Genomic DNA, 56,938 nt, shown 5'->3' with positions numbered 1-56,938 from the left:
GCCATCTCCACCGCTCCCGCTCCGATCACCATCGCCAACGACCCGCTGGCCGCCGCTCGCTCGCTCGACCTGGCCTGAACCACGCCTGGTCCCGCCCGTCCTGTGGGCGGGACCGGGAGCGGGGGCGGCCGGTGCGCGCCGCAGCGGGTGCGGGAGACTTGTTGCGCCCCGCAACCGTCCTCTCTCCAGGAGTGAGTCACGCCGATGTCGGTGCTCGCCAGATTCAGCCTCGCCAATCGAGGGCTGATCGCCCTCATCGCGGTGGTGACCACGGCGTTCGGAGCGTTCGCCGTGCCGTCGCTGAAGCAGCAACTCCTGCCGTCGCTGGAGTTCCCGGCCGCGTTCATCGTGGCGGCGTACCCGGGCGCCGGCCCGGAGGTCGTCGAGTCGCAGGTCACCGAGCCGATCGAGAACAGCCTCCAGGGCATCCCCGGCCTGGACAGGGTCACCTCGACCTCGCGCGAGGGCTCGACGACCATCCAGGTGCAGTACGAGTTCGGCACCGACCTGGACGACGTGGTCAACAAGATGGAGACCGCGCTCAACCGGATCGACACGCAGCTGCCGGAGGGGGTCGACCCGCAGGTCATCGCCGGCAGCACGGACGACCTGCCCGCCGTGGTGCTCGCCGCGTCCGGCGGCGCCGACCAGCGCGCCCTCGCGGAGAAGCTGCGTGGTGCGGTCGTGCCGGAGCTGGAGGCGATCGAGGGGGTCCGGTCGGTCGACGTGACCGGTGCCCGGGACGACGTCGTGGTGGTCACCCCGAATCCGGCGAAGCTGGCCGCGACGAAGCTCCAGCCGGCCGCGATCGGCGCCGCGCTGAAGACCAACGGCGTGACGGTGCCGGCCGGCGCGGTGGCCGACGGCACCCGGGCGCTGCCGGTGCAGGTGGGGACCCCGCTCGCCACGCTGGACGACCTGCGCGGCATCGTCGTCGCGCCGGCGGCGGGGAAGGCCGCCCCGGTCCGCCTCGGCGACGTGGCCACCGTCGAACAGCAGGCCGCCCCGGCCACCGCGCTCACCCGGACCAACGGCAGGGACAGCCTCGGCATCGCCGTCACCGCGGCCCCCGACGGCAACGCGGTGGAGATCTCCCACGAGATCCGGGACCGGCTGGCCGAGCTGCGGGAGGCCTCCGGCGCCGAGCTGACCGTGGTCTTCGACCAGGCGCCGTTCGTCGAGAAGTCGATCGAGAGCCTGACCACCGAGGGCCTGCTGGGCCTGGTCATGGCCGTCATCGTCATCCTGGTCTTCCTGCTGTCGATCCGCTCCACCGTGGTCACCGCGGTCTCCATCCCGCTCTCGGTGATGGTCGCCCTGATTGCGCTCTGGGTCGGCGACTACTCGCTGAACCTGCTCACCCTCGGCGCGCTCACCATCGCGGTCGGCCGGGTGGTCGACGACTCGATCGTCGTGCTGGAGAACATCAAGCGACACCTGGAGTACGGCGAGCCGAAGCGCGAGGCGATCCTCGCCGCCGTCCGCGAGGTGGCCGGCGCGGTGACCGCGTCCACCCTCACCACGGTGGCCGTCTTCGCGCCGATCGCGCTGGTGGGCGGCTTCGTCGGGCAGCTGTTCGCGCCGTTCGCGATCACGGTCACCGTGGCCCTGCTCGCCTCGCTGCTGGTCTCGCTGACCGTCATCCCGGTGCTCGCGTACTGGTTCCTCAAGCCCTCCGGCGGCACCGTGGACGACGCCGCGGTGCGCCGGGCGGCGGAGGAGAAGGAGCTGCGCAGCCCGTTGCAGCGGGCGTACCTGCCGGTGATCGGGTTTGCCACCCGCAAGCGGGCCACCCGCTGGATCACCCTGGGGCTCGGCGTGCTCGTGCTGTTCGGCACGTTCGGCCTGTCCCGTCAGCTGGAGACCAACTTCATCGACGACTCCGGCCAGGACACGCTGAGCATGACGCAGGAGCTGCCGGCGGGCACCGGGCTGGCCGGCACCGACGCGGCGGCGCGCCAGATCGAGGCGGTGTTGGAGCGGACCGACGGCATCGAGACGTACCAGGTGACGGCGGGCGGTGGCGACAACCCGTTCGCGGGCGGCGGCAACAACGTCGCCACCTGGTCGCTGGCCCTCGGTGGCGAGACCGACGCCAAGGAGATGCGGGAGGTCCTGCGCCGGGAGATCGACGCGCTCGGCGCGGCCGTCGGCGAGGTCAGCTTCGGGGCCGGGCAGGGCGGGGCCGCCGCCAACCAGTTGGAGGTGGTCGTCCAGGCCACCGACCCGGAGGCGCTGAACCGGGCAGCGGAGGAGGTCCGGGCGGCGATGGCCGGGGTGGCGGGCGTGGCGGACGTCTCCACCAGCCTCGCCACCCGGGTGCCGCGCGTCGACGTCACCGTCGACCGGGTCGCCGCCGGCCGGGCCGGGCTCACCGAGGCCGCCGTCGGCCAGCTGGTGGCGCAGGCGTTCCGGGGCGCGCCGCTGGGCCAGGTGACCCTGGACGGCGGGCAGCGGGACGTGGTGCTGCGGTTCGCGGGCAAGGTGCCGGTCTCCGTCGAGGAGCTGCGCGCGCTGCCGGTGGGGCCGGTGAAGCTGGACGACATCGCCGACGTCACCGTGGCCGAGGGGCCGCAGCAGGTGACCCGGATCGAGGGTGAGCGCAGCGTCTCGGTGACCGGTACGGCCACCGGCTCCAACCTCGGCGCCACCACCCAGGAGCTGCAGAAGAAGCTGGATGCCATCGACGTTCCGGGGGCGACCTTCGCCATCGGCGGCGTCAGCGCCGACCAGGAGGAGGCGTTTGCCGACCTGGGTCTGGCCGTGCTCGCGGCCATCGCGATCGTCTTCCTGATCATGGTGGCGACGTTCCGCAGCCTGACCCAGGCGCTGATCCTGCTGATCTCCATCCCGTTCGCGGCGACCGGCGCGATCGGCCTGCTGCTGGCCACCGGCACCCCACTGGGCGTGCCGGCGCTGATCGGCGTGCTCATGCTGGTCGGCATCGTGGTGACCAACGCGATCGTGCTGCTCGACCTGATCAACCAGTACCGGGCGCAGGGCATGGGGGTCCGGGAGGCGGTGGTCGAGGGCGGCCGGCGCCGGCTGCGGCCGATCCTGATGACCGCGGTCGCCACCATCTTCGCGCTGCTGCCGATGGCGTTCGGCCTCACCGGGGAGGGCGGCTTCATCTCCAAGCCGCTGGCGATCGTGGTGATCGGTGGTCTGCTCAGCTCGACGCTGCTCACCCTGATCCTGGTGCCGACGCTCTACACGATGGTGGAGCACACCAAGGAGAGCATCCGCTCCTGGCGGGCGCGCCGGTCCGGCGGCGCGACTCCGGCGGCCCCCGCCGCCCCCGCCGCCGGCGTCCGGGACGCCGGGACGGAGCGGGCCGGCGAGCCGGTTTCGGTGCCCGCGGCGCCGTCGGCCGGCGCGGAGGGGGCCGCCCGGCCGGCGCCGTCGGCTGCGCTGGTGGACGGCACGGACCAGTTCGAGGTGCTGCGGCTGCCGAAGAGCCGCAGGTCGCCGCTGCCACCGGCCGAGTAGCGCCCGTACCTCCGTGGACGCCCCCGGCCGGTTCCGCCCGCCGGGGGCGTCCGCGTTCGGTCAGGTACCCGCCGGACGCCGTGGCGCGCCGGCCGCTGCCCGGTAGGGTCCGGACGTGCCGTCCACCTTCTCGGTCCTCGCCCGCAACCGGAACTTCCGCAACCTCGTTCTGGCCGAGCTGGTGGTCTTCGGCGCCGACTGGTTCGTCATGGTGCCGCTGCTGGTGCTCCTGCCGGACCTGACCGGCAGCGGCGTGTGGGGGGCCCTGGTGCTCGCCGTGGACACCGGCATCGTGGCGCTGCTGCTGCCCTACACGGGCACGGTCGCCGACCGGTTCGACCGGCGCAAGATCATGATCGCGGCCAACGTCGCGGCCCTGTTCGGCGTGCTCCTGCTGCTCGGGGTGCGCAGCGCCGGCACGGCCTGGCTGGCGATGGTCGGGATCGGCGTGGTGGCGGTGGCCAAGGCGTTCTACTCCCCGGCGGCGCAGGCCGCCCTGCCCAACGTCCTCGACCCCGACGAGCTGGCCGCGGGCAACGCCGTCGCCGGGTCGGCCTGGGGCACGATGACCATCGTCGGCGCCTCGCTCGGTGGCGTGCTCAGCGCCGCCGTCGGCCCGTACGCCTGCTTCTGGGTGGGGGTGGTCGGCCTGGCGGCCGCGGCGGGCCTGGCCACGCTGATCCGCCGGCCGTTGCAGGCCCCGCGCGACGCCGGGCGACCGGCGCAGCAGACCTGGGCGGCGATCCGCGAGGCGCTGGGCTACATCGGGCACCGGCCGAGGGTGCTGGGGCTGGTCACCGTGAAGAGCGCGGTCGGCCTGGGCAACGGCGTGCTGACGGTCTTCCCACTGCTCGCCGCGGTGTACGGCGTGGGGCCGGTCGGCACCGGGCTGCTCTTCGCGGTCCGCGGGGCGGGTGCGCTGGTCGGGCCGATCCTGATGCGTCGGGTGCTGAACAACCGGGCCTGGCTGCTGTCCGGGCTGGCGCTGTCCATGTCCCTCTACGGCCTGGCCTACCTCGGCATCTCGGTCGTCGACTGGTTCCCGCTGGTGCTGGCCCTGGTCTTCGTCGCCCACTTCGCCGGTGGCAGCAACTGGGTGATGTCGAACTTCGCCCTCCAGGGCGAGGTGCCCGACCGGTTGCGGGGCCGGGTCTTCGCCACCGACATGATGCTGGCGACCCTGGCCATCTCGGTCAGTCAGCTCGTGGTGGCGGCCGTGGTGGACACGGTGGACGAACGGGTGGTGCTGGCCGGGTGCGGCCTGGTCACGCTGGTCTACGCGGTCGGCTGGCGGATCGCCACCCGCCGGCTCTCCCTCACCGACCCCGTCGCGGAGCCGGACCCGACCCCGGCCCGCTGACCCGCCCGCCGGTCAGCGCTGTCCCGCTCCGCCCGTGGGCGCGTCCGGCCGGGTCAGGCCGTCCCACTGTGTCGGCGCGTGACCGGGCGCCGCCGTGGGCCACCCCGGCGCGGGCTGCCCGGCTACGGTCGGCGCGGGCCCGGGGGTCGGCGCCGGCCCGGCGGGCGGCCAGCCGCCCGAGGGGGCAGCCGCCGGGCCGGTCGCCCGCCGCCCGGCGAGCACCGCCGCGATCACCAGGCCCAGCCCGAGGGGGTACGCCACGGCCATCACCACGCTGTACGCCGTGTTCACCAACTGGAACTCGCGCCACCCGAAGTCCTCGCCGTCGGAATACCCGATCCACCCGAAGTCCTCGCCGTCGGAAGATCCGAAGGTGCCGTCGATCAGGCGGGGAGCAAGCAGGACCCAGGCGAGGGTGAGCGCCGAGCTGACGAGCAGCACGCCGAGGCCGAACAGGGCCAGCAGCCGGGGCAGTCGGGGCAGCCGACGCCCCGCCGTCACGGTCAGCACGAGGCCGACCAGCAACACCAGCACCGTGGGCGCCTGCGTGGCCAGCGTCGTCGCCAGGTGTCCGAGCACTCTGCCTCCCGTCGTCGTCGGTCGGGTCAGGCTAGCGGAACGGCGCCGGGCCGGATCACCCGCGCGGTGCCGGCGGCGGCCCCGTCCCACCGGGCGGGCGGACGGCCGCGACGTCGCTGCGGAGCCCTAGCATGAGCCAGTGCCGACGACATTCGCCTCCGGTCCGGTCCGGGTCCGGGTTCCCGCCACCAGCGCCAACCTGGGGCCGGGCTTCGACGCCCTGGGGCTCGCCCTGGCCCTCTACGACGACGTGGCCGCCGAGGTCACGGCGGGGGGCGTCACGGTGGCCGTGACGGGGCAGGGCGCCGGGGAGCTGCCGACCGACGACCGGCACCTCGTGGTGCGTGCCATGCGGGCGACCTTCGAGGCGCTGGGCGGCCAGCCGGCGGGCCTGGCGGTGGAGTGCGTCAACCGCATCCCGCAGGCCCGGGGGCTGGGCTCGTCGTCGGCCGCGATCGTCGCCGGCGTGCTGCTCGCCCGGGCGTTGGTCACCGACGGGGAGACCCGGCTGGACGACGCCGCCGCGCTGCGGCTCGCCGCCGGGATCGAGGGCCATCCGGACAATGTGGCGCCCTGCCTGCTCGGCGGCTTCACGCTGGCCTGGACGGAGCCGTCCGGGGCCCGGGCGGTGTCGCTGCCGGTCGCCGCCGGCGTACGGCCGACGGTCTTCGTGCCTCAGGAGCGCGGCCTGACGGCGGCGGCGCGGGCCGCCCTGCCGGCCGCCGTGCCGCACGGGGACGCGGCGCTGAACGCCGGACGCGCCGCGCTGCTGGTGCACGCGATGACCGCCGAGCCGGCGCTGCTGCTGCCGGCCACCGTCGACCGGCTGCACCAGGACTACCGCGCGGAGGGGATGCCGGGCAGCGCCGCCCTGGTCAGGGCGTTGCGTGAGGCCGGTGTGGCCGCTGTGATCAGTGGGGCCGGGCCGACCGTCCTGGCCCTGGACGGGTTGCCGGAAGGCTATGATCCGGGAACAGACTGGCAGGTCTGGCGGTTGGACCCGGACGGGCACGGAGCACGGGTTGCCCGGGGTAGACTCGGACACGCGGAGCGGGACCCTGTTGCCGCAGGTCGGAAGAGTTGATTACGCTCTAGACTTAGCACAGCCGCGAAGCATGCGATCTTCCTGCGGGTCGGCGCACCCCCGAAGCTTTCGGCGGTCAGCCCGTCACCCCTGCTTAGGCCCACGCCGCACCGCAGTCTTCACAGGTCGCCGCAGACGGCGAGACCTGCTCACCGACGTTGGTGAGTCGGGAAACCGACCGGCTGCTGTGTCACAGACTCCCGCGACGCGTCCATGCGAGGCGGGTGCACCGAGGCCGCCCGGCCACCTTGTTTCGACCCCGGGCAGTCCCGGCCTATCGAGGGAAGGAATCCATTGAGCGACACCACCGACGTGACGTCGGATGTTTCCAACGTCGCTGGCGATGCCACCACCGCCGCCGCCCCCGCCCGTCGTCGGCGCAGCGGCACCGGCCTGTCGGCGATGCTGCTGCCGGAGCTGCAGAGCCTGGCTGCGTCGCTCGGCATCTCGGGCACGGCTCGGATGCGCAAGGGCGAGCTGATCAGCGCGATCTCCGAGCGGCAGGGCGGTGCCACCGCCGGGACCCCTCGACCGCGGGCCGAGGTCGCGGCCGCCGCCGCTCCCGCCCGTGAAGAGGTCCACGCCGAGGTCCGCGAGACCACCGAGCGGCCCAAGGCCGAGCGGCGGGCCGCGGAGCAGGCCCCGGCGGAGCCGGCGCCCGTCGAGACCGAGGCTCGTCCCCGGACCCGGCGCAGCCGGGCCGCCGCCGCCGAGGCGCGGGCCGCCGAGGCCCGTCCCGCGGAGACCCGCACGGAGGAGGCCGAGGCCGGCGAGCGTGCCGACCGGGCCGAGGGCCGTGGCCGCGAGCGTGCGGAGCGCGTTGAGCGTGGCGAGCGGGCCGAGCGTGCGGAGCGTGGCGCGGAGCGCGTTGAGCGTGCCGAGCGCGGCGACCGTGCCGAGCGGGCCGACCGCGCGGAGCGCGGCGAACGGGCCGAGCGTGGCGAGCGGGCCGAGCGGGGCGAGCGGGCCGAGCGGGGCGACCGTAACGAGCGGGCCGAGCGTGGCGAGCGGGGCGACCGCAACGAGCGGGCCGAGCGGGCCGAGCGGGGCGACCGCAACGAGCGGGGCGACCGGGTCCAGCGCGCCGAGCGCGACGCCGACGGTGACGACGACGGCGAGGGCGGCGGCCGGCGCGGCCGGCGCAGCCGGTTCCGGGACCGTCGCCGCGGCCGTGGCGAGCGGGCCGAGGGCGGCGGCGACGGCGGGCGCGAGCCGCAGGTCGGCGAGGACGACGTGCTCGTCCCGGTGGCCGGCATCATCGACGTGCTCGACAACTACGCCTTCGTGCGGACCACCGGCTACCTGGCCGGCCCGAACGACGTCTACGTCTCGATGTCCCAGATCAAGAAGTACGGTCTGCGGCGCGGTGACGCCATCACCGGTGCGGTGCGCGCCTCGCGCGACGGCGAGCAGCGGCGGGACAAGTACAACCCGCTGGTGCGGCTGGACACCATCAACGGGATGGAGCCGGACGAGGCGAAGCGTCGGCCGGAGTTCTACAAGCTCACCCCGCTCTACCCGCAGGAGCGGCTGCGGCTGGAGACCGAGCCGCACATCCTCACCACCCGGGTGATCGACCTGGTCATGCCGCTCGGCAAGGGCCAGCGCGCGCTGATCGTGTCGCCGCCGAAGGCGGGCAAGACGATGGTGCTGCAGGCCATCGCGAACGCGATCACGCACAACAACCCGGAGTGCCACCTGATGGTGGTGCTGGTGGACGAGCGCCCCGAAGAGGTCACCGACATGCAGCGGTCGGTGAAGGGTGAGGTCATCGCGGCGACGTTCGACCGTCCGCCGCAGGACCACACCACGGTGGCGGAGCTGGCGATCGAGCGGGCGAAGCGCCTGGTCGAGCTGGGCCACGACGTGGTCGTGCTGCTCGACTCGGTGACCCGGCTCGGTCGGTCGTACAACCTGGCGGCGCCGGCCAGCGGCCGGATCATGTCGGGTGGTATCGACTCCACCGCGCTCTACCCGCCGAAGCGCTTCCTGGGTGCGGCCCGCAACATCGAGAACGGCGGCTCGCTGACCATCCTCGCCACCGCGCTGGTGGAGACCGGGTCCATGGCGGACACGGTCATCTTCGAGGAGTTCAAGGGCACCGGCAACGCGGAGCTGAAGCTGGACCGGAAGATCGCCGACAAGCGCACCTTCCCGGCCATCGACATCCACCCGTCCGGCACGCGCAAGGAGGAGATCCTGCTCGCGCCGGAGGAGCTGGCCATCATCCACAAGCTCCGCAAGGTGCTGCACTCGCTGGACTCGCAGGCGGCGCTGGACCTGCTGCTCGACAAGCTCAAGCAGACCCGCACCAACATCGAGTTCCTGATGCAGATCGCCAAGTCGACGCCGGGGGAGTGACCCTCCCCGGGTGAGACCGACGAGAAGGGCACGGCCACGCGGCCGTGCCCTTCTCGCGTTCCCGGGCACCCCTTGTCGTTCGCCCGCCCGCCGTCCGTCTGCCCACGACAGTCGCATTCGGTCACCACGCCCGTCGCGCGCGTCATCTGGCGGTGTCGAGCCTGGGCCTGGCGGCAGTGCGCGCGGTCGAGCCGCCCTCGCGGACGGGGCGGGGAACGGCTCCGGCTGGTCGCATGGACGGGGCAGCTCGACAGCGCGTTCCACCACCCCACCGACGCCGGCGGCGCGGTTGCTGCGGACCGGGCAGCGAAGGGTGGAGTTTTCCTTCGGTTTGGTTGACAGGTATTGAAACTTCTATTCACAGTCCGGTTGACTGTGGCCCATGCGTACCCGCAGACGATCTGCCCGTCTTGCCGGCGTCCTGCTGTTGACGCCGCTGCTCACCATGGCCGGCACCGTGCCGGCGACCGCCGGTGCGCCGGATCCGGCCACCGACCCCTCTGCCACCGCGGCCGAGGACGCCCCCCGCGCCTCCTCGTACCCCGCCGACTCCGTCACGCTCTCCGGCGGCATCGAGCCGGCCGGCGGCCTGGAGACCGCCAAGACCACCCGCCCGGTCGCCCCGGGCCTCCAACTCACCTCCTTCGACCGGTACGACGCCGACGGCTGGCTGCGCGCCGACGCGCTCACGGCCGACCTCACCGGCGGCGTCACCGTCGACTACGTGAACTCCGGCGCGGTCAGCCGGGCCGAGCCGCTGCGCCGCGCGGTGGACGCCTCCCGCGCGGTCGCCGCGGTCAACGGCGACTTCTTCGACATCAACAACTCGGGCGCCGCCCAGGGCGTCGGCATCCGCGACGGCGAGCTGGTCCAGTCCGCGGTCGGCGGGCACCGCAACGCCGTCGCGATCACCACCGAGGGGCTCGGCCGGGTGATCGAGGTGAACTTCGACGGCACCGCGACGCTGCCCACCGGCCCGGTGCCGCTGACCCAGTTCAACAACATGATCCAGGCGAACGGGATCGGCGTGTTCACCGCGCTCTGGGGGTCGTACACCCGGGAACGCGCGGTCGCCGGCGCCGCCCGCGTCACGGAGGTCACGGTGGTCGACGGCCGCGTCGCCACCGTCGGCACGACGGCCGGCAGCGGGCCGATCCCGGCCGGCACCACCGTGCTGCTCGGCCGCGACGCCGGCGCGGACGCCCTCGCCGGGCTGCGCCCCGGCGACCCGGTGACGGTCGCCTGGCAGCCCAAGCCCGCCGACGGCAGCACCCTGCACGCGGCGGTCGGCGGCGGCAACGTGCTGGTCCGGGACGGCGTGGTGCAGAACATCGCCGACGCGACGCTGGCCCCGCGCACGTCGGTCGGCTTCTCCGCCGACGGCCGGCGCATGATCATGCTCACCGTGGACGGCCGGCAGGTCGACAGCCGCGGCGTCACCCAGACCGAGATGGGCCGGATGATGGCCGAACTCGGCGCCCACCACGCGCTCAACCTCGACGGCGGCGGCTCGTCCACGCTGCTCGCCCGGGAGCCGGGCGCGGCGGCCGTGCAGGTGGAGAACAGCCCCTCCGACGGCACGGAGCGCGCGGTGCCCAACGGCCTGGCCCTCTACGCACCCCAGGGCAGCGGCCGGCTCACCGGGTACTGGCTGGAGACCGCCAGCGACCCGACCAGCGCACCCGGCGTCGCGCCGGTGCGCGGCGGTCGCCCCGACCGGGTCTTCCCCGGCCTCACCCGCCGGCTCACCGCCGCCGGCCACGACGAGACGTACGGCCCGGCGGCCGGCGCGCCGGAGTGGCGGGCCAACCCGGCGGTGCACGGCAAGGTCGACGAGTCCGGTGTCTTCCGGGCCGCGACGCCGGGCCAAACCACCATCACCGCCTGGCGGGGCGAGGCCAGCGGCACCCTCGACCTCACCGTCCTCGGCCCGCTGGCCCGGATCGACTCCACCGTGGACCGGATCGGCCTGGACGGCACCGACGGCAGCGCGCTGTTCGGCGTGGTCGGCTACGACGCGGAGGGCAACACCGCCCCGATCGAGCCCGCCGACCTGAAGCTCGACTACGACCGGGACCTTCTCAAGATCACCCCGACCGCCGACGGCAACCTCGCCGTCACCGCGCTGCGGGACACCGGCTCGGCGCTGGTCACCGTGCGCGTGGGCGGCAGCAGCACCGTGCTGCCCGTCACCGTCGGGCTCACCGACGTCCCGGTGGCCACGTTCGACGACGCGGCGGCCTGGAAGTTCAGCCAGGCCCGGGCCAGCGGTGCCGTCGCCCCGGCGCCGGGGCGCACCGGCACCGGCCTGAAGATGACGTACGACTTCAGCCAGTCCACCGGCACCCGGGCCGCGTACGCCGACCCGCCGGCCTGGATCGACGTGGCCGGCCAGCCGCAGGCGTTCGGCATGTGGATCCACGGCAACGGCACCGGGGAGTGGCCCAGCCTGCACCTGCACGACGCGCAGAACACCCAGCACGTCCTGCGCGGGCCGCTGATCACCTGGAAGGGCTGGAAGTACGTCGAGTTCGCCGTGCCCGCCGGGGTGCAGTACCCGGTGCGGATCCGCCGGTTCTACGTGGCCGAGACCAACGCCGCTGCCCAGTACCGCAGCGAGGTGATCATCGACGACCTCGTGGCGAAGGTGCCGCCGACGGTCGACGCCCCGGCCGAGGCGCCGCGCACCGACCGGGTGGTGCTCCGCGACGGCACGGTCGACGGCGCGCCCTGGCGCTTCGCGGTCATGTCCGACGCGCAGTTCGTCGCGGCGGACCCGGACAGCGACCTGGTCGCCCAGGCCCGCCGTACGCTCCGCGAGGTCAAGGCCGCGAAGCCGGACTTCCTCGTGATCAACGGCGACTTCGTGGACACCGCGTACCCGGCCGACTTCGCGCTGGCGAAGCGGGTGCTGGACGAGGAACTCGGCGGGGAACTGCCGTACTACTACGTGCCCGGCAACCACGAGATCATGGGCGCCCCGATCGCCAACTTCCGGGCCGTGTTCGGCGACAGCGAGCGGGTCTTCGACCACAAGGGCACCCGGTTCGTCACGCTGAACTCGTCGACCGGCTCGCTGCGCGGCGGCGGCTTCGACCAGGTGCGGATGCTGCGCGAGGCGCTCGACTCGGCGGCCGGCGACCCCGCCGTCGGCTCGGTGGCGGTGCTGTACCACCACCCGCCGCGCGACCCGAGCCCCGCCAAGGCCAGCCAGCTCGGCGACCGGAAGGAGGCCGCGCTGTTGGAGCAGTGGCTGGCCGACTTCCAGCACCGCACCGGCAAGGGGGCGGTCTTCGTCGGCGGGCACGTCGGCACGTTCCACGCCGACCGGGTCGACGGGGTGCCGTACCTGATCAACGGCAACTCGGGCAAGAACCCGTCCACCCCGGCCGACCAGGGCGGATTCACCGGGTGGACCGAGTTCGGGGTGGACCCGGTGAGCGCCGCCGAGGCCGACCGGGCCCGGCGGGACCCGCTCGCCGAGGGCCCGAGCTGGGTCGCCGCCGAGTTCCACGCGCACGTCGACGGGCTCGCGTTGGCCGCCCCGGCCAGCGTCGCCGTCGGCGCCCCGGCCACGGTCACCGCCACGGTGACCCAGCCGGGCGGGCGTACGGTGCCGGTGGCGGCCCCGGTGAGTGCGGACTGGTCCGCCTCGCCGAACCTGCACGTCGGCTCGGCCGCCGGGCTGAAGCCCTGGCACGTGGCCCGCTTCGACCCGGCCACCGGCACGCTCACCGCCCTGCGCGCCGGCGCGCAGGTCACGCTGGCGGTGGCCGTCAACGGCGTCCACGCCGAGGCGACCGTCACCCTGACCCCCGCCGCCTGAGGTGTAAGGAAGGGCACCTTCCTATCGCCTGGTGCATAGGAAGGTGCCCTTCCTAACGCCAATCTGAGGCCCGCACCGATAGGTGCGGGCCTCAGAAGTCGCCCTCGGCGACCTGGAAGACGGTGAGGCCGAGGGCGCGCCACATCCGTACGACCTGCTGGCGGTCGTCGAAGACGCCGACCACCCGGTAGCGGTCCCTGACCTCGTGCTCGTAGATCTCCTGCTTGACCACCGAGTCCTTGCGGTTGTCGCCGACCGCGCGCAGGTGCAGGTCGAGGTAGGGCACCCGGACGTGCCGGGCCAGCCACGCCTCCGTGGCGGGCCGGGCGGTGGCGTCGCGGCCCGAGCAGAAGACCACCCCGTACCCGGCCGCGTGCATCGCCCGGACCGCCGCGATCACCGCCGGGTTCGGCTCGTCCTCGTCGACCCGGGTCATGTCGTACGGGCTGCGCGAGACGTTCAGCGCGACCGTCCCGTCGATGTCGACCAGCACGATCTCCGGCGGCTCGGTCGACGGGGCGTGCACCGTGGCCGGCCGCCCCGTCCGGGCCTGCGGCACCGGCAGCGGCAGCGCGCGCCCCGCCAGGTAGCGCTCGTGCAGCCGGCGGATCCATGCCTCGCCGACCCGGTCGGCCTCCGGGCGGGCGGCGTCGCGGCGCAGGCACACCGCCAGCGGCACGTCGGTGAAGTCGTGCACCTCGAACTCGGCGCCGTGCCGGGCGGCCAGGTCGGCCCAGTCCCGCAGGGTCCGCGACCGCAGGTTGGTGTCGTCGACGCAGACGTCCGCCTGGGCCCGCAGCAGCGCCTCGACCTGCGCCCGCTGCACGACGGTCACCTGCCACTCCGCCCACTGGGTGAACAGCCGCTCGCCGTGCAGCATCCGGCGCAGGTCGTCCCGGTTGACCCGGACCACGGACGGTTGCAGCGTCCGGGCGAACGTGGTCTTGCCGGAGGCGGGGAGTCCCCGGGTGGCGATCAGGCGGGCCATGGCTCCTCCGTGTCGTACGTCTCGGTGGCCGGCGGCGCGTCGCCGCCGTACCCCGGTCGGGGCACGACCGGCGGGCGGCCGTGCCGGGGTGAATGCCCGGCCAGGCGGCGGGAATGCGGGAGACGAGGCGCGCGTTGTCGATGCCGGACCAGCCGTGCGGCCCGATTGCCGGGCCGGCGCCGGCCCATGGCACACTGGTCAATCGGCCACCGGTTCCGGTTCACGCCCGAGCCCGTCGCGCACGAGGCGACGGACACCGACGGCGACCCGGCGACCATCCACGAAAGGACCGAGGCGACATGAAGCCCAACATCCACCCGGAGTACGTGACCACCGAGGTCACCTGCTCCTGCGGCAACACCTTCAGCACCCGCAGCACCGCCAAGGGCGGCTCGATCCACGTCGAGACCTGCAGCGCCTGCCACCCGTTCTACACGGGCAAGCAGCGCGTCCTGGACACCGCCGGGCGGGTCGCGAAGTTCCAGCAGAAGTACGCCAAGGTTCAGGCCAAGAAGGCCAAGTAACTCCTCGTTCGGCGCCCGCGCCCGGTTTCGTGCCGGTCGCGGGCGTCGTCCGTATCCGCCCCGGTTCCGCCTCCCGTCCCGCCGTCGTCGAAGGAGCTTCCCCCGCATGAGCAGTGAGCGCCTGGCCGCCCTCCTCGACGAGTACGCCGAGCTGGAGAAGCGGCTGGCGGACCCGGCCATCCACGCCGACCAGGGCACCGCCCGCCGGGTCGGCCGTCGGTACGCCGAGCTGGTCCCGCTGCACAAGGCGGCCGGGGAGCTGGAGCAGGCCCGCGCCGACCTCGCCGCCGCCCGGGAGTTGGCCGCCGAGGACCCGTCCTTCGCCGCCGAGGCGGAGTCGATCGCGGCGACCCTGCCGGCGCTCGAGGAGCGGCTGGCCGAGCTGCTGATCCCGCGCGACCCGCACGACGCCAAGGACGTGATCGTCGAGATCAAGGCCGGCGAGGGCGGCGAGGAGTCCGCGCTCTTCGCCGGCGACCTGCTGCGGATGTACACCCGGTACGCCGAGCGGCGCGGCTGGCTCACCGAGGTGATCGACGCCCAGGACTCGGACCTCGGCGGGGTGAAGGACGTCTCGCTGGCGATCAAGACCAAGGGCGTGCCCGAGGGCGGCAACGGCGTCTGGTCCCGGCTCAAGTGGGAGGGCGGCGTGCACCGGGTGCAGCGCGTCCCGGTCACCGAGTCGCAGGGCCGGATCCACACCAGCGCCGCCGGCGTGCTGGTGCTGCCCGAGGCCGAGGACGTCGACGTCACCATCGACCCGAACGACCTGCGGATCGACGTGTTCCGCTCGTCGGGTCCGGGCGGCCAGTCGGTGAACACGACCGACTCGGCGGTGCGGATCACCCACGTCCCGACCGGCATCGTGGTCTCGTGCCAGAACGAGAAGTCCCAGTTGCAGAACCGGGAGCAGGCGATGCGGATCCTGCGCGCCCGGCTGCTGGCGGCGGCCCAGGAGCAGGCCGACGCGGCCGCCTCGGACGCCCGTAAGGCACAGGTGCGTACCGTGGACCGCTCGGAGCGGATCCGCACCTACAACTTCCCGCAGAACCGGATCACCGACCACCGGATCGGCTACACCGCGTACAACCTGGACCTGTCCCTCGCCGGGGACCTGGACGGCGTCCTCGACGCCCTGGCGGAGGCCGACCGCGCCGCCCGCCTGGCCGGCGACACGGAGCTGACCCGCCGCTGACCCGCCGGGCGGCCGATGAGAACGCGGGGTCAGGAGGCGCGGGGGCGGGTCTTCGCGCGGAGCATCTCGCGGTCGGCCGCCTCGAAGGCGGCGCTGAGGGCGTCGCGCAGGCCGGGGCCGGTGGCGCCCACCTCCGCGAAGCCGACGCTGACCCCGACCGGCGTGCCGGGCACCAGCGACTCCCAGTCCTCCGCCCGCACCGCGGCGTCGATCCGGCGGCCCACCTCGGCCGCCTCGGCCATCCCGGCGTGGGGGAGCACCACCACGAACTCGTCGCCCCCGTAGCGGGCCACGAAGTCGCCCCGGCGCATCACCCGGTTGATCACCCCGGCGACGCGCTGGAGCACCAGGTCGCCGGAGTGGTGCCCGTGCCGGGTGTTGACCGCCTTGAAGCCGTCCAGGTCGCAGACGCCGATCACCACCCGGTCGCCGCCGGCGACCACCGTGGCGATGTAGCGCTCCAGCCGGCGCCGGTTGGGCAGCCCGGTCAGCGGGTCGGTCAGCGCCTCGCCCTCGAAGCGGGCCGCCTCGCGGCGCATCTCCTCGTGGTCGATGCGGGCGGCGATGCCGTCGATGTAGACGTCCCGGAGCCGGTCGTTGCGCTGGGCGGCCAGCCGGAACGCCAGCCGGTCGGCCCGGTGGGCCGCCGCGTGGTCGCCGGAGCGGGCCAGGGCGATGCTGCGCAGCCGCGCCGGCTCGGCCGCGCCCAGCGTCTCGCTGGAGACCTGGACGGTGTCCAGCCGGGTGACCGCCTCGATCGGCCGGCCCTCGGCGACGGCGAGGCAGACCTGGCCGAGCTGGCGCATGTCCCGGGCCCGGGCGCTGTCCCCGCCGTGGCCGAGCAGCCGCGCCGGGGCGGCGTCCGTGCCGACCTCCAGCCGGTCGCCCAGGGCCCCCCGCCGGGCGGCGGCGTAGCCGTACGCGGCCAGGCTGCTCGGGCGCAGCCTCCCGGCCCGGCCGCTGCGCAGGAACCGGTCCAGGTCGGCGGCGACGTCCCGCAGCACCCGCAGGCAGCCGTCGCTGTCGCCGTTGTGGTCCAGCGCCACCGCGTTGCGCAGCCGGATGCCGGGCGCGGCGAACGTCTCCGCCGGGATCCCGGCGGCCGTCCCGAGCTGCCGGGCCCGCTCGATGGCGCCGAGGGCGTAGCCGTGGAAGCTGAGGTAGGAGTAGGCCATCGCGAGGTCGTGCCAGCCCCACGCGGTGTCCCGGTCGGGATCCGGCACCGCGCCCAGCGCCCGGGCGGCCTTGACCAGGTGCGTGACGCAGCGGTCCAGCGCGCCCTGGTGGTGCGCGGCGAGCGCGGCCAGCGCGTTGAGGTGCCCGTGCAGGTAGGGCTCGGCGAGGTCGCGGACCGCGGTGGAGGCCTCCTCGACCGCCCGCGTGTATTCGGCCGTCCGGCCCAGGTTGATCACCGCCGAGAGGCGCTGCACCAGGGCGTCGGCCCGCGCGTACGGGTCGGTGGTGGTGCCGATGACGCGGTCGAGGATCGCGTACGCCTCGGCGGAACGGCTGGACTCCTGCAACGCCCGCGACCGCGTGAGGGCGTCAACCTGGTCGGTGACCCGGTCGAGCCAACCCACCCGCGACCTCCTGTCGGTGTGCGCCCGGACGCATCCGCTCGTGATGTCCGGCGCGACGCCTCATGATTATCTCGTGACGACCGCGCCGCAACAGCCGTCCGAAGGGACGAGACGACAACGCCCTTCCGTGGCGGTGTCCCGGGCGGCCCGGGCGCTGGCCGAGGCCGGCGTCGAGGCGGCCCGCGCCGAGGCGGAGCAGTTGGCCGCGTACGTGCTGGGGGTGCCCCGGGGGCGGCTCGCGCTGGCCGACGACCTCACCGCCGACCAGCTCGACCGGTTCGACGGGCTGGTCGCCCGGCGGGCCGACCGGGAGCCGTTGCAGCACCTCACCGGCGTCGCCGGCTTCCGGCACCTGGAGTTGGCCGTCGGGCCGGGTGTCTTCGTGCCGCGGCCCGAGACCGAGCTGCTCGCCGGCTGGGGGATCGCGCGGGCCGGGCGCCTGGCCGCCCCGGTGGTGGTGGACCTGTGCAGCGGCTCCGGCGCGGTCGCCCTGTCGGTCGCCCAGGAGGTGCCGGCCGCCCGGGTGGTGGCGGTGGAACGCTCGGCCGACGCGCTGCCCTGGCTGCGGCGGAACGCGGCGACCCGGGCGGCGGCGGGGGACCGGCCGATCGAGGTGGTGGCGGCGGACGTCACCGCCCCGGACCTGCTGGCCGACCTCGTCGGCCGGGTCGACGTGCTGCTCTGCAACCCGCCGTACGTGCCCTCCGACGTGCCGGTGCCGCCGGAGGTGGGCCGGCACGATCCGGCCAGCGCGGTCTTCGGCGGGGCGGACGGCCTGGCGGTGATCCGCCCGGTGGTCGCGCGGGCGGCGGCCCTGCTGCGCCCCGGCGGGGCGCTCGGCGTCGAGCACGACGACACGCACGGCACGGCGGTGCCCGACCTGCTGGCGGCGGACGGTCGGTTCGAGGCGGTGGCCGACCACCCGGACCTGGTCGGGCGGCCCCGCTTCGCCACCGCGTCCCGCCGGGCGGACGGCCCGCACGCCGCCGTCCACCCGGCGTGGCAGACTGACTCCTCGTGATGCTCTACGACTGCCGGTCGCCCGCCGACCGGGACCGCGGCATCGCTGCGGCCATCGAGGCGGTCAAGAACGGCGAACTCGTCGTCCTGCCGACGGACACGGTCTACGGGATCGGCGCGGACGCGTTCACCCCGTACGCGGTCAAGGCCCTGCTGGACGCCAAGGGCGGCCGGCACGTGCCGCCGCCGGTGCTGATCGGCTCCCGGCACACCCTCGACGGCCTGGTCTACTCGCTGCCCCAGGCCGCGCGGGACCTGGTGGAGGCGTTCTGGCCCGGCGCGCTGACCATCGTCGTCGAGCACTCGCCGAGCCTGCGCTGGGACCTCGGCGACACGTCCGGGACGGTGGCGGTGCGGATGCCGCTGCACCCGGTGGCGCTGGAGGTGCTGCGCGAGACCGGCCCGATGGCGGTCGCCTCGGCCAACAAGACCGGCCAGCCGGCCGCGCTCACCGCCGAGCAGGCCCGCGACCAGCTCGCCTACTCGGTGCGGGCGTACCTGGAGGCGGGGCCCTGCCCGGACCCGGTGCCGAGCACCATCGTCGACCTCACCGGCGAGGTGCCGCAGGTCCTCCGCCAGGGCGCCGTCCCGCTGGAGAAGCTGCGTGACGTGGTGCCGGACATCCTCGTCGGCCAGGGGGTCTGAGTGCCGCCGTTCACCGTGTTGCACGTCTGCATGGGCAACATCTGCCGGTCCCCGATGGCCGAGCGGCTGCTGGCCCTCGCCGTCCGGGAGCGGCTGGCCCGGCGGGAGGCCGACCCGGGCCGCGCCGACGAGCTGGTGCACAGCCACAGCGCGGGCACCGGCGGCTGGCACGCCGGTGAGGAGATGAACCCGCCGGCCGCCCGCCAGGTCACCACCCGGGGCGGCAGCACCGACGGCTTCGCCGCCCGCAAGCTCCGCTCGGACCACATCGACGCCGCCGACCTCGTGCTCACCGCCACCGCGGACCAGCAGGAGTACGTGGTGGCGCTGCGTCCCGACGCCGCGGCGCGCACCTTCGTGCTGGGCGAGTTCGGCCGGCTGCTCGCCGCGGTGGACGCGGCCGGGCTGCCCCCGGCCGAGGCCACCCCGGAGGGGGTGTACGCGCGCGGCGTGGCGCTGGTGGCGGCCGCCCACGCCGCCCGGGAGGGCACCACCGCCCTGCCCACCGACGATCTCGACGACCCGTGGGGGCGCGGCGACCAGTGCTTCAGCCGGGTGGCCGACGAGATCGAGGAGACCGTCCACCCCCTCGCCGCCGCGCTCCTGCCGTAACCGCCCGCCGCGCTCCGGGCAGGCTGCCGCCGTGGCCGTCCACCCGCGCCGCCGGACTCGTGCCGTAATTCGCCGGAGTTACCCTCGCGCGTGAGTTTCCTGCGGGTTTGGGGGAAAGGGGCGGTGGAGAGGGCCTTTCAGGTCATTCTGGGTGGGTCCTGACCGGCTCCTGCGGGGAGAGCTGATGACCCGGGCACACCTCGAAAGACTGTTCACCGTGCTGCTCGCCGGCGTGCTCGCCGGCGTGGCGCTCGCGGCGGCGGCCCTACCGACCGCGCTGGTGTTCGGCATCGGGTTCTCGGCGCTCGCCGCGCCGTACTCGGAGCTGCCCAACACGTTGCGCACGCCGCCGACGGCCCAGCGGTCGAACCTCTACGCCAACGACGGCACCACCCTGATCACCTCCTTCTACCAGGAGGACCGGGTGGACGTGCCGCTGGCCGAGGTCGCGCCGGTGATGCGGCAGGCGATCGTCGCCGCCGAGGACGTCCGGTTCCACGAGCACAGCGGGGTCGACCTGCGCGGCGCGGTGCGGGCCTTCACGGTCAACCAGGGCAGCGGGGAGACCCGGCAGGGCGCGTCCACGCTGACCATGCAGTACGTCCGCAACGTGCTCAGCAACGACCCCCGGCTCAGCGAGCGGCAGCGCGCCGCCGCCACCGAACTCACCACCGCCCGCAAGATCCAGGAGATGCGGTACGCGCTGGCCCTGGAGCGGGAGCTGACCAAGGACGAGATCCTCGCCCGCTACCTCAACATCGCCTACTTCGGGGCCGGGGCGTACGGGGTGGCCGCCGCGAGCAAGCGCTACTTCTCCAAGGCGCCGGCGGATCTCACCCTGGCCGAGGCAGCGCTGCTGGCCGGGCTGGTCCGCTCCCCGCACACCGACGACCCGATCAACGGCGACGCGGACGCGGCGCTCGCCCGCCGGGCGTACGTGCTGGACCGGCTGGTCGAGTCGGGGCAGGTCCCGGCCGCGGCGGCGGACCAGGCCCGGGCCGAGCAGTTGCACCTGCGCCCCAGCCAGACCCCGAACGACTGCACGGCGGTGCCGGAGGAGCACGCCGACTGGGGCTTCTTCTGCGACTGGTTCACCCGCTGGTGGAACGCCCAGCAGGCGTTCGGCGCGACGGTCGACGAGCGGCAGCTCACGCTGCGTCGGGGCGGCTTCTCCATCGTCTCCTCGCTGGACCCGGCCGTGCAGCGCGCCGCCACCGAGCAGGTCCGCCGGATCTACTCCCTGGACGACCGCCGGGCGGCGCCGACGGCGGTGGTCCAGCCCGGCACGGGCCGGGTGCTCGCCATGGCGGTGAACCGGAACTACAGCGTGGCCGGCAACCCGGCCGGGCAGAAGAACCACCCGAACACGGTCAACCAGTTGGTCGCCGGGGGCGGGGCGATCGACGGCTACCAGGCCGGCTCGACGTTCAAGATCTTCACCATGCTGGCCGCGCTGGAGTCCGGGCTGCCGCTGGACACGGAGTTCGACGCGCCGGAGCGGATCGTGACCGAGTTCCGGGCGACCGGGGCGGCTAGCTGCGACGGGTACTGGTGCCCCCAGAACGCCAACAGCGACATGGACGGCGAACACACCATGTGGACGGCGTTCGGCAACTCGGTCAACACCTACTTCGCCTGGCTGGCCGAGCGGGTCGGCGCGGACCGGGTGGTGGAGATGGCCGAGCGGCTCGGGATCGTGTTCCGGGCCGAGGACGACGCGCGGCTGGCCCGCCACGGGGCGCGCGAGTGGGGGCCGTTCACCCTCGGCGTCTCCGCCACCACCCCGCTCGACCTCGCCGGCGCGTACGCGGCGGTGGCGGCCGAGGGGACGTGGTGCGCGCCGCTGCCCGTCGTCTCGGTGACCGACGCGGCGGGCCGGCCGGTGGCCGCCGCGCGGCCGGACTGCCGGCAGGCGGTCGACACGGACGTGGCCCGGGCGGCGGCCGACGCCGCCCGCTGCCCGGTCGGCGACCAGTCGATGTACCGGGAGTGCGACCGCGGCACCGCCGAGGGGCTGCGCCGGCAAGTCGGCCGCCCGGTGGCCGGCAAGACCGGCAGCTCGGACGGGTACGCGACCGAGACCGTGGTCGCCTTCACCCCGCAACTGGTGGTCGCCTCGATCGCCACCAACCCCGACGACCCGCGCGACGCGGTCGGCCAGCGGGTGCAGGGGCAGCTGGTCGAGGCGGTGGGCGAGGTGCTCTCCTTCGCCCTGCGCGACCAGCCGGTCCGGGACTTCGTGCCGCCCAGCGAGGCGACCGCCTTCCGGCACACCGGCGCCCGCACGGGCAACTGACCCACTCAGGGGGTCTGCTCGGCGCCCCGGGCGATGTTGCGGGCCATCCCGCCGAAGACCACCGCGTGGAAGGGCGCCACCGCCCCCCAGTACGCGTGCCCGGCCAGGCCGCGGGGCAGGAACACCGCCCGCTGGTGGTAGCGGCTGCGGCCGCCGTCGAGCGGGGCCACCCGCATCTCCAGCCAGGCCCGGCCGGGCAGCCGCATCTCGGCGCGCAGCCGCAGCAGCTCGCCCGGGACGATCTCCTCCACCCGCCAGAAGTCCAGCGCCTCGCCGACCCGCAGGCGGTGCGGGTCGCGCCGGCCCCGGCGCAGCCCCACGCCGCCCACCAGCCGGTCCAGCCAGCCCCGGGCGGACCAGGCCAGCGGGAACGAGTACCAGCCGTGCTCCCCGCCGACGCCCTCGACGACCCGCCACAGGGCCTCCGGCGACGCGTGCACGGCCCGCTCCCGTACGTCGGTGTAGGCGGTGCCGCCGGACCACTCCGGGTCGCTGGGCAGCGGCTCGGCGGGCGCGTCCGGGCCGCTCGCCGTCGACCAGCGGGTCTCCACCTCGCCGTCGCGCACCTTGACCAGGGCCAGCGCGACCGCCTGGTCGAAGCTGGTCAGCCCCTCCGGCGGGTCCGGGACGTGGGCGGCGATGTCGTGCTCGCGGGCGACGGCCTCGTGGACCAGGCTCTCCACCAGCGGCCGGGCGATCGCGTTCGGCACCGGGGTGACCAGCCCGACCCAGTACGAGGAGAGCGACGGGGTCAGCGGTCGCACCGGCACGATGATCCGGCGGCGCAGCCCGGCCACCCGCGCGTAGCGCTGCACCATGTCCTGGAAGGTGAGGACGTCGGGCCCGCCGACGTCGAAGGCGCGGTTCACCTCCGGCGGCAGGCTCGCGCAGCCGACCAGGTAGCGCAGCACGTCCCGGACGGCGATCGGCTGGATCCGGTTGCGGACCCAGCGCGGGGTGACCATGCCCGGCAGCCGTTCGGTCAGGTGGCGCAGCATCTCGAACGAGGCCGAGCCGGACCCGATGATCACCGCCGCCCGCAGCACCGCCGTCGGCACCCCGCTGTCCAGCAGGATGCGTCCCACCTCGGCCCGCGAGCGCAGGTGCGCCGACGGGACCTCGCGGTGCGCCGCCGGCTCCGGCCCGCCGAGGTAGACGATCCGGCGTACGCCCGCGGCGCGGGCCGCGGCGGCGAAGTTGACCGCGGCCTCCCGGTCGGCGGCCTCGAAGCCGGCCTGCCCGAGCGAGTGCACCAGGTAGTACGCGACGTCCACGCCCTCGAACGCGGCCGCCAGGGTCTCCGGCCTGCGCAGGTCGCCCTCGGCGATCTCGGCGCGCTCCGCCCAGGGCACGTCCCGCAGCCGGCCGGCCCTGCGGGCGAGGCAGCGCACCGTGTGCCCCTCGGCCAGCAGCCGGGGCGCGAGCCGCCCGCCGATGTAACCCGTGGCTCCGGTGACCAGGCATCTCACGGCTTCCAGTGTGCCGCCCAATAGACTCTGGCGCTGTGGCTACTGAGACGGGCACCTTCTGGGGGCCGGACTTCGATCAGCTCCGCGCGACGGACCCGGAGATCGCCGGGGTGGTGCTGGGCGAGCTGGACCGGCTCCGGGGCGGCCTCCAGCTGATCGCCAGCGAGAACCTCACCTCGCCGGCGGTGCTGGCGGCGCTCGGCTCGACGCTGACCAACAAGTACGCCGAGGGCTACCCGGGCCGGCGCTACTACGGCGGCTGCGCCGAGGTCGACCGGGCCGAGGAGATCGGCATCGCCCGGGCGAAGGAGCTGTTCGGCGCCGAGCACGCCAACCTCCAGCCGCACTCCGGGGCGAGCGCCAACCTGGCCGCCTACGCCGCGCTGGTGCAGCCGGGGGACACGGTGCTCGCCATGGACCTGCCGCACGGCGGCCACCTCACCCACGGCAGCCGGGTGAACTTCTCCGGCAAGTGGTTCCACACCGTCGGCTACACGGTGCGGCGGGACACCGAGCTGATCGACTACGACGAGGTGCGCGACCTGGCCCTCGCCCACCGCCCCAAGATGATCATTTGCGGCGCGACGGCCTATCCCCGGCTGATCGACTTCGCGCGGTTCCGCGAGATCGCCGACGAGGTCGGGGCGTACCTGATGGTGGACGCGGCGCACTTCGTCGGGCTGGTCGCGGGGAAGGCCGTCCCGTCGCCGGTGCCGCACGCCGACGTCGTCTGCTTCACCACGCACAAGGTGCTGCGCGGGCCGCGCGGCGGCATGATCCTCTGCCGGGAGCCGCTGGCCCAGCGCATCGACAAGGCGGTCTTCCCGTTCACCCAGGGCGGGCCGCTGATGCACGCCGTCGCCGCCAAGGCCGTCGCGCTGCGCGAGGCCGCCCAGCCCGAGTTCCAGGCGTACGCGGCGCAGGTGGTGAGCAACGCGCAGGCGCTCGCCGCCGGGCTGGCCGCCGAGGGCATGCGCCCGGTCTCCGGGGGAACCGACACCCACCTCGCCCTGATCGACCTGCGCGAGGTCGGGGTGACGGGCGCGGACGCCGAGGCCCGCTGCGACGCCGCCGGCATCACGCTGAACAAGAACGCCGTCCCGTACGACCCGCAGAAGCCGATGGTGGCGTCGGGTATCCGCGTCGGCACCCCGAGCGTGACCACCCAGGGGATGCGGGAGGGCGAGATGCACCGGATCGCCGGGCTGATCGCCCGCGCGGTGCGCACCGATCCCGCCGCGCCGGGGGGCGCCGACGAGCTGACCCGGATCGCGTCCGAGGTGACCGCGCTGGTCGCCGACTTCCCGGCGTACCCCCGTGGCTGAGCCCGGGGTGCGCGAGCCGGCGGCGACCGCGGCGGCCGGCCGGCGCTGGCGGCTGCGGCACCTGCCGGTCCTGCTGGCCGCCAGCGGCCTGCTGATCGCGGTGGCCGCGCTGGCGGGGGCGCTGGCCGGCGGCGCGGACGCGGCGCTGGGCGCGGCGGCCGGGGTGGGTGTCACGGCGGTCAGCTACACCCTGACCACGGTGGTGCTGGCCTGGGCCGACTCGGTGAATCCGCAGCTCGTGCTCCCGTTCGGCCTCGGCCTGTACGCGGCCAAGATGACCCTGCTGGGCGTCGTGATGGTGGCCGTGGCGTCGACCGGCTGGCCCGGGCTGATCCCGCTCTGCCTGGGCATCGCCGCCGGCGTGGTGGTCTGGACCGGCGTGCACATCTGGTGGCTCACCACCGTGCACGCCCGCCGTCCCCGCTGAGCCCGCCGCAGGTGGCGGGCACGGTGGTGGCCCACGGCCCGGACGGCGCGGAAATGTGTCCGCCACCGGTCATTTGCACGCTGGCGGAAGGGGAGTAGCGTGCCCACAGACGACGCTGCCCGCCACCGGCCCACACAACGACGGTTGTGCGGGGGGCGAGGCACAGCCTCGTATTCCCGGCTGATATCGTTCGCCCCGTCATGGCTGGTGACCAACCCCCCCGACCCAGCGGCGGCCCGGACGACGTTCCGACCGGAGCCGGCCAGGGTTGGACCGCGCTCACATACCTGATCGCGGGCATGCTCGTGTGGGGCTTCATCGGCTGGCTGGTCGACCAGTGGCTCGACACCGGCGGCATCGCCACCGGGATCGGCGTCGTGCTCGGCATGGCCGGGGGGATCATCCTGGTCGTCCGTCGACTCGGCACGCCTACTTAGGAAGGGACGCGGTGTTCGGACAGGCGAACGTCCTGGCAGCGGGCCAGGCGGCATTCCCACCCAGCGTGGAGGACTTCTACCTGCCCAGCATCCTGCCCTGGGGTGCGCACGACTCCTACTGGTTCACCAAGATCACGGCCATGGTCTGGATCGCCGTCGGCGTCCTGATCATCTTCTTCCTGGCCAGCTACCGTAAGCCGCAGCTGGTGCCGACCAAGAAGCAGTGGCTCGCCGAGTCGATCTACGGCTTCGTGCGCAACAACATCGCGGTCGACATGATCGGGCACGCGGGTGTGCGGTTCGCGCCGTACTTCACCACGCTGTTCTGCTTCATCCTGCTGACCAACTTCTTCGCGATCGTGCCGCTGTTCCAGATCTCGCCGAACTCGCACATCGCCTTCCCGGCCTTCCTCGCCGTGATCAGCTACGTGCTCTTCATCTACGCCGGCATCAAGCACCACGGCGCCGGGAAGTTCATCAAGAACTCGCTCATCCCGCCGGCGCCCTGGTACATCCTGCCGCTGCTGATCCCGATCGAGTTCTTCTCGACCTTCCTCGTCCGGCCGTTCTCGCTGGCCGTGCGTCTCTTCGCGAACATGTTCGCCGGCCACATGCTCCTGCTGGTCTTCACGCTCGGCGGCTTCGCGATGCTCAACGCCAACGCCTGGCTCGCACCGGTCTCGGTGCTGTCCTGGGCGATGACCGTCGCGCTCACCTTCCTCGAGTTCCTGGTGATCGTCCTGCAGGCCTACGTCTTCACCGTGCTGACCGCCAGCTACGTGCAGGGCGCGCTCGCCGACGAGCACTGATCCACCTCGCACCAACAGTTGTCGTCCCGCGTGACCGTCACGCGTGATAACCAGGAGGAACCCACTAATGGACATCTACGCCGCGGTAGAGGGCAGCACCGCCGCCATCGGCTACGGTCTCGCGGCCATCGGCCCGGGCATCGGTGTCGGCCTGGTCTTCGCCGCCTACATCCAGTCGACCGCCCGCCAGCCGGAGTCGTCCCGGATGACCCTGCCGTACGTCTGGATCGGCTTCGCCGTCATCGAGGCGCTCGCGCTGCTGGGCATCGCCTTCGGCTTCATCTGGCAGGGCCCGATTCAGTAATTCCGCCCCCCTCGGACCGGGAGGTCTTCCATGTTCCTGCTCGCCGCTGAGGGTGGTGAGTCGACCCACAACCCGATCGTGCCGATCTGGCAGGAGATCGTGGTGGGCGGCATCGCCTTCGCCCTGCTCTGCGTCGTGCTGATGAAGTTCGTCTTCCCCCGCATGGAGCAGACGTTCCAGGCTCGGGTGGACGCGATCGAGGGCGGCATCAAGCGCGCCGAGGCCGCCCAGGCCGAGGCCAACCAGCTCCTCGAGCAGTACCGCGCGCAGCTCGCCGAGGCGCGCACCGACGCCGCCAAGATCCGGGACGACGCCCGGGCCGACGCCGAGGGCATCCGGCAGGACATCCTCGCCAAGGCACGGGAGGAGTCCGACCGGATCATCGCGGCCGGCAAGGAGCAGCTCGCCGCCGAGCGGGCCACCATCGTGCGCGAGCTGCGCACCGAGGTCGGCACGATCGCGGTGGACCTGGCCAGCAAGATCGTCGGTGAGTCGCTCGCCGACGAGGCGCGTCGCAAGGGCACCGTCGACCGGTTCCTGAGCGGTCTCGAGAGCGCGGGGGCCCGCTGATGCAGGCCGCCAGCCGGGAGTCGTACAAGGTCGCGGCCGAGCGCCTCGACGCGTACGTCCGCGGCACGGAGCCGTCGGCGGTGGCCACCACCGCCGACGACATCCTCTCCGTCGCCGACCTGCTGCGGCGCGAGCCGCGGCTGCGCCGGGCGCTCTCCGACCCGGCCCGCTCGGGCGCGGACCGCACCGCCCTGCTCGGCGAGCTGCTGCGCGGCAAGGTCGGCGCCGAGGCGCTCGACCTGGTCGCCTCGCTGGTCGCCGGCCGCTGGTCGGCGCCGTCGGAGCTGCTCGACGGTGCCGAGCGGCTCGGCGTGGAGGCGCTGCTGGCCAGCGCCGACTCCGCCGGCGACCTCGGCGAGGTCGAGGACGAGCTGTTCCGCTTCGGTCAGGTGGTCTCCGGTCAGTCGGCGCTCTCCAACGCGCTGGCGGACCCGATCGCCCCGGTCGGGAAGCGGGCCGACCTGGCCCGCGAACTGCTCGCCGGCAAGGCCCGCCCGATCACCCTCCGCCTCGTCGAGGCGGCGCTGGGCGGGTTCGGGGGGCGCTCCTTCGCCGGGGCGCTCACCCGACTGGTCGAGCTCGCCGCCGACCGGCGGGACCGGCAGGTGGCGTACGTGACCGTAGCGGCCCCGTTGAGTGACGAGGACGAGCGCCGGCTGGGCGCGAGCCTCTCCGCGATATACGGTCGAGAGGTTTCCGTCAAGCAGACGGTGGACCCCGGAGTTCTCGGTGGCGTGAGCGTGCGGGTCGGCTCCGACCTGTACGACGGCACCGTCCTGCGCCGCCTCAACGAGAGCCGCAACGCGCTCGCGAAGCGCTGAGGCGGCACTGCCGCCCAGCGCCTGTGAATAGACGCCATTCGGACCGGTCGGTACTAGGTATCCCGGGCCCCTGATACTTAAGGAAGCAGAGGATGGCCGAGCTGACCATCTCGACGGAGGAGATCCGCGGCGCCCTGGAGCGCTACGTCTCCTCCTACTCGTCCGAACTCTCCCGCGAGGAGGTCGGCACCGTCGCCGACACCGGCGACGGCATCGCCCACGTCGAGGGCCTCCCCTCGACCATGACCAACGAGCTCCTGGAGTTTGAGGACGGCACCCTGGGTGTGGCGCTGAACCTCGACGTCCGGGAGATCGGTGTCGTCGTTCTCGGTGACTCCGCCAAGCTCGAAGAGGGGCAGCGCGTCAAGCGCACCGGCCGGGTGCTCTCCGTGCCGGTCGGCGACGCCTTCCTCGGCCGCGTGGTCAACGCGCTCGGCCAGCCGATCGACGGCCTCGGCGACATCGCCAACGAGGGCTTCCGCGAGCTGGAGCTCCAGGCCCCGAACGTGATGGCCCGGCAGTCGGTCGACGAGCCGCTGCAGACCGGCCTCAAGGCCGTCGACGCCATGACCCCGATCGGCCGTGGGCAGCGTCAGCTGATCATCGGTGACCGGAAGACCGGCAAGACCACCGTCGCGCTGGACACCATCCTCAACCAGCGGGACAACTGGCGCTCCGGCGACCCGAAGAAGCAGGTCCGCTGCATCTACGTCGCCATCGGCCAGAAGGCCTCCACGGTCGCCTCGATCAAGGGCGTCCTGGAGGAGGCGGGCGCGATGGAGTACACCACCATCGTCGCCTCCCCGGCCTCCGACCCGGCCGGCTTCAAGTACCTCGCCCCGTACACCGGCTCGTCCATCGGGCAGCACTGGATGTACGGCGGCAAGCACGTCCTGATCGTCTTCGACGACCTGAGCAAGCAGGCCGAGGCGTACCGCGCCGTGTCGCTGCTGCTGCGCCGCCCGCCGGGCCGCGAGGCGTACCCGGGTGACGTCTTCTACCTGCACTCCCGGCTGCTGGAGCGCTGCGCGAAGCTCTCCGACGAGCTCGGCGGCGGCTCGATGACCGGCCTGCCGATCATCGAGACGAAGGCCAACGACATCTCGGCCTTCATCCCGACCAACGTCATCTCCATCACCGACGGCCAGATCTTCCTCGAGACCGACCTGTTCAACCAGGGCGTCCGGCCGGCCATCAACGTCGGCACCTCGGTCTCCCGGGTCGGTGGCGCCGCGCAGGTGAAGCCGATGCGGAAGGTCGCCGGGTCGCTGCGGCTCAACCTGGCCCAGTACCGCGAGCTGGAGGCGTTCGCCGCCTTCGCCTCCGACCTGGACAAGGCCTCCCGCGCCCAGCTGGAGCGCGGTTCCCGCCTGGTCGAGCTGCTGAAGCAGTCGAACTACTCGCCGTACCCGGTGCAGGAGCAGGTCGTCTCGGTCTGGGCCGGCACCGAGGGCAAGCTGGACGACATCCCCGTGGGTGAGGTCCGCCGCTTCGAGTCGGAGTTCCTCCAGTACCTGCGCCACAAGCACGAGGGTGTGCTGGCCGGCATCGCCGACAACAAGTGGGACGACGAGATCGTCGGCTCGCTCGACCGCGCCATCACCGAGTTCAAGCAGCTCTTCCTCGGCAAGGCCGACGAGCGTCGGATCAACGAGGCCCCGGCCGCGCCGCTCGAGGGCGAGGAGAACCGCGAGACGGTGACCCGCTTCCGTGACGGCACGACCGACCGCCCGGTCGAGAACCAGTAAGGGCTGATTCATGGCGGCCCAGGTACGCGTTCTTCGTCAACGGATCCGCTCGGCGAAGGGGATGAAGAAGATCACCAAGGCGATGGAGCTCGTGGCGACGAGCCGGATCGCCAAGGCCCAGGCCCGGGTGGAGGCGTCCCTGCCGTACGCCCAGGCCATCACCGGTGTGCTCACGGCGCTGGCGTCCAACGCGCGGATCGACCACCCGCTGCTCACCCCGCGTCCGCGGGTGCGGCGGGCGGGCGTCCTGCTGGTCACCTCCGACCGTGGCCTGGCCGGCGGTTACAGCTCCAACGCGATCAAGACGGCGGAGTCGCTGATCGCCCGGCTCCGTGCCGACGGCAAGGAGCCGGTGCTCTACGTCATCGGGCGCAAGGGCGTCGGTTTCTTCCGCTTCCGTGACCGGCCGATCGAGGCGAACTGGACCGGGTTCTCGGAGCAGCCGACGTTCGCCGACGCCCGCGCCGTGGGCGAGACGCTGATCAAGGCGTTCACGGCCGGCGCGGACGACGTCGACGGCGGCGCCGGGCCGGACGGGGTGCTCGGTATCGACGAGCTGCACATCGTCTACACCGAGTTCCACTCCCTGATGACCCAGACCCCGGTCGCGAAGATCATCGGGCCGATGCAGGTCGAGGACCGTCCCCGGTCCGAGGGCCTGCTGCCGGCGTACGAGTTCGAGCCGGAGGCGGAGGCGCTGCTCGACGCGCTGTTGCCGAAGTACATCAACACGCGGATCTACGCGGCGTTGCTGGAGTCGGCGGCCAGCGAGTCGGCGGCCCGTCGGCGGGCGATGAAGAGCGCCACCGACAACGCCGAAGAGATGATCGAGAAGTACACGCGTGAGATGAACTCGGCCCGCCAGGCCGGGATCACCCAGGAGATCAGCGAGATCGTCGGCGGCGCGAACGCGCTGGCCGCGTCGGGAAGTGAAGTGTGATGACTGCCCCAGTAGAGACCAAGACGGCCACGGGTCGCGTGGTCCGGGTCATCGGCCCGGTCGTCGACGCCGAGTTCCCGCGCGACGCCATGCCGGCCCTGTTCAACGCCCTGCACGTGGACGTGACGCTCTCCGGCGGCGAGAAGACGCTGACCCTGGAGGTCGCCCAGCACCTGGGTGACAACATGGTCCGCGCCATCTCGATGCAGCCGACCGACGGCCTGGTCCGCGGCACCGAGGTGCGCGACACCGGCTCGCCGATCACCGTGCCGGTGGGCGACACGGTGAAGGGCCACGTGTTCAACGCGATCGGCGAGTGCCTCAACCTCACCGAGGGCGAGACGCTCCAGCCGGACGACCACTGGGGCATCCACCGCAAGGCCCCGGCCTTCGCGGACCTGGAGCCGAAGACCGAGATGCTGGAGACCGGCATCAAGGTCATCGACCTGCTCGCCCCGTACGTCAAGGGTGGCAAGATCGGTCTGTTCGGCGGCGCCGGCGTGGGCAAGACGGTGCTCATCCAGGAGATGATCACCCGTGTCGCCCGGAACTTCGGTGGTACGTCGGTCTTCGCCGGCGTGGGTGAGCGCACCCGTGAGGGCAACGACCTCATCGCCGAGATGACCGAGTCCGGCGTCATCGACAAGACCGCGCTGGTCTACGGCCAGATGGACGAGCCGCCGGGCACCCGGCTGCGGGTGGCGCTCTCCGCGCTGACCATGGCCGAGTACTTCCGGGACGTGAAGAAGCAGGAGGTGCTGCTCTTCATCGACAACATCTTCCGCTTCACCCAGGCGGGTTCGGAGGTCTCCACCCTGCTCGGCCGCATGCCGAGCGCCGTGGGTTACCAGCCGACCCTGGCCGACGAGATGGGCGAGCTCCAGGAGCGGATCACCTCCGTCCGGGGCCAGGCCATCACCTCGATGCAGGCGATCTACGTGCCGGCGGACGACTACACCGACCCCGCCCCGGCCACCACGTTCGCCCACCTCGACGCGACCACCAACCTGGAGCGGTCGATCTCCGACAAGGGCATCTACCCGGCCGTGGACCCGCTGGCGTCCTCGTCCCGGATCCTCGCCCCGGAGTTCGTCGGCGCCGAGCACTTCGCGGTGGCGACCGAGGTGAAGCGGATCCTGCAGAAGTACAAGGACCTGCAGGACATCATCGCCATCCTCGGTATCGAGGAGCTCTCCGAGGAAGACAAGATCACCGTGCAGCGTGCGCGGCGGATCGAGCGCTTCCTGTCGCAGAACACCTACGCCGCCGAGCAGTTCACCGGCGTACCGGGCTCGACGGTCCCGATCAAGGAGACCATCGAGGCGTTCAAGAAGATCAGCGAGGGTGAGTACGACCACTTCCCCGAGCAGGCCTTCTTCATGTGCGGCGGTCTGGAGGACCTGGAGCGCAAGGCGGCGGAGCTGATGAAGGGCTGACCTGTCGGTCCTGAGAAAGGCCGTCCCGGCAATGCCGGGGCGGCCTTTCGTTCATCTTCGGGCCTTATGATCGCCGCTGCCCGGTTCCGCGCGGTCGGCGATCAAGCCGAACGCGAGGTACCGTCGATCCGCGCGCTCGCCGGAAGCGAGCGTCGATCTGTGCAATCAATCGGCTGCGTGCGCCCGTCTCCTGATCGTGGGCGTGACGAACGGAGATGATCGTGGGTAAGGCCGGCAAGGGCGGCGGCAAGTCGTCCGTGTGGTCGGGGGTGCCGCGGTGGGCCCGGGCCTGCACCGTGTTCGGTGCCGTCCTGATGCTGCTCAGCGGCGTGGTCCTGGTCGGCGCCGAGGCGCTGATGGCCCGCTACGAGGGCGCGGTGGGCAAGGCCGACCTCTTCGGCGACCAGGCCGCCGGGGCGAAGGAGCGCAAGAGCGACATCAAGGGCCCCCTCAACATCCTGCTGGTCGGCATCGACCCGCGCAACCCGGAGACGCCGCCACTGGCCGACTCGATCATGGTGCTGCACGTGCCCGCCGAGATGGACCGCGCCTACCTCTTCTCGATGCCGCGCGACCTCATCGTGGAGATCCCCAAGTTCAGCCGGGCGGAGTTCAACGGCGGCACAGACAAGCTCAACGCGGCGATGTCGTACGGCAGCCGGGTGCCCGGCGGCAACCCGGACGCCGCCCGGGGCTTCGAGTTACTGGCGACGACGGTGCAGAAGGTCACCGGCATCAAGCGCTTCGACGCCGGCGCGATCATCAACTTCAACGGCTTCCAGAAGATCGTCGACGCGATGGGCGGCGTCGACATGTACATCGAGCGCGAGGTGCGCTCCGAGCACCGCGAGCCGAACGGCAAGCACCGCAAGGGCAACCCGTACGGCGAGGGCTACGTCGGCCCGCAGGCGGTCTACAAGAAGGGCAACCAGCACCTCAGCGGCTGGCAGGCGCTCGACTACGTCCGGCAGCGCTACCCGAAGAACGGCGTCCCGGACGGAGACTACGGCCGGCAGCGCCACCAGCAGCAGTTCGTCAAGGCAATGGCCGGGCAGGCGTTGAGCGCCGACGTGGTGACGAACCCGATCAAGCTGGACCGGGTGCTGCGGGCGGCCGGGCAGTCGCTGATCTTCAGTGGCCGCGGCAACAGCGTGATCGACTTCGGCATCGCGCTGAAGAACATCCGCCCGGAGACGATCCAGATGGTCAAGCTGCCCGGCGGCGGGGTCACCGAGAACGGGAAGTACCGGGGCGAGCGCTTCGAGCCGGAGGTCGACGACTTCTTCACCGCCCTGAAGAACGAGCAGCTGGACGCGTTCCTGTTGGAGCACCCCGACTTCCAGAACAAGGCCAAATAGCCGTGGCGCAGGTCTCGCCACCCGCGTTGGGGGCGCGTCCGCGGCAAGACTAGACTTTCGACAATCCGCCGCCGCAGCAAGGAGACAGCGTGGCACAGCAGCTTCACGTCGAGCTCGTAGCCGTCGAGGAGAAGGTCTGGTCCGGTGACGCCGAGATGGTCGTCGCCCGGACGACCGAGGGTGAGCTGGGTGTGCTGCCGGGGCACGCGCCCCTGCTCGGCCAGCTCGCCGAGCCCGGCCAGGTACGCATCAAGCTCGCCGGTGGCGAGCAGGTCTCCTACGAGGTCGCCGGTGGCTTCCTCTCGGTGACCGCCGACGGCGTCACCGTCCTGGCCGAGAGCGCCACCCCGGTTTCCGCCGCACAGAGTCGCTGAGCCGCACCGCCGATGGGGATCGTCGAAGGGATCGGAATCGGCGTAGTCGTCATCCTCGGCGCGCTCCTGATCCTCTTCGCCCGGCGGGCCGTCGTCACGCGTAGCGGAGGCATCATCCGGCTCGGCGTCCGGACCTCCACGATGCTCGACGGCCGCGGCTGGTCCCCCGGCTTCGGCCGGTTCGTCGGCGACGAACTCCGCTGGTACCGGGTCTTCAGCTTCGCCATCCGTCCCACGCGGGTGCTCTCCCGCAAAGGGCTGGCCGTGGAGCGCCGGCGGCTGCCGGAGGGGCAGGAACGCCTCTCCATGCCCGCCGACTGGGTCATCCTCCGCTGTACCAGCAACCACGCTCCGGTCGAGATCGCCATGGCGCGATCCACCGTCACCGGGTTCCTCTCCTGGCTCGAGGCCGCCCCTCCGGGGGCGGCCTCGCCGCGTCTGGCCTCCCAGGACTGGCCCGCCGCCTGACCACATCCTCTTCAGGAATCTCCCACGCCGCCGAGCCGCCTGCTTCGCGACGAGAGTGACCCGGAGACACCCCACCGCAAGCTGAGAGACGCCTCAGGCGGCCGAAGCCACCAGTTCCACCTCGTACCCCTGGTTGTCGGTGAGGTAGGCGGCGTAGGTCTGCGGGCCGCCGGCGTGGGGATGCAGGTCGGGGAAGAGCAGCGTCCAGCCGTGTGCCGGCGCCGCCGCGACCAGCCGGTCCACCGCGGCGGGCGGGCCGGCGTGGAAGGCCAGGTGATTGAGGCCCGGGGCGAGCCGGTCGTGCCGCCGCCCGCGCAGCGCCGGTGACTGCTCCACCACGAGGTACGTCGGGCCGAGCCGCCAGGAGCGGCCGGCCGGCCACTCCTGGAACGGCGTCCAGCCCAGCTCGCCGAGGAGCCAGCCCCAGCCGCGTATCGCGGCGGCCAGGTCGGGTACCCAGATCTCGACGTGGTGCAGCGCGCCGGCGGTCAGCGCCTGCCGCCCGGCACCCATAGCACATCTCCACCGGGATTGGCGGTTCTTGCCAGGATGAACAGCAGGTCAGAGAGCCGGTTGAGATACTTTGCCGGGAGCGAGCTGGTCCGCTCAGGGTCGTGCGCGACCAGGGCCCACGCCGCCCGCTCGGCGCGTCGGGCGACCGTCCGCGCCACGTGCAGCAGCGCCGCACCCGCGGTGCCGCCGGGGAGGATGAAGGAGTCGAGCTTGCTCAGGCGTGCGTTGTACTCGTCGCACCAACCCTCGATGCGCTCGACGTACTCCTCGGTGACCCGCAGCGGCGGGTACTTCGGGTCCGGCTCCACCGGGGTGGCCAGGTCGGCGCCCACGTCGAACATGTCGTTCTGGATCGACGCCAGGACGCCCCGCAGCTCGTCGTCGAGCTGCCCCAGCGCGAGCGCCACGCCGATCGCGGCGTTGCACTCGTCGACGTCCGCGTACGCGGTGATCCGCGGATCGGTCTTCGGCACCTGTTCGTTGTTGCTCAGCCTGGTCATGCCGGCGTCGCCGGCCTTGGTGTAGATGCGCGTGAGGTGGACGGCCATGACGCACAGCCTACGGATACCGGACCTGACGATCCCGGTGCGCCCGGGCGCACTCCGGCCGGGCGGGGTGGGCCCCGGGGACGCCGGTGACCCGGCGGTCAACGACGTCGACGTCATCCGGGTGCGCGGCGATGCCCGCCTGGCCGGCACGGTGCACGTCGTCGGCGCGAAGAACTCGGCACTGAAGCTGATGGCCGCCGCGCTGCTCGCCCCGGGACGCAGCGTGATCACCAACGTCCCGCGGATCACCGACATCGCGATCATGGGCGAGGTGCTCCGCCGGCTCGGCTGCGGCATCCGCTTCGACGCCGACGACCCGGTCGACCCGATGGTCGCGCACGGCGGGGTGGCCCGGTCCCGGTCGGTCGTCATCGACGTGCCCGAACAGCCCGGCACCGAGGCCGACTACGACCTCGTCCGCCGGTTGCGCGCCTCCATCTGCGTGCTCGGCCCGCTGTTGGCCCGCCTCGGGTACGTGCGGGTGGCCCACCCCGGCGGGGACGCCATCGGCTCGCGGGGGCTGGACATGCACATCTCCGGGCTGACCCGGATGGGCGCGGAGATCTCGGGCGAGCACGGCTTCGTGATCGCCTCGGCGCCGCACGGGTTGCACGGCGCGGAGATCATGCTCGACTTCCCCAGCGTCGGGGCGACGGAGAACCTGGTCATGGCGGCGGTGCTGGCCCGCGGGGCCAGCGTCATCGACAACGCGGCCCGCGAGCCGGAGATCGTCGACATCTGCACCATGCTCAACCAGATGGGCGCGCGGATCTCCGGCGCCGGCACGTCGACGCTGCACATCGAGGGGGTGCCCGGGCTGCGGCCGGTGCGGCACGCCACGGTGGGGGACCGGATCGTGGCCGGCACCTGGGCCTTCGGCGCGGCGATGACCCGGGGGGACGTCACCGTCACCGGGGTGGAGCCGGGGTTCCTGGAGGTCGCGCTCGACAAGCTGGTCTCCGCCGGTGGCCTGGTGGAGACCAGGGGCGACGCGTTCCGAGTACGGATGGACGACCGGCCGAAGGCGGTGGACGTGGTCACCCTGCCGTACCCGGGCTTCGCCACCGACCTGCTGCCGATGGCGATCGGCCTGGCGGCGGTCAGCGACGGCGCGTCCCTGATCACCGAGAACATCTTCGACGGCCGGTTCATGTTCGCCAACGAGATGATGCGGCTGGGCGCGGACATCAAGACCGACGGGCACCACGCGGTGGTACGCGGCCGCGAGCGGCTCTCCGGCGCCCCCGTACGCGCCACCGACATCCGGGCCGGCGCGGGGCTGATCATCGCCGGGCTCTGCGCCGAGGGGGTCACCGAGGTCTCCCACGTGCACCACGTGGACCGGGGCTACCCAGACTTCGCGGCGGACCTGCGGGCCCTCGGCGTCGAGGTGGAGCCGGGCACCGCGCCGGAGGAGCCGGACCTCACCATCTGACGGCCCCGCCGCTGCCGTCCGCCGCCCGGGCGACACGCCTTAGCATCCGTTCAGGCGTGCCGACTAGGGTGCTGGCAGACACTCATTCAGGCGAGGGAGAAGCAGATGGCGGGTCGACTCGCGGTCGTCGGGGCCGGGCTGATGGGCTCGGGCATCGCCCAGGTGGCGGCGCAGGCGGGCTGGCAGGTGACGCTGCGGGACCTGGACGACGCGGCCACCAAGCGGGGCGTGGACGGCATCCGAAAGTCGCTGGAGAGATTCGCCCAGAAGGGGAAGATCGAGGCGTCCGACGTCGACGCGGCGCTCGGTCGGATCACCCCGACCACCGACCTGGAGGCGGCGGCGGACGCGGACATCGTCGTCGAGGCGGTCTTCGAGAAAATCGAGATCAAGCACGAGGTGTTCCGGGCGCTCGACAAGATCTGCCGGCCCGACGCGATCCTGGCCACCAACACCTCGGCCATCCCGGTGACCCAGATCGCCACGGCGACCGAGCGGCCGGAGGCGGTCGTCGGCACCCACTTCTTCTCACCGGTGCCGATGATGAAGCTCTGCGAGCTGGTGCGCGGCTACAAGACCAGCGACGAGACCCTGGCGACGGCGAAGGCGTTCGCCGAGGGGATCGGCAAGACCGTCGTGGTGGTCAACCGGGACATCGCCGGCTTCGTCACCACCCGGCTGATCAGCGCGCTCGCCATGGAGGCGGTCAAGCTGGTCGAGTCCGGCGTGGTCTCCGCCGAGGACCTGGACACGGCCTGCAAGCTCGGCTTCGGCCACGCCATGGGCCCGCTGGCGACGATCGACCTGACCGGCGTGGACGTGCTGCTCAACGCCACGAAGAACATCTACACCGACACCGCGGACGAGAAGTTCTTCCCGCCGGAGCTGCTCCAGCGCATGGCCACCGCCGGCGACCTCGGCCGCAAGTCCGGCAAGGGCTTCTACACGTACTGACGGGCGGCCGGGCGCGACCTTCGCCGGCCGCTCAGCGGACCGCCTCCACCGGTGCGGGGGCGGTCCGCCGCAGCCCGGCGGTGAGCACGAGCGTGGCCGCCAGCGACGCCGCGGCGAGCAGCGCGACGGCCCAGTTCGCCGGGACCAGGTCCGCGACCGCGCCGGCGAGCACGGCACACAGCGCCTGCGCGGCCAGCATCCCGTTGTGGTGCAGGCCGAGCACCTGGCCCCGGATCTCGGCGGGCGAGTGGGCGATCAGCCGCTCCTGCAACGGCAGCCCGGCGGCGAAGCCCGCCGAGGCGACGGCCGCGACGGCCATGGCCAGCGGCAGCGCCGGCGACAGCGCGAAGGCCAGGTAAGGCAGGGCGAGTAGCAGTCGCAGGGCGGGGACCAGCCGGTCCCGCGTGGCCGGCGGCAGGGACCGCCCCACCACGATGTCGCCCGCCAGCATGCCGAGGGCTGCGGCGGCGAAGAGGAAGCCGGCCCGGTCACCGGCGTAGGGCACGAACAGCGCCTCGCAACCGACGACCAGGCCGCCCGGCACCCACAGGTTGAGCAGGAGCGACCGGCGGCCGGGATCCGTCCACAGTTCCCGGTTCACCCTGAGCGTGCGTCCGACCGTCGTCCGGGCGGTGGTCCGGGCCGGGCGTTCCGAGATCCCGCACCACCCGACCGCCGCCGCCACCATCCGCAGCACCGCCGAGAGCAGGAACACCTCGTACGGGGTCAGCCAGGCCAGCAGGACGCCGGCAAGTCCGAACCCGGCGATCTGCATCGCCCCGACGCTGGTGTTCAGGGTGGACCTGCCCAGCACGTACGCGTCGGCCGGCAGGATGTCGGTGAGCAGTGCCCACCGGGCTCCGGCGGTGATCGAGCCGACGTACGCGCTGGCGAAGACGACCGCGAACCGGGCCCACAGCGGCAGGCCGGGCACAACCTGCAGCGCCGCTCCGGCGGCGACCAGCACAGCGGCGAGGGTCAGCGCCCGGCGGGGCGGCACGCTGTCCGCGGCCGACAGCAACGTCAGGCTGCCGAGCACGCCGGCGAGCGGTGCGCCGAACATGCTCAGCGCGGTGAGCAGCGCCGAGCCGGTCGACGCGTAGGTCAGCGCGCCCAGCGCCAGCGCCGACGTCGTGTGCGCCGCGATTCCCGCGCAGTTCGCGAGGAACAGGTTGCGGAACTCCCGGACCGCGAACAGATCTGCGTACGTTCTCACGGGCGCCATCGTGTGGGGTGCCGGGTGGATCTCGTAGGGTTACGTCTGGAGGCGAAACGTGGGCGTCTGGCAGGTGCCGTCGGACCTACTCGCGCGGAGCCGCTTCGCGGTCTCGCCGATGGTCGACACGATCGCCGCGCTGCGCGCGCTGCACGACCCGCGTACCCCGTGGCAGCGGGCGTGGCGGGGGCGGCACGTCGAGGCGTTCCGGCGGATGCTGGCCGGTCGGCCGGTGCTCCGGGCGCTGCTGCCCGCGTCGTTCCACCCCCGGTGGACCGCGGACTTCCTCACCGTCGCTCCCGCCTCGCCGGAACCGACGTTCGCGGCGGAGCTGGCGGCCGTCGGGCGGTTGTCCGACGAGCGAATCCGGGCCGACCTGCGCGCCACCCGCCCGGAGCCGCTCGCCGCCGAGTTGCTGGCGGACGGTCTCACCGGGCAGGTGGTGGGGCTCCTCGACTGGGTCTGGACGTACACCGTCGAGCCGGAGTGGCCGGAGCGGGAACGCCGGCTCCGGGCGGACATCGTGGCTCGCACCGCCGCCTTGAGCACGGGCGGCTGGGCCGGGGTGGTCGCCGACCTCAACCGGAACATGCGCTGGCTGGGCGACGGGCGGCTCCAGGTCAACGACTACCCGGAGCCGCCGCTGTCGCTGGACGAGGCCGAGCAGTTGGTCTTCCTCCCGGCGCACTGCCGTCGCGGCTGGGTGGTCTGGGACAAGCCGACCCGCTTCGGGATGGTGTATCCGGCGCGCGGGATCCTGGTCGATCCCACCTCACCGGCACCCGACGGGCTCGCCCGGCTGATCGGCGCCAACCGGGCCAACATCCTGGCCAGGTTGGACACGCCGCTGAGCACCTCGCAGCTCGTGGTGGTGACCGGGTTGTCCCTCGGGACGGTGAGCGGCCACCTGCGGGTGCTGCTGGACGCGGGCGCCGTCGGCAAGCGGCGGTCCGGGCGCGAGGTGCTCTACTGGCGTACGCCGCTCGGCGCCGCGCTCGCCGCCGGCGGGTGAGCGAGGCCGCCTGGCCGCCGGCGGGGCGGGGGAGGGCCCCGTCCGGCTCAGCCGTCGCGCTTGGTCGTCCAGCGGAACGTGGTCAGGCAGAGCACCAGGCCGACCACGCACCAGGCGACGAGCACCAGGGCGACCCGGTCCAGCTCGAACGAACCGCCCGGCTCGCGGGCGCCGAAGCTCTCCGGCAGGAAGACCGAGCGCAGGCCCTGGCACATCCACTTCAGCGGGAAGAGCGCCGCCACCTGCTGCATCCAGCTCGGCAGCTCGGTGAAGACGAAGAACACGCCGGAGATGAACTGGAGCACCAGCGCGACGGGGGTGACCACGGCCGAGCCGCTGCGGGCGGTGCGGGCCAGCGACGAGATGGCGATGCCGCACAGCGTGCAGGCGGTGACGCCGAGCACCGACACCCAGCCGAAGGTGAGCCACTTCGCGGCGGTGCCGGGCAGCTCCAGGTCGAACAGCGCCACCGAGACGGCGAGCAGCAGCACGGTCTCCGCGATGCCGATGGCGACGACCATCAGGACCTTGCCGGCGAACCAGACCCACTTCGGCATCGGCGTGCCCCGGTAGCGCTTGAGCACCCCCCGGTCCCGCTCGATCGGGATCCAGATGCCGAGGTTCTGGAAGCTGACGGTCATCAGGCCGGTGGCGATCATGCCGGTGATGAAGTACTGGGTGTAGCTGACCCCGGGCGCGATCCGGTCGTCGAAGATCGCCGCGAAGATCACGATCATGATGACCGGGAAGCCCATCGTGAAGACGACGGACTCCCGGCTGCGCAGGAACTGAGTGATCTCCAGCCGGCCCTGCCGCAGGCCGAGGGCGACCGGACCGGGCCGTCGGGCGGCCGTGGTGGCCGGTGGGACGGGCTTCGTCGTGGTGGTCATCGGTGTCCGATCATCCGCAGGTAGACGTCCTCCAGGGTCGGCCGGGTCACCGTCAGGCCGGGGACCTCGCCGCCGAAGCGCGCCGCCAGTTCGGCCACCAGCGCCGTCGGCGTCGCGCTCTCCGCCGTCTCCAGCGCCCCCTCCGGCGTACGCCAGGAGACCGTCGCGAGGGCCGCCTGCCGGTCGCCCAGCCGGTCGGGTCCGGCGACCTCGACCAGCCGTCCGCCGGCGATCACGCCGACCCGGTCGGCCAACGCCTCGGCCTCGTCGAGGTAGTGGGTGGTCAGCACGATGGTGGTGCCGGCGGCGGCCAGGTCCCGGATCAGCTCCCAGAACTCCCGGCGCGCCTCGGGGTCGAAGCCGGTGGTCGGCTCGTCCAGGAAGAGCAGCTCGGGGCGGCCGACGATGCCGAGCGCCACGTCGAGCCGGCGCTTCTGCCCGCCGGAGAGGGTGTGCGTACGCGCCTTCGCCTTGCCGGCCAGCCCCACCCGCTCGATGACCTTGTCCGGGTCGTCCGCCCCGGCGTAGAAGCCGGCGAAGTGGCGCACCACCTCCGCGACGGTCAGCTCGTCGAACTCGCCCGTGCCCTGGAGCACGATGCCCACCCGGGAGCGCCAGTCGGCGGCCGGCCCGGCCGGGTCGCTGCCGAGCACCGAGACCTCGCCGGCGTCGCGCCGACGGTAGCCCTCCAGGATCTCCACCGTGGTGGTCTTGCCGGCGCCGTTGGGGCCGAGCAGGGCGAACACCTCGCCGCGGCGGACGTCCAGGTCCAGGCCCGCCACGGCGACGTTGTCGCCGTACGCCTTGCGCAGCCCCCGGACGGAGATCGCGAGCTCGTCATCCATGTCGTCAAGTGTGCGTCCTGGCCGTGGCCGTGACCCGCCCGGGGTGTGGGGCTCCGGCCCATGTCGGGAGCTTCGCACCCGGGCGTCCGCTCCATGGAGCTGTGTGGTTTTCCACAGCGCCGGTGACTGAACGGTAACTTAGACTCCCGCCATGGACGAGAAGGCTCTCCCGGGTCGGCTGCCCGAACGCGACCGCCCGTGGGTGATGCGCACGTACGCCGGGCACAGCTCGGCCGCCGCCACGAACGCGCTCTTCCGCCGCAACCTGGCGAAGGGGCAGACCGGCCTGTCGGTCGCCTTCGATCTGCCGACGCAGACCGGCTACGACCCCGACCACGAACTCGCCGCCGGTGAGGTCGGCCGGGTGGGCGTCCCGGTGGCGCACCTCGGCGACATGCGGGCCCTCTTCACGGGCATCCCGTTGGCCGAGATGAACACGTCCATGACCATCAACGCGCCCGCGATGTGGCTGCTCGCCCTCTACGGCACGGTCGGCGCGGAGCAGGGGGCCGAGCTGGCCCGCTGCGCCGGCACCACGCAGAACGACATCATCAAGGAGTACCTCTCCCGGGGCACCTACATCTTCCCGCCGGCGGCGTCGCTGCGGCTCACGGCCGACGTCATCGCGTACACGCTGCGGGAGATGCCCCGGTGGAACCCGGTGAACATCTGCTCGTACCACCTCCAGGAGGCCGGCGCGACGCCGGTGCAGGAGGTCGGTTTCGCGCTCTCCACCGCCGTCGCGGTGCTCGACGCGGTCCGCGACTCGGGCCAGGTGCCCGCCGAGCGGATGGGCGACGTGGTGCAGCGGGTCTCCTTCTTCGTCAACGCCGGTGTGCGCTTCGTCGAGGAGATCGCCAAGATGCGGGCCTTCGGCGCGCTCTGGGACGAGATCACCCGCGAGCGCTACGGGGTGGCGAACCCGAAGCAGCGTCGGTTCCGCTACGGCGTGCAGGTCAACTCGCTGGGCCTGACCGAGGCGCAGCCGGAGAACAACATCCAGCGCATCGTGCTGGAGATGCTGGGCGTGACCCTGTCCCGGGACGCCCGGGCCCGCGCCGTCCAGCTGCCCGCCTGGAACGAGGCCCTCGGCCTGCCCCGGCCGTGGGACCAGCAGTGGTCGCTACGCATGCAGCAGGTGCTCGCGTACGAGTCGGACCTGCTGGAGTACCCGGACCTCTTCGAGGGCTCGCACGTGATGACCGCGCTGGTCGACGAGATCGTCGCCGGGGCGCGGGTCGAGCTGGAGAAGGTGCTGGAGATGGGCGGCGTGGTGGCCGCCGTGGAGACCGGCTACCTCAAGAGCGCGCTGGTCGCCTCGCTGGCCGAGCGGCGACGCCGGATGGAGGCGGGCACCGACGTGGTGGTCGGGGTCAACCGGTTCGCCGAGACCGAGCCGTCGCCGCTGACCGCGGCCGGTGCCGAGGCCGTCGAACAGGTCGACCCGGCGGTGGAGGCGGCCGCCGTGGCCGCCGTACGCGAATGGCGGGCCGGGCGGGACGCGGCGGCCGTGGACGCGGCGCTGGCCCGACTGCGCGCGGACGCCGCGACCACCACGAACCTGATGCCGGCGACGCTCGAGTGCGTGCGGGCCGGCGTGACCACCGGCGAGTGGGCCGGCGCGCTGCGGCAGGTCTTCGGCGAGTACCGCGCCCCCACCGGCCTGGCCGGCGCCGCCGGGGCCGGCGGGGACGCCACCCTGGCCGCCGTCCGCGAGCGGGTCGCCGCCACGGCCCGCGAGTTGGGCAGCGGCCGGCTGCGGCTGCTGGTCGGCAAGCCCGGCCTGGACGGGCACTCCAACGGCGCGGAGCAGATCGCGGTACGCGCCCGCGACGCCGGCTTCGAGGTGGTCTACCAGGGCATCCGGCTGACCGCCGGGCAGATCGTCGCCGCCGCCGTCGAGGAGGACGTGGACCTGGTCGGCCTGTCGGTGCTCTCCGGCTCGCACCTGGCCGCGGTGCCGGCGGTGCTGGACGGGCTGCGCGCGGCCGGCCGGCCGGACCTGCCCGTGGTGGTCGGCGGGATCATCCCGGCCGGCGACGCCGCGCAGCTCCGGGCCGCCGGGGTGGCCCGGGTCTTCACGCCGAAGGACTTCGCCCTCACCGGCATCATCGACGACCTGGTCACCGTGGTTCGCGAGGCCAACGGCCTGAGCTGAGGGGACGGGCGGTCAGCGGGTGATGTAGGTCATGCAGTCGGCCATGTCGTTGTCCGGGCCGACCTTGATCGCCGGCGCGTGGCACTCCAACTGGTCGTTGTGCCGGCAGTCGGCCCGCTGGCAGGCGCCGACCTGAGCGATGAGGCCGTCCACGCCGGCCCGGACGGCGGGCATCTCGATGAACGTGTGGCAGTGCGCGTGGTCCATGCTGCCGATCGTGATGGCGAAGGCGTGGCAGTCGCCGGTGTGGTTGTACGCGCAGGCCGAAACCACACACTCCTGGACCCGGGGCATCTCCATCGCTGCGGTCATGCCGACCTCCTCTAGAGTCTTGCCCCGACTTTAGGCTTTTGGTGGGGTTGGCGAGGCGGATTCAGCCCTGCCCGAGCACCTCCGACAGCGGAGCCGGCTCCAGGCCGCGCTCGGCCAGCCCCGCCAGGATGTGCGGCAGCGCCTCGTCCGTCATCGGCGCGTTCGCCTCCGTCACGTGCAGGACGATCACCGACCCGGGGCGCACCCCGTCCAGCGCCGCCCGCACGACCGGCCGCCACGACTTCGCGAACGGATCGCCGCTCACCACGTCGCCGTCGACCACGGTCACCCCCAACGGCGCCAGCGCGTCCAGCGCCTTCCGGTCGTGGCACAGCCCCGGGAAGCGGAAGTACCGGGTCTGCCGCCCGCCGTACGCGGCGACCACGTCGAACGTCCGCGCCACGTCGGCCGTCATCTCCCGCTCCGGAATCCGGGGCAGGCCGTAGCAGTCCGGGGTGAAGGCCAGGTGCCCGTACGTGTGGTTGGCCAGCTCGAAGCGCGGGTTCGCGGCGAGCCGCCGGGTCACCGCCGGGTACTGCTCGACCCACTTGCCGGTCAGGAAGAACGTGGCCGGCACCCGCTCCCGCTCCAGCAGGTCGATGATCTTCAGGTTCGCGTACGACCGCACCGCGCCGCTGCGCAACTGGTAACGCATCGCGTCCGTCATGTCCGCGTCGAAGGTGAGCGCCACCCTGTTCCCCACACGCGGCCCGTGGTCCACGACGGGTGGCCTTGTGCCGGGCGGGGTCGCGCCCGGGGTCGTCGGGGCGGGCGGGGCCGTGCCCGGGGTCGTCGGGGTGGGCGTCGGCCCCGACGACGGGGACTGTGGCTGCGCTGTGGGGATCGGGACGATGCCGGTGGCGGTCGGGGTGCGGAGGGGGACCGGGCCGGCGAGGAGCGCCGCGGCGGCGATCACGGCGGCGATGGTGGCGGCGGCGAGCGGAACGCGGGGGATCTTCACGGGCACCGGGAGATGATGTCAGCGCTTCGTGTTGTCCGGGTGCCGGGCGTGGGGTGGTGTGCGGTCGTGGTGGGGTGTGGGTTGCGGCGTGTGGTCGTGGCCGGGGTTGTTGGGTTGCGGTGCGTGGTGGTGGGGTGTGGTGCGTGGTGGGTGGGGTGTGGCCCGCCGTGCCCGGCTCCGGGCGGTCAGGCTTGATCCCTGCGCCGGGCACGGCGGGCCACACCCCGTCGGTGGTCGCGTGCCGTCCGTGCCTGGCTGTCCGTTGTCCGGCATTGGCCGTGGGGGAGGCCCGTCGGGACGTCCGTCGGGAGGCGACGGCGATGCGGTGGCGAGGTGTCGACCGCGAGGTCGCGGCCCGTCGGCCCGCTCTTGACCGGGCCGGTGGGGTGGGTGCGGTGGGCGCTGTCGAGCTGCCCCGTCTGTGGGACCACCCCCGTCACAGCAGGCTCGGTCGCCTGCGGCGGCATGTTGTGCCCCATCTGTGAGGGCAGCTCGACAGGAGCCGGGCGGCGGCACGTGCGGCGTCGTCCCGTGGGTCCGGTTGTGTCCCGTCTGTGAGGGCAGCTCGACAGGGGTCGGGTGGCAGTGTCCCGTGGGTCCGGTTCGGGGTGTGACCGGGGGCATCGTGGGGGCGGAATCGTGGCGGGGGCGGGGTCGTTACACCCTGCGTACGGCCGAGCAAGACCCCCGCCCTCCGGCGGGCTGGCGTGCGGGCCCCCGGAATGTTGGTGGGCCGCCGGTCGTTACACATGGTCCCGGCCAGTGAAGGACGACCCCCTCGCCCTGCGCGGGCCGCTCCCGGTCTTCACGGCCGGTCTGATTCTTCCCGGCGCGTGACGCGCCGGATCCCCCGATTTCTTGAGCGCCGGACGGTGCTTGCGCCCCGCTGAACCCCCTTCGGCGTGTGGTGCCAACCCCCGAATGGAGCGTCTGATGAACACGATCCTGCGTAAGAGCGTTCTTGGTGTTGCTGGTCTGGCTTTTGCCGGTGGTGTGTTCGCCGGTCCGGCTGCTGCTCACGCCGCCCCGACGGTCGAGTCGGGTAAGCCTGTGGCGGTGGCGGTGCAGGCTGACAAGCCGGCCGTGGACAAGTCGAAGCTGATCCCGCATGGCGTGCAGGGTGCGCAGTCGCGCATCGACCTGACCGACGAGCAGGTCGCCAACGTGAAGGCGATCATTGCGGCGACGAAGAAGGCCGGGATGGACGAGCGGGCCGCGGTGGTGTCGATCGCGACGGCGTTGCAGGAGTCGAAGCTGGAGAACCTGGGTCATCTGGGTGACCGCAACGACCACGACTCGCTGGGTCTGTTCCAGCAGCGCCCGTCGAGCGGTTGGGGCACGGTGGAGCAGATCACCGACCCGGAGTACTCGACCACGGCGTTCCTGAAGGGCCTGAAGCAGGTCGACGGGTGGCAGGACATGCCGCTGACCGAGGCCGCGCAGACCGTGCAGGTGTCGGCGTACCCGGACCACTACGCCCAGTGGGAGCAGCAGGCCGCCGACCTGGTCGGCGAGCACTGGAACAGCTGACACACCGACATTCACCACAAGGGGGATCGCTGGCCGGCGCCCGACACGGGTGCCGGCCAGCGGCACATCTCCACCACCGACGACGGCCGGCACCCCACGCGGGGTGGCCGGCCGTCGGTGCGTACGAGGGTCAGACGCGGAAGCCGGCGGCCCGGGCCGCCTGACGTTCGCGGCGTCGGTCGGACCGGCGACGCAGGAACCAGACGACGAAGAGGACCAGCCCGAGCAGGAACGCCAGCACCAGCACCGGCAGGATGATCGCCACCATCGACATGACCACGCTGGTGGCGTCCTCGGCGGTGCTGGCCACCGGGGCACCGACGCCGGCCGTGGTCGCGTTGACGACCGGTCGGGCGGCGGACTTCAGCAGGTGCACGCCGAGGGCGATCAGCACCCCGGTCACCACCGGGACCCACTGGTGGGAGGAGAAGAAGCTCCCCGGGTCGCTCACCGTCACCGTCTCCGACGACGAGCCCGCGCCGAAGGCCAGGCCACCAGCGGTGGGCCGGACCACGGTCTGCACCACGTCGTTGACGTGGTCGACCACGGGCACCTTGTCGGCCACGACCTCGATGACCAGCAGCACCGCCAGGATGGCGAGCACCCAGCCGTTGCCGAGCCACTGCCAGCCGGCGGGCAGGTCGATCAGGCTGGTGTGGCGGGCCAGCAACCCCATGGTGAGCAGGGGGATGTAGGCGTTCAGCCCCGCTGAGGCGGCGAGGCCGGTACCGGTGAGAACTTCGAGCACCGACTCAGCATCCCACCGCCACGCCAGTGCCGCTCGGTGGCGCGGGCCGGGGCCTCCGCTACCCTCGTCGGGTGCGGTTGGTGATTGCGAAGTGCTCGGTGGACTACGTCGGACGGCTCTCGGCCCACCTGCCGCCGGCCACCCGGTTGTTGATGGTGAAGGCGGACGGGTCGGTGTCGATCCACGCCGACGACCGGGCGTACAAGCCGCTGAACTGGATGAGCCCGCCCTGCCGGCTGGAGGAGGCCCCCGGCGTCTGGCGGGTCGTCAACAAGGCCGGCGAGGAGCTGCGGATCACCCTTGAGGAGATCTTCCAGGACACCTCGTACGAGCTGGGCGTCGACCCGGGCCTGCGCAAGGACGGCGTGGAGGCGCACCTCCAGGAGCTGCTGGCGGCCAACCCGGAGACCCTCGGCGAGGGGTTCACGCTGGTCCGCCGGGAGTACATGACGGCCATCGGCCCGGTGGACCTGCTCTGTCGGGACGCCAACCAGGGTGCCGTGGCGGTGGAGGTGAAGCGGCGCGGCGAGATCGACGGCGTGGAGCAGCTCACCCGGTACCTGGAGCTGATGAACCGCGACCCGCTGCTCGCGCCCGTCGCCGGGGTGTTCGCCGCGCAGGAGATCAAGCCGCAGGCCAGGGTGCTCGCCACCGACCGGGGCATCCGCTGCGTCGTCGTGGACTACGACAAGCTGCGCGGCATCGAGCGGGACGAACTCACCCTCTTCTGACGCCCTCCGCCCCAGGGCTCACCGGCCGTACATCGCCTTGATGGCCCTGACGAGCCGGGCGACGTCGGCCGGCGTCCGCTCGAAGGTCGTGGAGGCCAGCAGCGACCGGGCCCGCCGGCGGGTGATCGCCTTGGCGCGGCTGAACTCGCGCAGCCCGTCCTCGCCGTGGATGCGACCGAAGCCGGAGTCGCCGACGCCGCCGAACGGCAGCGTGGACATCCCGGCGAAGGTCAGCGTCGAGTTGACCGACGCCATCCCCGAGCGCAGCCGCCGGGCGATGGCCACCGCGCGCCGCCGGCCGAAGACCGAACCCCCCAGGCCGTACGACAGGGCGTTGGCCCGGGCGACGGCCTCGTCGGCGTCGCGGACCCGGTTGACGGTCAGGGTCGGGCCGAAGGTCTCCTCGCGTACGGCGAGTGAGTCCTCCGGGACGTCCACCAGCACGGTCGGGCGCACGTACGGCGGCTGCACCGCGTCGGCGCCGCCCAGCACCGCCCGGCCGCCCCGGGCCAGCGCGTCGTCGATGTGCCGGCGGATCACGTCGAGCTGGCTCGGCATGGTGATCGGGCCGATGTCGGCGTCGTCGGGGCCGACGGTCAACCGGCCGGCCCGCTCGACCACCTTCCCGACGAAGGCGTCGAAGACCGGCTCGACCGCGTAGACCCGCTCGATGCCGATGCAGGTCTGGCCGGCGTTGGTGAGCGCGCCCCAGACGCAGGCCTCGGCGGCGGCGTCCAGGTCGGCGTCGGCGTCGACGATCATCGCGTCCTTGCCGCCCGCCTCCAGCAGCACGGGCGTCAACGACTCGGCGCAGGCCGCCATCACCTTCCTGGCGGTGGCGGACGAGCCGGTGAAGGCCACCTTGCCCACCCCGGAGCGGCAGAGTGCGGCGCCGACGTCGCCGAGCCCGTGCACCGCGGTGAACACCGGGTGCTCCGGCACCACCTCGGCGAACGTGTCGACCAGCCACTGCCCGACGGCGGGGGTGTACTCGCTGGGCTTCAGCACCACGGCGTTCCCGGCCGCGAGCGCGTACGCGACGGAGCCGATCGGGGTGAAGACGGGATAGTTCCACGGCCCGATCACGCCGATCACCCCGTGCGGCTGGTATTCGAGGTGGGCGGAGAACTCGGCCAGGACGAGCCGCGAGCGGACCCGGCGGGGGCCCAGCACCCGGCGGGCGTTGCGGGCCGCCCAGTCGACGTGCTCGACGGCGCTGACGATCTCCACGACGGCGTCGGCCAACGGCTTGCCGCCCTCGGCGTGCACCAGCTCGGCCAGCTCCTCGATCCGCCGGGCGAGCAGGGCCCGCCACCGCAGCAGCCGCTCCCTGCGCCCGGCGAAGCCGACCCCGGCCCACCACTCGCCGGCCGGGCGGGCGCGGTCGACCGCCCGCGCGACGTCCTCGGCGGTCGCCACCGGCAGGCGACCGACCTCCGCGCCGGTCGCCGGGCTCGTCGACACCAGCCGACCGTCCTCGATGACCGGGGTTCCCGGGGCATGCACAGCCGTCATGACGGAAGTCTAGACCTGAGGATTACTCGCCGGTAGGGTGGCGCGCCCGCTGGTTCCGGTCCGCCGGGTCGCCCGTATGGCAGAGGTCATGGCCCGCCGTCAGGCCTCGTTGAACGAGGTGGTGCCCGATTCCGTGGACATGGTCGGGGCGTCCGGCCGGCCGGGACTGTTTTGCGGTCCTTGTCAGCCGGTGGACGCCGAACCGGCGAACGGGAGGTGTCCGGCCGGGGGCGTGGAGGTGACCGCCCGGCGGTCGAGGGCGACCACCGTGTGGTGGCAGGCTGACGCGCGGGGTGACCGTGCGGGGTGGGGGGCTGACTGTCCATGGAGGAGCGTCCGGAACTGATGCCGTTGCTGACGGTGGCGGGCGGGGCGATGCGGGGGCTGAGTTTCCGGGTCGGCCCGGTGCGGCAGGTGATCGGCCGGGTGCCGACGGCCGACGTCGTCGTGCCCGACGCGCACCTGAGCCGCCGGCACGCCGAGGTCTGGCTGACGGACGAGGGCGCCTGCCTGGTGGACCTGGGCTCGACCAACGGCACCTGGCTGAACGACCGGCGGATCACCGGCGTGGAGCGGTTGGCCGACGGGGACGTGATCCGGGTCGGGCGCACGGAGCTGCGCCTCTTCGACCCGGGCGTGGCGCGGACCGATCCGGTGGGGCTCAGCTTCGGCCAGCCGCGCCGGGACCACCGCCCGACGCTGCCGCTGCCGATCGCGACCCCGGCCCTCCCGGGCGCCGACCCCCTCGTGACCCCCGCCCGGCAGGCTGCCCAGCCGGTGCCGCCGCTGTCGGCCGCGATGCCGGCCCTCCAGGGTTCCGACGCGGTGCCGCCGCTGCCGGTGGGCGCGCTGGGGCCCGCTCCGTCCTGACCTGTCGCCGCACACCTCCCGACCACCGAACATGGTGAAAGGGCCCATGGACGCGGCCGGGGCGTCGTGGCAGCATGCCGCGGATGGAGACCGGACAGCAGCTCGTGTCGGCGAACGGGATCACCCAGGCGGTGCGGGTGGCCGGGCCGCCGGACGGCGTGCCCGTGCTCCTGGTCCACGGCAACTGCTCGTCCGCGGCGTTCTGGAAACCGCTGGTGCGGCGGCTACCGGACACCCTCCGGGTGGTCGCGCCCGACCTGCGGGGCTACGGGTACACCGACACCGCCCCGGTGGACGCGACCCGGGGGTTGACCGACTTCTCCGACGACCTCGCCGCGCTGCTGGACGAGCCGTCCCTGTTCGCGCCCGGCGCCCGGCCGGTGGTGGTCGGGCACTCGTTGGGCGGGGGAGTGGCCATGCGGCTGCTGGTCGACCACCCCGACCGGGTGGCCGCGCTGCTGCTCGCCGCGCCGGTCTCGCCGTACGGCTTCGGGGGCACGCGCGACCTGGCCGGCACGCCCACCACGCCCGACTTCGCCGGCACCGGGGCGGGCACGGCCAACGCGGAGTTCGTCAAGCGGCTGGCCGCCGGCGACCGGGGCGCGGACAGCCAGGCCAGCCCGCGCAACGTGCTGCGGGCCACCTACGTGGCGGACCCGGCCTCGCTCGGCGACGACGAGGAACTGCTGCTGGACACCCTCCTCACCACCGCGACGGGCGACGACAACTATCCGGGCACGGCGGTGGACTCGGCGAACTGGCCCGGCACCGCCCCGGGCCGGCGCGGGGTGCTCAACGCGCTCTCCCCGGCGTACTTCCGGGTCGCCGACGAACTCGTGGCCGTCGCCGGCAAGCCGCCGGTCACCTGGATCCACGGGGACGCCGACGTGATCGTCTCGGACACCTCGCTGTTCGACCTGGCCCACCTGGGCTCGCTCGGCGCGGTGCCGGGCTGGCCGGGGGCGGATGCCTGCCCGGCGCAGCCGATGGTGGGGCAGACCCGGGTGGTGCTGGAGCGCTACGCGGCGGCCGGCGGCGCGTACCGGGAGGTGCTGCTGCCCGGCTGTGGGCACAGCCCGCACCTGGAACGGCCGGCCGAGTTCGTCGCCGAGTTGCTCCAGCTGACCGGCGGGGCGGCCTGACGACGGGCGGCCGACGACGGGCCGCACCGCTCGTGAAATACCCCACCGCGTCTCGACAACCGAACGTCACGTGGCAGACTCGCGCGCATAACCTTAGTGGCCGTTCACGCGGCTGTGCGGAGCATTGGGGAGGCCGGTCGTGGCGCGCGAGTTCACCAGCGTGGGCGTTGTGGGTCTGGGCACCATGGGTGCCGGCATCGTCGAGGTATTCGCGCGCAACGGCGTCGACGTCGTCGCGGTCGAGATCTCCGAGGGCGCGCTGGAGCGCGGCCGGGCCACCCTGACCGGCTCGACGGACCGGGCCGTGGCCAAGGGCAAGCTCGCCGAGGCGGACCGGGACGCGCTGCTGAGCCGGGTCCACTGGCAGGTCGGGCTGGACGCGCTGCACTCGGTGGACCTCGTCATCGAGGCGGTGCCCGAGCACCTGGACCTCAAGCAGCGGATCTTCGCCGAGCTGGACCGGGTCTGCAAGCCCGAGGCGATCCTGGCCACCAACACCTCGTCGCTGAGCGTCACCGAGATCTCCGTCGCCACCAGCCGGCCCAACCAGGTGATCGGCATCCACTTCTTCAACCCGGCCCCGGTCATGAAGCTCGTCGAGGTGGTCCGGACGGTGGTCACCTCCGCCGACGTGGTCGCCGACGTGGAGGCGCTCTGCGAGCGGCTCGGCAAGGTCGACGTGACCATCAACGACCGCGCCGGCTTCATCGCCAACGCGCTGCTCTTCGGCTACCTCAACCACGCCGTCGGCATGTTCGAGTCGCACTACGCCACCCGCGAGGACATCGACGCGGCCATGAAGCTCGGCTGCGGCCTGCCGATGGGCCCGCTGGCGCTGATGGACCTGATCGGCCTGGACACCGCGTACGAAATCCTGGACACCATGTACCGGCGCGGCGGCCGGGACCGCCGGCACGCCCCCGTGCCGCTGATCAAGCAGATGGTCACCGCCGGGCTGCTCGGCCGCAAGTCCGGCCGGGGCTTCTACACCTACGAGCGGCCGGGCTCCCCGAAGGTCGTACCGGACGAGCGGACGCCCGTGGCGGCGGAGCCGGCGCTGGCCGACGGCGCGCGGGCCATCGCGAAGGTGGGCGTGGTGGGCTCCGGGACGATGGCCACCGGCATCATCGAGGTCTTCGCCAAGGCCGGCTACGAGGTCGTTTCGGTGACCCGGGGCGCGGAGAAGTCCGCGAAGGTCTGCGAGGCGGTCAAGACCTCGCTCAACAAGGGCGTGGTGCGCGGCAAGCTCAGCGAGGACGACCGGGATGCCGCGCTCGGCCGGGTCAACTGGTCGGCCACCCTGGAGCACCTCGCGGACGTCGACCTCGTGGTCGAGGCCGTGGTGGAGGAGCTGAGCGTCAAGAAGGCCCTCTTCGCCAGCCTCGACGAGATCTGCAAGCCGGGCGTCGTGCTCGCCACCACCACCTCGTCGCTGCCGGTGATCGACGTCGCGATGGCCACCCAGCGGCCCGCCGACGTGGTCGGGTTGCACTTCTTCAACCCGGCCCCCGTCATGCCGCTGGTCGAGATCGTGCAGACCATCCGGACGTCGGCCGAGACGACCGCCACCGCCCGCGCCGTCTGCGCCGCGCTGGGCAAGACGGGCGTGGTCTGCGGCGACCGGTCCGGCTTCGTCGTCAACGCGCTGCTCTTCCCGTACCTCAACGACGCGGTCAAGATGCTGGAGGCCAGCTACTCCACCGCCGACGACATCGACTACGCGATGAAGCTGGGCTGCGGCTACCCGATGGGCCCGTTCGAGCTGCTCGACGTGGTCGGCCTGGACGTCTCGCTGGCCATCCAGCGGGAGCTCTACCTGGAGCTGCGTGAGCCGGGCTTCGCGCCCGCCCCGCTGCTGGAGCACCTGGTCACGGCCGGCTACCTGGGTCGCAAGAGCGGCCGCGGCTTCCGCGACCACACCCGTCGCTGAGCGGGTCAACGCCCGGCGCCGGTGACGGCGTCTGCATGGTGTGACCTTCGAGGAGTACGTCAGCAGCCGCGGGCCGGCCCTGATCCGGCTGGCCCGGCTGCTGACCGGGGACGAGCACCGGGCCGAGGACCTCACCCAGGACGTCCTCGCCCGCGCCTACGTGCACTGGCGGCGGATCGCCAGGGCGGACCGGCCCGACGTGTACGTGCGCCGGATGCTGGTCAACGCCAACCACTCCTGGTGGCGCCGGCGTACGAACCGGGAACTGGCGACGGCCGACTTCGCCGAGCGGCCGCAGCGCGGCGACCTCGGCGGCGAGACCGCCGACCGGGACGCGATGTGGCGGCTCGTCCTCGGGCTGCCGGAACGGCAGCGGGCGGTGCTCGTGCTGCGCTACTACGAGGACCTCGACGACGCGACCATCGCCCAGATCCTGGGCTGCTCGCCGGTCACCGTCCGCACCCATGCCATGCGGGCGCTCGCCCACCTCCGGGAGCGCTGCGGCCTCCCGACGACGAACGGGAGCCGGCCGTGACCGACCTCGACGAGCGGATCGTACGGGCGCTGCGCGAGCGCGCCGAGGGGGCGGTGGACACCGACCGGTTGACGGCGCGGGCCGTCGCCGGGGGAAAGGCCCGCCGCCGTCGTCGTCGGGCCGGCGCGGGGGTCGCGGTGGGCCTGGTGGCGGTGCTCGGGTTCACCATCGCCACCAGCGCCGGCTGGCTGGAGGGGGTACGCCCACCGCACGCCGCCGCGCCGGGAACCTCCGCGGTGACGCCACCCCGGGCGGACGGCGTACCGGGGGCCGCGAGCCGGCCCGACCTGGTGGGCACGGATCCGCAGGTGCTGCACTTCGGGTTGGACCCGGCACGGGCCCGCTATCTGGGCTGGGAGGTCTGGTCGGGGGTGGAGCTGGTCCGGGCCGACGTCGGCGGGGGCCGGGCGGTCACCGTCGAGCTGACCACCTCCGCCGGCGCGCTCATGCACGATGTGGTCAACGGAATGACGGTCGAGGAGGCCTACGACGGCAGCGACCGCCGGCACCGGGGCAGGGGAGACACGCCCAGCTGGGTCCGGCTCTGGCAACCGACCCGTGGCCTGTACGCCCGGGCCACCGTGACCGCCGCCACCGCCCGGGAGGTCGACGTGGCGGTCCGCGCCCTCCGGCTGGGCGACGCGCGCCGCTGCGACGGTCCGGTGCGGCTGACCACGCTGCCCACCGGCGCCCGGCTCACCGGCTGTCGGGTCGAGGCGGACTCCTTCCCCGACACGCTGCGGGTGTCGCTGCGGGTAACCGCGAACGAGCAGCGGCAGATGACCGTGTCCTTCGAGTACGCGAGCAGTATCGCCAGCAGCCGGACCGAGGGGAACCGGACGATCGCCGGCCGGCCCGCCTACCGTTACCCGCAGGGCGAGCAACTGGAGCTGCTCGGCTTCCCGCAGGCCCACCTGGTGGCCGACTTCGGCTGGCCCTTCGACGGCTTCACCGAGCAGGACGCCGCCGTCGTACTGGGCGGGGCACGGGTGGCCGAGGACCCGATCCGCCCGGAGACCTGGGACTGACCGGTCGTGCGCCCGTGCCGGGCCGGCCCACAGGTCGGCCCGTACGCTTGGTGACCGTGAGCCCCCGTCGCAACCGACCCCGCCGCGATGACACCGCCCACCTCGACTCCGACCGGGCCCGGCAGGGCGTCGCCTCGGTGCAGCAGTGGCGCGACGGCGAGTGGCAGGTGCGCGGAATCAGCGGCGGGGCGTCCACCAAGACGTACCGCTGCCCGGGCTGCGACCAGGAGATCCGGCCCGGGGTGGCGCACCTGGTGGCGTGGCCGGCCGACGGGCGGGGCGACCTGACGGACCGGCGGCACTGGCACAGCGGCTGCTGGCGCGCCCGGGACCGGCGCGGGCCGGTCGTCCAGCGCGGTCGCGGCGCCCCCAGGTACGGCTGAGCGATCTGGATCACCCTGTTTCCGCCCCGCCCGGCGTTCCCCGGCCGCACGGGTGAGACTGGACGGGTGAGCACACCGATCCGCGCGTCCACCATCCTGCCCGGGCATCGCGAGGACATCGAGCTGCACACCGCGGACGGACTGCGGCTGGTCGGCGAGCTGGCCCGACCGCTGGACCGGGAGCCGGTGGGCACCCTCGTCTGCCTGCACCCGCTGCCCACCCACGGCGGGATGATGGACAGCCACGTGTTCCGCAAGGCGGCGTGGCGCCTGCCGGCCCTGGCCGACCTGGCGGTGCTCCGCTTCAACACCCGGGGCACCAGCAGCCTGCGCGGCACCAGTGAGGGCACCTTCGACAACGCCGTCGGCGAGCGTTTCGACGTCGCCGCCGCCATCGAGTACGCCGAGTTCGCCGAGCTGCCGAACATCTGGCTGCTCGGCTGGTCGTTCGGCACCGACCTGACCCTGAAGTACGGCTGCGACCCGGCGGTCACCGGGGCGATCCTGCTCTCCCCGCCGCTGCGCTACTCCACCCCGGCGGACCTCGACCACTGGGCGGCGTCCGGCAAGCCGCTGACCGCCCTGGTGCCGGAGTTCGACGACTACCTGCGCCCCGACGAGGCGCGGGAACGCTTCGCGGCGGTGCCGCAGGCCGAGGTGGTCGGGGTGCCCGGCGCGAAGCACCTCTGGGTCGGCGACGCCGAGACCGTGCTGGACGAGGTGGTCCGCCGGGTCGCCCCGGCCGCCGCCGTGCCGCTGCCGACCACCTGGGACGGCCCGGTGGAGACCGGCGACGTCAGCGCGTACGCCGACCGCACGGTGGCCTCCTTCGCCGACCGCCCGGTGCCCGGCCCGCCTGCGGGCCAGGCCGGCTGACCCGCCCGCGGGTCGGGGCGGTCGTCGCGGTCCTGGCCGGGGTCAACGGGACTCCTGCCGGGGCAGGATCACCTCCCGCAGGATGAGCTGGAACGCGGCCACCGCCGGGATCGCGATCAGCGCGCCCACCACGCCCAGCAGGGACACGCCGAGCAGCGCGGCGACCAGGGCGGCCACCTCGTTGACCGCCACCGACCGGCGCATGACCTTGGGATAGATCAGGTAGTTCTCCACCTGCTGGTAGATCAGGAAGAACACCACGCAGGCGATGCCGACCGGCAGGTCGGTGGCGAAGCCGACCAGGCTGACGATCACCGCGCCCAGCGTGGCGCCGATCTGCGGGACGAGGTCGGTCACCGCGACCACCACGGCCAGCGCGAACGGGTACGGCAGCCCGACGGCCAGCGCGAAGACGAACGTGGTCGCCCCGGCCAGCACGGCGATGCTGAGCGCGCCCACCATGTACGCGCCGACCTTGGTCAGGATCTCGTCGCCGATCAGCCGCACCCGCTCCCGGCGGGACCGGGGCACCAGCGAGTAGCCCAGGTCGCGGAGCCGGTCGAAGTAGGCCAGGAAGTAGATCGTCAGCACCAGCACGGTCAGCCCCCGGAACACCGTGCCGAAGACCATCTGGGCCCCGCCGAGCACCCCGCCGAGCGCCTGCCCGATCGTGGCCGGGTTCGCCGCGTTCCGCAGCCGCTCCATCAGGTCGTACCGCTCCACCAGGTCGTTGACCGTCTGGTTGCGGCGCAACTCCTCCA

Annotated in this window: 52 protein-coding genes (2 of these 52 only partly in view); 38 read left to right on the top strand and 14 right to left on the bottom strand. The window is 73.1% G+C overall.

Annotated elements, in window-relative coordinates; translation table 11 throughout:
* From thrC to ACZ6Q9_RS04565, 3 genes are all read left to right on the top strand, one after another.
* Positions 1-78, top strand: partial view of a threonine synthase gene (gene thrC / locus ACZ6Q9_RS04575; RefSeq protein ID WP_393261058.1) — the 3' portion only. The gene continues 972 nt to the left of window position 1, outside the view; only the last 78 of its 1,050 coding nucleotides appear in the window; its start codon lies off the left edge, out of view; it ends in the stop codon at positions 76-78.
* Between the two features lie 126 nt (positions 79-204).
* Positions 205-3,489, top strand: coding sequence for an efflux RND transporter permease subunit (locus ACZ6Q9_RS04570; RefSeq protein WP_396827765.1), 3,285 nt, complete (start codon positions 205-207; stop codon positions 3,487-3,489).
* Positions 3,490-3,604: 115 nt separating this feature from the next.
* Positions 3,605-4,849, top strand: a complete 1,245-nt coding sequence (locus tag ACZ6Q9_RS04565) for an MFS transporter (RefSeq protein ID WP_350703628.1) — start codon at positions 3,605-3,607, stop codon at positions 4,847-4,849.
* Positions 4,850-4,861: 12 nt separating this feature from the next.
* On the opposite strand, the gene ACZ6Q9_RS04560 is transcribed toward ACZ6Q9_RS04565, so the two are convergent.
* Positions 4,862-5,428 carry a hypothetical protein gene (locus ACZ6Q9_RS04560; protein WP_396827762.1) on the bottom strand — a complete coding sequence of 189 codons (567 nt, stop codon included), beginning with the start codon at positions 5,426-5,428 and terminating at the stop codon, positions 4,862-4,864.
* Positions 5,429-5,567: 139 nt separating this feature from the next.
* Between ACZ6Q9_RS04560 and thrB the strand changes: the two genes are divergently transcribed.
* The 3 genes from thrB (at position 5,568) to ACZ6Q9_RS04545 (ending at position 12,699) form a co-directional block, all read left to right on the top strand.
* Entirely contained in the window at positions 5,568-6,512 is a 945-nt protein-coding gene (gene thrB, locus ACZ6Q9_RS04555; protein WP_396827760.1) for a homoserine kinase, read from the top strand.
* 294 nt (positions 6,513-6,806) lie between these two features.
* On the top strand, positions 6,807-8,873 hold the full coding sequence (gene rho / locus ACZ6Q9_RS04550; protein ID WP_396827758.1) for a transcription termination factor Rho: 2,067 nt from the start codon (positions 6,807-6,809) through the stop codon (positions 8,871-8,873).
* Positions 8,874-9,255: 382 nt separating this feature from the next.
* Positions 9,256-12,699 carry a phosphodiester glycosidase family protein gene (locus ACZ6Q9_RS04545; RefSeq protein ID WP_396827756.1) on the top strand — a complete coding sequence of 1,148 codons (3,444 nt, stop codon included), beginning with the start codon at positions 9,256-9,258 and terminating at the stop codon, positions 12,697-12,699.
* A 91-nt stretch (positions 12,700-12,790) separates the two neighbouring features.
* Here ACZ6Q9_RS04545 and ACZ6Q9_RS04540 read toward each other — a convergent pair whose 3' ends face one another.
* On the bottom strand, positions 12,791-13,687 hold the full coding sequence (locus tag ACZ6Q9_RS04540; protein WP_396827755.1) for a phosphatase domain-containing protein: 897 nt from the start codon (positions 13,685-13,687) through the stop codon (positions 12,791-12,793).
* 299 nt (positions 13,688-13,986) lie between these two features.
* On the opposite strand from ACZ6Q9_RS04540, the gene rpmE reads away from it, so the two are divergent.
* Positions 13,987-14,211 (top strand): 50S ribosomal protein L31, encoded by a 225-nt coding sequence (rpmE, locus tag ACZ6Q9_RS04535; protein ID WP_350686436.1) that lies wholly within the window; start codon positions 13,987-13,989, stop codon positions 14,209-14,211.
* A 106-nt stretch (positions 14,212-14,317) separates the two neighbouring features.
* Positions 14,318-15,406, top strand: coding sequence for a peptide chain release factor 1 (gene prfA / locus ACZ6Q9_RS04530; RefSeq protein WP_357698835.1), 1,089 nt, complete (start codon positions 14,318-14,320; stop codon positions 15,404-15,406).
* A gap of 29 nt (positions 15,407-15,435) precedes the next feature.
* Here prfA and ACZ6Q9_RS04525 read toward each other — a convergent pair whose 3' ends face one another.
* Positions 15,436-16,986: a GGDEF domain-containing protein gene (locus tag ACZ6Q9_RS04525; RefSeq protein WP_393450983.1), complete on the bottom strand. Its 1,551-nt coding sequence runs from the start codon at positions 16,984-16,986 to the stop codon at positions 15,436-15,438.
* Between the two features lie 43 nt (positions 16,987-17,029).
* Here ACZ6Q9_RS04525 and prmC point away from each other — a divergent pair, with 43 nt between their 5' ends.
* The 4 genes from prmC to ACZ6Q9_RS04505 all read left to right on the top strand — a co-directional run bounded on the left by prmC (position 17,030) and on the right by ACZ6Q9_RS04505 (position 21,559).
* Entirely contained in the window at positions 17,030-18,007 is a 978-nt protein-coding gene (prmC, locus tag ACZ6Q9_RS04520; protein ID WP_393450986.1) for a peptide chain release factor N(5)-glutamine methyltransferase, read from the top strand.
* The gene (locus ACZ6Q9_RS04515) at positions 18,007-18,651 is read left to right on the top strand and encodes an L-threonylcarbamoyladenylate synthase (protein WP_350704136.1); all 645 of its coding nucleotides are present in this window, start codon (positions 18,007-18,009) and stop codon (positions 18,649-18,651) included. The genes prmC and ACZ6Q9_RS04515 overlap by 1 nt, the downstream gene beginning before the upstream one ends.
* On the top strand, positions 18,652-19,263 hold the full coding sequence (locus tag ACZ6Q9_RS04510) for an arsenate reductase/protein-tyrosine-phosphatase family protein (RefSeq protein WP_393261036.1): 612 nt from the start codon (positions 18,652-18,654) through the stop codon (positions 19,261-19,263). It abuts the gene before it with no gap.
* Between the two features lie 184 nt (positions 19,264-19,447).
* The gene (locus ACZ6Q9_RS04505) at positions 19,448-21,559 is read left to right on the top strand and encodes a transglycosylase domain-containing protein (RefSeq protein WP_393450992.1); all 2,112 of its coding nucleotides are present in this window, start codon (positions 19,448-19,450) and stop codon (positions 21,557-21,559) included.
* Positions 21,560-21,564: 5 nt separating this feature from the next.
* On the opposite strand, the gene ACZ6Q9_RS04500 is transcribed toward ACZ6Q9_RS04505, so the two are convergent.
* A complete protein-coding gene (locus ACZ6Q9_RS04500; RefSeq protein ID WP_393450995.1) occupies positions 21,565-23,028 on the bottom strand; it encodes an SDR family oxidoreductase in 1,464 nt (487 codons plus the stop codon).
* 35 nt (positions 23,029-23,063) lie between these two features.
* On the opposite strand from ACZ6Q9_RS04500, the gene ACZ6Q9_RS04495 reads away from it, so the two are divergent.
* The 13 genes from ACZ6Q9_RS04495 (at position 23,064) to ACZ6Q9_RS04435 (ending at position 34,045) form a co-directional block, all read left to right on the top strand.
* The gene (locus tag ACZ6Q9_RS04495) at positions 23,064-24,353 is read left to right on the top strand and encodes a serine hydroxymethyltransferase (RefSeq protein WP_393261028.1); all 1,290 of its coding nucleotides are present in this window, start codon (positions 23,064-23,066) and stop codon (positions 24,351-24,353) included.
* Positions 24,346-24,780, top strand: a complete 435-nt coding sequence (locus tag ACZ6Q9_RS04490; RefSeq protein ID WP_393261025.1) for a hypothetical protein — start codon at positions 24,346-24,348, stop codon at positions 24,778-24,780. The genes ACZ6Q9_RS04495 and ACZ6Q9_RS04490 overlap by 8 nt, the downstream gene beginning before the upstream one ends.
* Positions 24,781-24,980: 200 nt before the next feature.
* On the top strand, positions 24,981-25,217 hold the full coding sequence (locus ACZ6Q9_RS04485; RefSeq protein WP_350703604.1) for an AtpZ/AtpI family protein: 237 nt from the start codon (positions 24,981-24,983) through the stop codon (positions 25,215-25,217).
* Positions 25,218-25,228: 11 nt separating this feature from the next.
* Entirely contained in the window at positions 25,229-26,026 is a 798-nt protein-coding gene (gene atpB / locus ACZ6Q9_RS04480; RefSeq protein ID WP_393261022.1) for a F0F1 ATP synthase subunit A, read from the top strand.
* Between the two features lie 67 nt (positions 26,027-26,093).
* Positions 26,094-26,330 carry an ATP synthase F0 subunit C gene (locus ACZ6Q9_RS04475; RefSeq protein ID WP_357698819.1) on the top strand — a complete coding sequence of 79 codons (237 nt, stop codon included), beginning with the start codon at positions 26,094-26,096 and terminating at the stop codon, positions 26,328-26,330.
* A 30-nt stretch (positions 26,331-26,360) separates the two neighbouring features.
* Positions 26,361-26,900: a F0F1 ATP synthase subunit B gene (locus ACZ6Q9_RS04470; protein ID WP_350684039.1), complete on the top strand. Its 540-nt coding sequence runs from the start codon at positions 26,361-26,363 to the stop codon at positions 26,898-26,900.
* Complete coding sequence (locus ACZ6Q9_RS04465; RefSeq protein WP_393261019.1) at positions 26,900-27,721, top strand: F0F1 ATP synthase subunit delta; 822 nt, start codon at positions 26,900-26,902, stop codon at positions 27,719-27,721. Before ACZ6Q9_RS04470 ends, ACZ6Q9_RS04465 begins: the two co-directional genes overlap by 1 nt.
* A 92-nt stretch (positions 27,722-27,813) precedes the next feature.
* A complete protein-coding gene (gene atpA / locus ACZ6Q9_RS04460; RefSeq protein ID WP_357698815.1) occupies positions 27,814-29,469 on the top strand; it encodes a F0F1 ATP synthase subunit alpha in 1,656 nt (551 codons plus the stop codon).
* Between the two features lie 10 nt (positions 29,470-29,479).
* On the top strand, positions 29,480-30,409 hold the full coding sequence (locus ACZ6Q9_RS04455; RefSeq protein ID WP_393261016.1) for a F0F1 ATP synthase subunit gamma: 930 nt from the start codon (positions 29,480-29,482) through the stop codon (positions 30,407-30,409).
* Positions 30,409-31,845 carry a F0F1 ATP synthase subunit beta gene (atpD, locus tag ACZ6Q9_RS04450; protein WP_357698810.1) on the top strand — a complete coding sequence of 479 codons (1,437 nt, stop codon included), beginning with the start codon at positions 30,409-30,411 and terminating at the stop codon, positions 31,843-31,845. The genes ACZ6Q9_RS04455 and atpD overlap by 1 nt, the downstream gene beginning before the upstream one ends.
* Positions 31,846-32,060: 215 nt before the next feature.
* Positions 32,061-33,203 carry an LCP family protein gene (locus tag ACZ6Q9_RS04445; protein ID WP_393261013.1) on the top strand — a complete coding sequence of 381 codons (1,143 nt, stop codon included), beginning with the start codon at positions 32,061-32,063 and terminating at the stop codon, positions 33,201-33,203.
* 89 nt (positions 33,204-33,292) lie between these two features.
* Entirely contained in the window at positions 33,293-33,577 is a 285-nt protein-coding gene (locus ACZ6Q9_RS04440) for a F0F1 ATP synthase subunit epsilon (protein ID WP_350684044.1), read from the top strand.
* 12 nt (positions 33,578-33,589) lie between these two features.
* Positions 33,590-34,045, top strand: coding sequence for a DUF2550 domain-containing protein (locus ACZ6Q9_RS04435; RefSeq protein WP_393261011.1), 456 nt, complete (start codon positions 33,590-33,592; stop codon positions 34,043-34,045).
* Between the two features lie 93 nt (positions 34,046-34,138).
* Here ACZ6Q9_RS04435 and ACZ6Q9_RS04430 read toward each other — a convergent pair whose 3' ends face one another.
* Positions 34,139-34,558: a VOC family protein gene (locus ACZ6Q9_RS04430; RefSeq protein WP_393261008.1), complete on the bottom strand. Its 420-nt coding sequence runs from the start codon at positions 34,556-34,558 to the stop codon at positions 34,139-34,141.
* Positions 34,534-35,106: a cob(I)yrinic acid a,c-diamide adenosyltransferase gene (locus tag ACZ6Q9_RS04425; RefSeq protein WP_357698798.1), complete on the bottom strand. Its 573-nt coding sequence runs from the start codon at positions 35,104-35,106 to the stop codon at positions 34,534-34,536. The genes ACZ6Q9_RS04430 and ACZ6Q9_RS04425 overlap by 25 nt, the downstream gene beginning before the upstream one ends.
* On the opposite strand from ACZ6Q9_RS04425, the gene murA reads away from it, so the two are divergent.
* Positions 35,105-36,541 carry a UDP-N-acetylglucosamine 1-carboxyvinyltransferase gene (murA, locus tag ACZ6Q9_RS04420; RefSeq protein ID WP_363708966.1) on the top strand — a complete coding sequence of 479 codons (1,437 nt, stop codon included), beginning with the start codon at positions 35,105-35,107 and terminating at the stop codon, positions 36,539-36,541. The genes ACZ6Q9_RS04425 and murA overlap by 2 nt on opposite strands.
* Positions 36,542-36,646: 105 nt before the next feature.
* Entirely contained in the window at positions 36,647-37,495 is an 849-nt protein-coding gene (locus ACZ6Q9_RS04415; RefSeq protein WP_396827746.1) for a 3-hydroxyacyl-CoA dehydrogenase family protein, read from the top strand.
* 31 nt (positions 37,496-37,526) lie between these two features.
* Here the strand turns inward: ACZ6Q9_RS04415 and ACZ6Q9_RS04410 are convergent, their stop codons facing one another.
* Positions 37,527-38,711 (bottom strand): MFS transporter, encoded by a 1,185-nt coding sequence (locus ACZ6Q9_RS04410; protein ID WP_396827744.1) that lies wholly within the window; start codon positions 38,709-38,711, stop codon positions 37,527-37,529.
* Positions 38,712-38,769: 58 nt separating this feature from the next.
* On the opposite strand from ACZ6Q9_RS04410, the gene ACZ6Q9_RS04405 reads away from it, so the two are divergent.
* Complete coding sequence (locus ACZ6Q9_RS04405; protein ID WP_396827742.1) at positions 38,770-39,723, top strand: ArsR family transcriptional regulator; 954 nt, start codon at positions 38,770-38,772, stop codon at positions 39,721-39,723.
* 47 nt (positions 39,724-39,770) lie between these two features.
* Here the strand turns inward: ACZ6Q9_RS04405 and ACZ6Q9_RS04400 are convergent, their stop codons facing one another.
* Together ACZ6Q9_RS04400 and ACZ6Q9_RS04395 are read right to left on the bottom strand one after the other, a co-directional pair.
* The gene (locus ACZ6Q9_RS04400; protein ID WP_393260997.1) at positions 39,771-40,613 is read right to left on the bottom strand and encodes an ABC transporter permease; all 843 of its coding nucleotides are present in this window, start codon (positions 40,611-40,613) and stop codon (positions 39,771-39,773) included.
* Positions 40,610-41,458: an ABC transporter ATP-binding protein gene (locus ACZ6Q9_RS04395; protein WP_396827739.1), complete on the bottom strand. Its 849-nt coding sequence runs from the start codon at positions 41,456-41,458 to the stop codon at positions 40,610-40,612. The genes ACZ6Q9_RS04400 and ACZ6Q9_RS04395 overlap by 4 nt, the downstream gene beginning before the upstream one ends.
* Before the next feature lie 151 nt (positions 41,459-41,609).
* Here ACZ6Q9_RS04395 and ACZ6Q9_RS04390 point away from each other — a divergent pair, with 151 nt between their 5' ends.
* A complete protein-coding gene (locus ACZ6Q9_RS04390; protein WP_393260993.1) occupies positions 41,610-43,616 on the top strand; it encodes a protein meaA in 2,007 nt (668 codons plus the stop codon).
* A gap of 12 nt (positions 43,617-43,628) precedes the next feature.
* Here the strand turns inward: ACZ6Q9_RS04390 and ACZ6Q9_RS04385 are convergent, their stop codons facing one another.
* Both ACZ6Q9_RS04385 and ACZ6Q9_RS04380 read right to left on the bottom strand, forming a co-directional pair.
* A complete protein-coding gene (locus ACZ6Q9_RS04385) occupies positions 43,629-43,928 on the bottom strand; it encodes a DUF1540 domain-containing protein (RefSeq protein ID WP_357459581.1) in 300 nt (99 codons plus the stop codon).
* Between the two features lie 61 nt (positions 43,929-43,989).
* Entirely contained in the window at positions 43,990-44,895 is a 906-nt protein-coding gene (locus ACZ6Q9_RS04380; RefSeq protein WP_393451014.1) for a polysaccharide deacetylase family protein, read from the bottom strand.
* 927 nt (positions 44,896-45,822) lie between these two features.
* Here ACZ6Q9_RS04380 and ACZ6Q9_RS04375 point away from each other — a divergent pair.
* Positions 45,823-46,419: a hypothetical protein gene (locus tag ACZ6Q9_RS04375; protein WP_396827737.1), complete on the top strand. Its 597-nt coding sequence runs from the start codon at positions 45,823-45,825 to the stop codon at positions 46,417-46,419.
* A 130-nt stretch (positions 46,420-46,549) separates the two neighbouring features.
* Here the strand turns inward: ACZ6Q9_RS04375 and ACZ6Q9_RS04370 are convergent, their stop codons facing one another.
* Complete coding sequence (locus ACZ6Q9_RS04370) at positions 46,550-47,167, bottom strand: DUF4126 domain-containing protein (protein WP_393260986.1); 618 nt, start codon at positions 47,165-47,167, stop codon at positions 46,550-46,552.
* Between the two features lie 71 nt (positions 47,168-47,238).
* Here ACZ6Q9_RS04370 and nucS point away from each other — a divergent pair, with 71 nt between their 5' ends.
* Positions 47,239-47,898 (top strand): endonuclease NucS, encoded by a 660-nt coding sequence (gene nucS, locus ACZ6Q9_RS04365; protein ID WP_076472317.1) that lies wholly within the window; start codon positions 47,239-47,241, stop codon positions 47,896-47,898.
* A gap of 18 nt (positions 47,899-47,916) precedes the next feature.
* Here the strand turns inward: nucS and ACZ6Q9_RS04360 are convergent, their stop codons facing one another.
* Positions 47,917-49,413, bottom strand: coding sequence for an aldehyde dehydrogenase family protein (locus ACZ6Q9_RS04360; protein ID WP_393451019.1), 1,497 nt, complete (start codon positions 49,411-49,413; stop codon positions 47,917-47,919).
* A 324-nt stretch (positions 49,414-49,737) separates the two neighbouring features.
* Between ACZ6Q9_RS04360 and ACZ6Q9_RS04355 the strand changes: the two genes are divergently transcribed.
* From ACZ6Q9_RS04355 to ACZ6Q9_RS04325, 7 genes are all read left to right on the top strand, one after another.
* Entirely contained in the window at positions 49,738-50,283 is a 546-nt protein-coding gene (locus ACZ6Q9_RS04355; RefSeq protein ID WP_393451022.1) for an FHA domain-containing protein, read from the top strand.
* 74 nt (positions 50,284-50,357) lie between these two features.
* Positions 50,358-51,425 (top strand): alpha/beta hydrolase, encoded by a 1,068-nt coding sequence (locus tag ACZ6Q9_RS04350; RefSeq protein ID WP_396827734.1) that lies wholly within the window; start codon positions 50,358-50,360, stop codon positions 51,423-51,425.
* A gap of 139 nt (positions 51,426-51,564) precedes the next feature.
* Positions 51,565-53,355, top strand: a complete 1,791-nt coding sequence (locus ACZ6Q9_RS04345) for a 3-hydroxyacyl-CoA dehydrogenase family protein (RefSeq protein WP_393451028.1) — start codon at positions 51,565-51,567, stop codon at positions 53,353-53,355.
* Between the two features lie 40 nt (positions 53,356-53,395).
* Positions 53,396-53,890, top strand: coding sequence for a SigE family RNA polymerase sigma factor (locus tag ACZ6Q9_RS04340; RefSeq protein ID WP_393451031.1), 495 nt, complete (start codon positions 53,396-53,398; stop codon positions 53,888-53,890).
* Positions 53,887-54,918, top strand: a complete 1,032-nt coding sequence (locus tag ACZ6Q9_RS04335) for a hypothetical protein (protein WP_393451034.1) — start codon at positions 53,887-53,889, stop codon at positions 54,916-54,918. The genes ACZ6Q9_RS04340 and ACZ6Q9_RS04335 overlap by 4 nt, the downstream gene beginning before the upstream one ends.
* Positions 54,919-54,974: 56 nt before the next feature.
* Complete coding sequence (locus tag ACZ6Q9_RS04330; protein WP_393260973.1) at positions 54,975-55,301, top strand: hypothetical protein; 327 nt, start codon at positions 54,975-54,977, stop codon at positions 55,299-55,301.
* A 66-nt stretch (positions 55,302-55,367) separates the two neighbouring features.
* Positions 55,368-56,177: an alpha/beta hydrolase gene (locus tag ACZ6Q9_RS04325; RefSeq protein WP_396827732.1), complete on the top strand. Its 810-nt coding sequence runs from the start codon at positions 55,368-55,370 to the stop codon at positions 56,175-56,177.
* Between the two features lie 42 nt (positions 56,178-56,219).
* Here the strand turns inward: ACZ6Q9_RS04325 and ACZ6Q9_RS04320 are convergent, their stop codons facing one another.
* Positions 56,220-56,938 carry the 3' portion of an AI-2E family transporter gene (locus ACZ6Q9_RS04320; RefSeq protein WP_396827730.1) on the bottom strand. The gene runs 610 nt beyond the window's last position, so only the last 719 of its 1,329 coding nucleotides appear in the window; its start codon lies beyond the right edge, outside the window; it ends in the stop codon at positions 56,220-56,222.

The sequence above is a fragment of the Micromonospora sp. NPDC049139 genome (assembly GCF_055586845.1).
This window is presented reverse-complemented; position numbering and strand designations above follow the sequence as displayed.

Coding starts and splice junctions, on each gene's coding strand:
- ACZ6Q9_RS04390 (WP_393260993.1), top strand. CDS start 41,610: ATGGACGAGAAGGCTCTCCCGGGTCGGCTGCCCGAACGCGACCGCCCG.
- ACZ6Q9_RS04360 (WP_393451019.1), bottom strand. CDS start 49,413: ATGACGGCTGTGCATGCCCCGGGAACCCCGGTCATCGAGGACGGTCGG.
- ACZ6Q9_RS04505 (WP_393450992.1), top strand. CDS start 19,448: ATGACCCGGGCACACCTCGAAAGACTGTTCACCGTGCTGCTCGCCGGC.
- prfA (WP_357698835.1), top strand. CDS start 14,318: ATGAGCAGTGAGCGCCTGGCCGCCCTCCTCGACGAGTACGCCGAGCTG.
- ACZ6Q9_RS04395 (WP_396827739.1), bottom strand. CDS start 41,458: ATGGATGACGAGCTCGCGATCTCCGTCCGGGGGCTGCGCAAGGCGTAC.
- ACZ6Q9_RS04465 (WP_393261019.1), top strand. CDS start 26,900: ATGCAGGCCGCCAGCCGGGAGTCGTACAAGGTCGCGGCCGAGCGCCTC.
- ACZ6Q9_RS04350 (WP_396827734.1), top strand. CDS start 50,358: ATGCCGCGGATGGAGACCGGACAGCAGCTCGTGTCGGCGAACGGGATC.
- ACZ6Q9_RS04515 (WP_350704136.1), top strand. CDS start 18,007: ATGCTCTACGACTGCCGGTCGCCCGCCGACCGGGACCGCGGCATCGCT.
- ACZ6Q9_RS04415 (WP_396827746.1), top strand. CDS start 36,647: ATGGCGGGTCGACTCGCGGTCGTCGGGGCCGGGCTGATGGGCTCGGGC.
- ACZ6Q9_RS04455 (WP_393261016.1), top strand. CDS start 29,480: ATGGCGGCCCAGGTACGCGTTCTTCGTCAACGGATCCGCTCGGCGAAG.
- murA (WP_363708966.1), top strand. CDS start 35,105: ATGACGCACAGCCTACGGATACCGGACCTGACGATCCCGGTGCGCCCG.
- prmC (WP_393450986.1), top strand. CDS start 17,030: ATGTCCGGCGCGACGCCTCATGATTATCTCGTGACGACCGCGCCGCAA.
- ACZ6Q9_RS04385 (WP_357459581.1), bottom strand. CDS start 43,928: ATGACCGCAGCGATGGAGATGCCCCGGGTCCAGGAGTGTGTGGTTTCG.
- ACZ6Q9_RS04540 (WP_396827755.1), bottom strand. CDS start 13,687: ATGGCCCGCCTGATCGCCACCCGGGGACTCCCCGCCTCCGGCAAGACC.
- ACZ6Q9_RS04445 (WP_393261013.1), top strand. CDS start 32,061: ATGATCGTGGGTAAGGCCGGCAAGGGCGGCGGCAAGTCGTCCGTGTGG.
- ACZ6Q9_RS04375 (WP_396827737.1), top strand. CDS start 45,823: ATGAACACGATCCTGCGTAAGAGCGTTCTTGGTGTTGCTGGTCTGGCT.
- ACZ6Q9_RS04570 (WP_396827765.1), top strand. CDS start 205: ATGTCGGTGCTCGCCAGATTCAGCCTCGCCAATCGAGGGCTGATCGCC.
- ACZ6Q9_RS04355 (WP_393451022.1), top strand. CDS start 49,738: ATGGAGGAGCGTCCGGAACTGATGCCGTTGCTGACGGTGGCGGGCGGG.
- ACZ6Q9_RS04430 (WP_393261008.1), bottom strand. CDS start 34,558: ATGGGTGCCGGGCGGCAGGCGCTGACCGCCGGCGCGCTGCACCACGTC.
- atpA (WP_357698815.1), top strand. CDS start 27,814: ATGGCCGAGCTGACCATCTCGACGGAGGAGATCCGCGGCGCCCTGGAG.
- ACZ6Q9_RS04475 (WP_357698819.1), top strand. CDS start 26,094: ATGGACATCTACGCCGCGGTAGAGGGCAGCACCGCCGCCATCGGCTAC.
- atpD (WP_357698810.1), top strand. CDS start 30,409: ATGACTGCCCCAGTAGAGACCAAGACGGCCACGGGTCGCGTGGTCCGG.
- ACZ6Q9_RS04425 (WP_357698798.1), bottom strand. CDS start 35,106: ATGGCCGTCCACCTCACGCGCATCTACACCAAGGCCGGCGACGCCGGC.
- rpmE (WP_350686436.1), top strand. CDS start 13,987: ATGAAGCCCAACATCCACCCGGAGTACGTGACCACCGAGGTCACCTGC.
- ACZ6Q9_RS04435 (WP_393261011.1), top strand. CDS start 33,590: ATGGGGATCGTCGAAGGGATCGGAATCGGCGTAGTCGTCATCCTCGGC.
- ACZ6Q9_RS04545 (WP_396827756.1), top strand. CDS start 9,256: ATGCGTACCCGCAGACGATCTGCCCGTCTTGCCGGCGTCCTGCTGTTG.
- ACZ6Q9_RS04400 (WP_393260997.1), bottom strand. CDS start 40,613: ATGACCACCACGACGAAGCCCGTCCCACCGGCCACCACGGCCGCCCGA.
- ACZ6Q9_RS04470 (WP_350684039.1), top strand. CDS start 26,361: ATGTTCCTGCTCGCCGCTGAGGGTGGTGAGTCGACCCACAACCCGATC.
- ACZ6Q9_RS04485 (WP_350703604.1), top strand. CDS start 24,981: ATGGCTGGTGACCAACCCCCCCGACCCAGCGGCGGCCCGGACGACGTT.